Source organism: Agromyces subbeticus DSM 16689 (assembly GCF_000421565.1).
Lineage (GTDB): Bacteria > Actinomycetota > Actinomycetes > Actinomycetales > Microbacteriaceae > Agromyces > Agromyces subbeticus.
In genome coordinates this window covers 285,195-339,806 of sequence record NZ_ATXG01000003.1, presented here as the reverse complement: position 1 = coordinate 339,806, position 54,612 = coordinate 285,195, and the positions used below count along the sequence as shown (strand labels likewise).

At 68.9% G+C, this 54,612-nt stretch carries 59 protein-coding genes and 2 pseudogenes (2 of these 61 running past the window's edge); 18 read left to right on the top strand and 43 right to left on the bottom strand.

The features are described from left to right. The 7 genes from H521_RS22150 to H521_RS0107720 all read right to left on the bottom strand — a co-directional run. On the bottom strand, positions 1–191 hold the start of the coding sequence (locus tag H521_RS22150) for an ABC transporter permease (RefSeq protein ID WP_084512068.1). Its footprint begins 733 nt before the window's first position; 191 of the gene's 924 nt are visible here — the first part of the coding sequence; it begins with the start codon at positions 189–191; the stop codon falls past the left edge of the window. Then, complete coding sequence (locus tag H521_RS22145) at positions 188–1,582, bottom strand: quaternary amine ABC transporter ATP-binding protein (protein WP_084512106.1); 1,395 nt, start codon at positions 1,580–1,582, stop codon at positions 188–190. Before H521_RS22145 ends, H521_RS22150 begins: the two co-directional genes overlap by 4 nt. Positions 1,583–1,923: 341 nt before the next feature. Continuing rightward, positions 1,924–2,355, bottom strand: a complete 432-nt coding sequence (locus tag H521_RS22140) for a Fur family transcriptional regulator (RefSeq protein WP_022892458.1) — start codon at positions 2,353–2,355, stop codon at positions 1,924–1,926. Then, a complete protein-coding gene (locus tag H521_RS22135) occupies positions 2,352–3,194 on the bottom strand; it encodes a metal ABC transporter permease (protein ID WP_022892457.1) in 843 nt (280 codons plus the stop codon). The genes H521_RS22140 and H521_RS22135 overlap by 4 nt, the downstream gene beginning before the upstream one ends. Further along, the gene (locus H521_RS22130) at positions 3,194–4,114 is read right to left on the bottom strand and encodes a metal ABC transporter permease (protein ID WP_022892456.1); all 921 of its coding nucleotides are present in this window, start codon (positions 4,112–4,114) and stop codon (positions 3,194–3,196) included. Before H521_RS22130 ends, H521_RS22135 begins: the two co-directional genes overlap by 1 nt. Before the next feature lie 46 nt (positions 4,115–4,160). Next, the gene (locus H521_RS0107725; protein ID WP_022892455.1) at positions 4,161–4,964 is read right to left on the bottom strand and encodes a metal ABC transporter ATP-binding protein; all 804 of its coding nucleotides are present in this window, start codon (positions 4,962–4,964) and stop codon (positions 4,161–4,163) included. A gap of 4 nt (positions 4,965–4,968) precedes the next feature. After that, entirely contained in the window at positions 4,969–6,090 is a 1,122-nt protein-coding gene (locus tag H521_RS0107720) for a metal ABC transporter substrate-binding protein (protein WP_022892454.1), read from the bottom strand. Positions 6,091–6,245: 155 nt separating this feature from the next. On the opposite strand from H521_RS0107720, the gene H521_RS22125 reads away from it, so the two are divergent. Beyond that, positions 6,246–6,731, top strand: a complete 486-nt coding sequence (locus H521_RS22125; RefSeq protein ID WP_022892453.1) for a GNAT family N-acetyltransferase — start codon at positions 6,246–6,248, stop codon at positions 6,729–6,731. Positions 6,732–6,792: 61 nt separating this feature from the next. On the opposite strand, the gene H521_RS0107710 is transcribed toward H521_RS22125, so the two are convergent. The 4 genes from H521_RS0107710 to H521_RS0107695 form a co-directional block, all read right to left on the bottom strand. After that, on the bottom strand, positions 6,793–8,274 hold the full coding sequence (locus H521_RS0107710; protein WP_022892452.1) for a dihydrolipoamide acetyltransferase family protein: 1,482 nt from the start codon (positions 8,272–8,274) through the stop codon (positions 6,793–6,795). A gap of 65 nt (positions 8,275–8,339) precedes the next feature. Further along, a complete protein-coding gene (locus H521_RS0107705) occupies positions 8,340–9,299 on the bottom strand; it encodes an alpha-ketoacid dehydrogenase subunit beta (protein WP_040424162.1) in 960 nt (319 codons plus the stop codon). Positions 9,300–9,427: 128 nt separating this feature from the next. Continuing rightward, positions 9,428–10,573 (bottom strand): thiamine pyrophosphate-dependent dehydrogenase E1 component subunit alpha, encoded by a 1,146-nt coding sequence (locus H521_RS0107700; RefSeq protein WP_022892450.1) that lies wholly within the window; start codon positions 10,571–10,573, stop codon positions 9,428–9,430. Positions 10,574–10,589: 16 nt separating this feature from the next. Next, positions 10,590–11,726, bottom strand: a complete 1,137-nt coding sequence (locus H521_RS0107695; RefSeq protein ID WP_026482045.1) for a histidinol-phosphate transaminase — start codon at positions 11,724–11,726, stop codon at positions 10,590–10,592. Between the two features lie 52 nt (positions 11,727–11,778). On the opposite strand from H521_RS0107695, the gene H521_RS0107690 reads away from it, so the two are divergent. After that, on the top strand, positions 11,779–12,165 hold the full coding sequence (locus H521_RS0107690) for a phage holin family protein (protein WP_022892448.1): 387 nt from the start codon (positions 11,779–11,781) through the stop codon (positions 12,163–12,165). Here the strand turns inward: H521_RS0107690 and H521_RS0107685 are convergent. From H521_RS0107685 to H521_RS0107675, 3 genes are all read right to left on the bottom strand, one after another. Then, the gene (locus H521_RS0107685) at positions 12,128–13,639 is read right to left on the bottom strand and encodes a hypothetical protein (protein ID WP_022892447.1); all 1,512 of its coding nucleotides are present in this window, start codon (positions 13,637–13,639) and stop codon (positions 12,128–12,130) included. The genes H521_RS0107690 and H521_RS0107685 overlap by 38 nt on opposite strands. Further along, complete coding sequence (locus H521_RS0107680; RefSeq protein WP_156891300.1) at positions 13,624–14,046, bottom strand: hypothetical protein; 423 nt, start codon at positions 14,044–14,046, stop codon at positions 13,624–13,626. Before H521_RS0107680 ends, H521_RS0107685 begins: the two co-directional genes overlap by 16 nt. A 124-nt stretch (positions 14,047–14,170) precedes the next feature. Then, a complete protein-coding gene (locus H521_RS0107675) occupies positions 14,171–15,172 on the bottom strand; it encodes an aminoglycoside phosphotransferase family protein (protein WP_084512062.1) in 1,002 nt (333 codons plus the stop codon). Here H521_RS0107675 and H521_RS0107670 point away from each other — a divergent pair. Further along, a complete protein-coding gene (locus H521_RS0107670; protein ID WP_022892444.1) occupies positions 15,171–15,698 on the top strand; it encodes a low molecular weight protein-tyrosine-phosphatase in 528 nt (175 codons plus the stop codon). The genes H521_RS0107675 and H521_RS0107670 overlap by 2 nt on opposite strands. Further along, positions 15,695–17,077: an adenylosuccinate lyase gene (gene purB / locus H521_RS0107665; protein ID WP_022892443.1), complete on the top strand. Its 1,383-nt coding sequence runs from the start codon at positions 15,695–15,697 to the stop codon at positions 17,075–17,077. Before H521_RS0107670 ends, purB begins: the two co-directional genes overlap by 4 nt. Before the next feature lie 125 nt (positions 17,078–17,202). Here purB and H521_RS22120 read toward each other — a convergent pair whose 3' ends face one another. The 3 genes from H521_RS22120 to H521_RS22115 are packed head-to-tail and all read right to left on the bottom strand — an operon-like array spanning position 17,203 to position 19,098. Further along, on the bottom strand, positions 17,203–17,484 hold the full coding sequence (locus H521_RS22120; protein ID WP_022892442.1) for a hypothetical protein: 282 nt from the start codon (positions 17,482–17,484) through the stop codon (positions 17,203–17,205). Next, a complete protein-coding gene (locus H521_RS0107655; protein WP_022892441.1) occupies positions 17,481–18,068 on the bottom strand; it encodes an HdeD family acid-resistance protein in 588 nt (195 codons plus the stop codon). The genes H521_RS22120 and H521_RS0107655 overlap by 4 nt, the downstream gene beginning before the upstream one ends. Before the next feature lie 37 nt (positions 18,069–18,105). After that, positions 18,106–19,098 (bottom strand): helix-turn-helix transcriptional regulator, encoded by a 993-nt coding sequence (locus H521_RS22115; RefSeq protein WP_022892440.1) that lies wholly within the window; start codon positions 19,096–19,098, stop codon positions 18,106–18,108. 115 nt (positions 19,099–19,213) lie between these two features. Between H521_RS22115 and H521_RS0107645 the strand changes: the two genes are divergently transcribed. Continuing rightward, the gene (locus tag H521_RS0107645; RefSeq protein WP_026482042.1) at positions 19,214–19,627 is read left to right on the top strand and encodes a VOC family protein; all 414 of its coding nucleotides are present in this window, start codon (positions 19,214–19,216) and stop codon (positions 19,625–19,627) included. A gap of 56 nt (positions 19,628–19,683) precedes the next feature. On the opposite strand, the gene H521_RS0107640 is transcribed toward H521_RS0107645, so the two are convergent. Continuing rightward, positions 19,684–20,109 carry a VOC family protein gene (locus H521_RS0107640; protein WP_026482041.1) on the bottom strand — a complete coding sequence of 142 codons (426 nt, stop codon included), beginning with the start codon at positions 20,107–20,109 and terminating at the stop codon, positions 19,684–19,686. A gap of 106 nt (positions 20,110–20,215) precedes the next feature. On the opposite strand from H521_RS0107640, the gene H521_RS0107635 reads away from it, so the two are divergent. Then, on the top strand, positions 20,216–21,241 hold the full coding sequence (locus H521_RS0107635) for a helix-turn-helix transcriptional regulator (RefSeq protein ID WP_022892437.1): 1,026 nt from the start codon (positions 20,216–20,218) through the stop codon (positions 21,239–21,241). Between the two features lie 105 nt (positions 21,242–21,346). On the opposite strand, the gene H521_RS0107630 is transcribed toward H521_RS0107635, so the two are convergent. From H521_RS0107630 to H521_RS0107615, 4 genes are all read right to left on the bottom strand, one after another. Continuing rightward, on the bottom strand, positions 21,347–22,021 hold the full coding sequence (locus H521_RS0107630) for a hypothetical protein (RefSeq protein WP_022892436.1): 675 nt from the start codon (positions 22,019–22,021) through the stop codon (positions 21,347–21,349). Positions 22,022–22,178: 157 nt separating this feature from the next. Continuing rightward, positions 22,179–23,552 (bottom strand): NAD(P)(+) transhydrogenase (Re/Si-specific) subunit beta, encoded by a 1,374-nt coding sequence (locus H521_RS0107625; protein ID WP_022892435.1) that lies wholly within the window; start codon positions 23,550–23,552, stop codon positions 22,179–22,181. Beyond that, positions 23,549–23,839 (bottom strand): NAD(P) transhydrogenase subunit alpha part 2, encoded by a 291-nt coding sequence (locus H521_RS0107620; protein ID WP_022892434.1) that lies wholly within the window; start codon positions 23,837–23,839, stop codon positions 23,549–23,551. Before H521_RS0107620 ends, H521_RS0107625 begins: the two co-directional genes overlap by 4 nt. Further along, positions 23,839–25,002 (bottom strand): Re/Si-specific NAD(P)(+) transhydrogenase subunit alpha, encoded by a 1,164-nt coding sequence (locus H521_RS0107615; RefSeq protein WP_022892433.1) that lies wholly within the window; start codon positions 25,000–25,002, stop codon positions 23,839–23,841. The genes H521_RS0107620 and H521_RS0107615 overlap by 1 nt, the downstream gene beginning before the upstream one ends. A 250-nt stretch (positions 25,003–25,252) precedes the next feature. Here H521_RS0107615 and H521_RS0107610 point away from each other — a divergent pair, with 250 nt between their 5' ends. Both H521_RS0107610 and H521_RS22110 read left to right on the top strand, forming a co-directional pair. Continuing rightward, entirely contained in the window at positions 25,253–25,567 is a 315-nt protein-coding gene (locus H521_RS0107610) for a DUF1905 domain-containing protein (RefSeq protein WP_245560951.1), read from the top strand. Between the two features lie 106 nt (positions 25,568–25,673). Then, a complete protein-coding gene (locus H521_RS22110) occupies positions 25,674–26,423 on the top strand; it encodes an IclR family transcriptional regulator (protein WP_040424152.1) in 750 nt (249 codons plus the stop codon). A gap of 20 nt (positions 26,424–26,443) precedes the next feature. Here H521_RS22110 and H521_RS0107600 read toward each other — a convergent pair whose 3' ends face one another. Next, positions 26,444–28,399, bottom strand: a complete 1,956-nt coding sequence (locus H521_RS0107600; RefSeq protein WP_022892430.1) for an FAD-binding monooxygenase — start codon at positions 28,397–28,399, stop codon at positions 26,444–26,446. A gap of 118 nt (positions 28,400–28,517) precedes the next feature. On the opposite strand from H521_RS0107600, the gene H521_RS22105 reads away from it, so the two are divergent. The 7 genes from H521_RS22105 (at position 28,518) to H521_RS22100 (ending at position 32,689) form a co-directional block, all read left to right on the top strand. After that, positions 28,518–28,811 carry a hypothetical protein gene (locus H521_RS22105; protein WP_022892429.1) on the top strand — a complete coding sequence of 98 codons (294 nt, stop codon included), beginning with the start codon at positions 28,518–28,520 and terminating at the stop codon, positions 28,809–28,811. Positions 28,812–28,913: 102 nt separating this feature from the next. Continuing rightward, positions 28,914–29,540: a dihydrofolate reductase family protein gene (locus tag H521_RS0107590; RefSeq protein ID WP_245560950.1), complete on the top strand. Its 627-nt coding sequence runs from the start codon at positions 28,914–28,916 to the stop codon at positions 29,538–29,540. Between the two features lie 23 nt (positions 29,541–29,563). After that, positions 29,564–29,923, top strand: a complete 360-nt coding sequence (locus H521_RS0107585; protein WP_022892427.1) for an MmcQ/YjbR family DNA-binding protein — start codon at positions 29,564–29,566, stop codon at positions 29,921–29,923. Positions 29,924–30,037: 114 nt separating this feature from the next. Further along, entirely contained in the window at positions 30,038–30,478 is a 441-nt protein-coding gene (locus H521_RS0107580; RefSeq protein ID WP_022892426.1) for an iron chaperone, read from the top strand. A gap of 38 nt (positions 30,479–30,516) precedes the next feature. Further along, positions 30,517–31,395: a methyltransferase family protein gene (locus H521_RS0107575; RefSeq protein ID WP_022892425.1), complete on the top strand. Its 879-nt coding sequence runs from the start codon at positions 30,517–30,519 to the stop codon at positions 31,393–31,395. Positions 31,396–31,412: 17 nt separating this feature from the next. Further along, positions 31,413–32,219 carry an alpha/beta fold hydrolase gene (locus tag H521_RS0107570; RefSeq protein WP_022892424.1) on the top strand — a complete coding sequence of 269 codons (807 nt, stop codon included), beginning with the start codon at positions 31,413–31,415 and terminating at the stop codon, positions 32,217–32,219. Beyond that, positions 32,216–32,689: a GbsR/MarR family transcriptional regulator gene (locus H521_RS22100; protein ID WP_022892423.1), complete on the top strand. Its 474-nt coding sequence runs from the start codon at positions 32,216–32,218 to the stop codon at positions 32,687–32,689. The genes H521_RS0107570 and H521_RS22100 overlap by 4 nt, the downstream gene beginning before the upstream one ends. A 55-nt stretch (positions 32,690–32,744) precedes the next feature. On the opposite strand, the gene H521_RS0107560 is transcribed toward H521_RS22100, so the two are convergent. The 5 genes from H521_RS0107560 to H521_RS22095 all read right to left on the bottom strand — a co-directional run bounded on the left by H521_RS0107560 (position 32,745) and on the right by H521_RS22095 (position 35,858). Continuing rightward, complete coding sequence (locus tag H521_RS0107560; protein WP_022892422.1) at positions 32,745–33,509, bottom strand: ABC transporter permease; 765 nt, start codon at positions 33,507–33,509, stop codon at positions 32,745–32,747. Then, positions 33,506–34,348 (bottom strand): ABC transporter ATP-binding protein, encoded by an 843-nt coding sequence (locus tag H521_RS0107555; RefSeq protein ID WP_022892421.1) that lies wholly within the window; start codon positions 34,346–34,348, stop codon positions 33,506–33,508. Before H521_RS0107555 ends, H521_RS0107560 begins: the two co-directional genes overlap by 4 nt. Beyond that, complete coding sequence (locus H521_RS0107550; protein WP_022892420.1) at positions 34,345–34,719, bottom strand: DUF1048 domain-containing protein; 375 nt, start codon at positions 34,717–34,719, stop codon at positions 34,345–34,347. The genes H521_RS0107555 and H521_RS0107550 overlap by 4 nt, the downstream gene beginning before the upstream one ends. A 2-nt stretch (positions 34,720–34,721) precedes the next feature. After that, a complete protein-coding gene (locus H521_RS0107545) occupies positions 34,722–35,072 on the bottom strand; it encodes a PadR family transcriptional regulator (RefSeq protein ID WP_022892419.1) in 351 nt (116 codons plus the stop codon). A gap of 159 nt (positions 35,073–35,231) precedes the next feature. After that, complete coding sequence (locus H521_RS22095; protein ID WP_084512056.1) at positions 35,232–35,858, bottom strand: M15 family metallopeptidase; 627 nt, start codon at positions 35,856–35,858, stop codon at positions 35,232–35,234. An 87-nt stretch (positions 35,859–35,945) separates the two neighbouring features. Here H521_RS22095 and H521_RS0107535 point away from each other — a divergent pair, with 87 nt between their 5' ends. After that, positions 35,946–36,629, top strand: a complete 684-nt coding sequence (locus tag H521_RS0107535; protein WP_026482057.1) for a response regulator transcription factor — start codon at positions 35,946–35,948, stop codon at positions 36,627–36,629. 10 nt (positions 36,630–36,639) lie between these two features. Beyond that, complete coding sequence (locus H521_RS0107530) at positions 36,640–37,710, top strand: sensor histidine kinase (RefSeq protein ID WP_022892416.1); 1,071 nt, start codon at positions 36,640–36,642, stop codon at positions 37,708–37,710. Between the two features lie 21 nt (positions 37,711–37,731). On the opposite strand, the gene vanX is transcribed toward H521_RS0107530, so the two are convergent. The 10 genes from vanX to H521_RS22065 all read right to left on the bottom strand — a co-directional run bounded on the left by vanX (position 37,732) and on the right by H521_RS22065 (position 44,712). Next, a complete protein-coding gene (gene vanX / locus H521_RS0107525; protein ID WP_022892415.1) occupies positions 37,732–38,340 on the bottom strand; it encodes a D-Ala-D-Ala dipeptidase VanX in 609 nt (202 codons plus the stop codon). Next, the gene (gene vanA / locus H521_RS22090; protein ID WP_022892414.1) at positions 38,337–39,422 is read right to left on the bottom strand and encodes a D-alanine--(R)-lactate ligase; all 1,086 of its coding nucleotides are present in this window, start codon (positions 39,420–39,422) and stop codon (positions 38,337–38,339) included. The genes vanX and vanA overlap by 4 nt, the downstream gene beginning before the upstream one ends. Positions 39,423–39,432: 10 nt before the next feature. After that, on the bottom strand, positions 39,433–40,401 hold the full coding sequence (locus H521_RS0107515) for a D-isomer specific 2-hydroxyacid dehydrogenase family protein (RefSeq protein WP_022892413.1): 969 nt from the start codon (positions 40,399–40,401) through the stop codon (positions 39,433–39,435). 143 nt (positions 40,402–40,544) lie between these two features. Continuing rightward, a complete protein-coding gene (locus H521_RS22085) occupies positions 40,545–41,270 on the bottom strand; it encodes a CAP domain-containing protein (protein ID WP_051159204.1) in 726 nt (241 codons plus the stop codon). A gap of 72 nt (positions 41,271–41,342) precedes the next feature. Then, complete coding sequence (locus H521_RS22080; protein WP_211215486.1) at positions 41,343–42,140, bottom strand: hypothetical protein; 798 nt, start codon at positions 42,138–42,140, stop codon at positions 41,343–41,345. Positions 42,141–42,344: 204 nt separating this feature from the next. Beyond that, positions 42,345–42,614 (bottom strand): hypothetical protein, encoded by a 270-nt coding sequence (locus tag H521_RS0107500; protein ID WP_022892411.1) that lies wholly within the window; start codon positions 42,612–42,614, stop codon positions 42,345–42,347. An 89-nt stretch (positions 42,615–42,703) separates the two neighbouring features. Further along, complete coding sequence (locus H521_RS22075; RefSeq protein ID WP_211215485.1) at positions 42,704–42,964, bottom strand: PaaI family thioesterase; 261 nt, start codon at positions 42,962–42,964, stop codon at positions 42,704–42,706. 5 nt (positions 42,965–42,969) lie between these two features. Further along, the gene (locus H521_RS0107490; protein WP_245560949.1) at positions 42,970–43,716 is read right to left on the bottom strand and encodes an RraA family protein; all 747 of its coding nucleotides are present in this window, start codon (positions 43,714–43,716) and stop codon (positions 42,970–42,972) included. A gap of 179 nt (positions 43,717–43,895) precedes the next feature. After that, positions 43,896–44,078: a YciI family protein gene (locus H521_RS26230; protein ID WP_084512098.1), complete on the bottom strand. Its 183-nt coding sequence runs from the start codon at positions 44,076–44,078 to the stop codon at positions 43,896–43,898. Between the two features lie 178 nt (positions 44,079–44,256). Then, positions 44,257–44,712: a MarR family winged helix-turn-helix transcriptional regulator gene (locus H521_RS22065; protein ID WP_022892406.1), complete on the bottom strand. Its 456-nt coding sequence runs from the start codon at positions 44,710–44,712 to the stop codon at positions 44,257–44,259. Between the two features lie 85 nt (positions 44,713–44,797). On the opposite strand from H521_RS22065, the gene H521_RS0107465 reads away from it, so the two are divergent. Next, positions 44,798–45,214: an organic hydroperoxide resistance protein gene (locus H521_RS0107465; RefSeq protein ID WP_022892405.1), complete on the top strand. Its 417-nt coding sequence runs from the start codon at positions 44,798–44,800 to the stop codon at positions 45,212–45,214. A 407-nt stretch (positions 45,215–45,621) separates the two neighbouring features. On the opposite strand, the gene H521_RS26650 is transcribed toward H521_RS0107465, so the two are convergent. The 5 genes and pseudogenes from H521_RS26650 to H521_RS24935 form a co-directional block, all read right to left on the bottom strand. Continuing rightward, complete coding sequence (locus H521_RS26650; protein WP_245560957.1) at positions 45,622–46,119, bottom strand: immunoglobulin-like domain-containing protein; 498 nt, start codon at positions 46,117–46,119, stop codon at positions 45,622–45,624. Between the two features lie 432 nt (positions 46,120–46,551). Further along, positions 46,552–50,553, bottom strand: a pseudogene (locus H521_RS24945) (glycoside hydrolase domain-containing protein); the annotation flags it as partial. A 29-nt stretch (positions 50,554–50,582) separates the two neighbouring features. Beyond that, positions 50,583–50,948 (bottom strand): annotated as a pseudogene (locus tag H521_RS26645) (hypothetical protein); the annotation flags it as partial. 98 nt (positions 50,949–51,046) lie between these two features. After that, entirely contained in the window at positions 51,047–53,995 is a 2,949-nt protein-coding gene (locus H521_RS24940; protein ID WP_022892402.1) for an immunoglobulin-like domain-containing protein, read from the bottom strand. Positions 53,996–54,147: 152 nt separating this feature from the next. Beyond that, positions 54,148–54,612, bottom strand: the 3' portion of a protein-coding gene (locus H521_RS24935; protein ID WP_156891299.1) for a hypothetical protein. Its footprint extends 456 nt past the window's final position; the window shows 465 of its 921 coding nt (coding positions 457–921); its start codon lies off the right edge, out of view — the gene reads right to left on this strand; it ends in the stop codon at positions 54,148–54,150.

The window sequence follows — 54,612 nt, the reverse complement described above, 5'->3', positions numbered from 1 at the left end:
GCGAGCCAGGCGATCGCGGCGAGCACGATGATGACGGCCCAGAACGGCGGGGTCTGCAACAGGAGGTCGACGAGTTCGTAGAACCCGGCGAAGATGGCGCGCACGACGGAGAAGAACCCGCCGAAGACGTCGGTGACGAACTGGATGAACGCGTCGGCCCAGTCGCCGAGAGGAAGTCGGAAGTCGCTCATGCCGGGCTCCTCTCCCCCGCGGCATCCGCTCGCATCAGCACCTCGGCACGGATGTCGGCCGCCTCGGCGGCAGCGACGGCTACGGCTGTCGCATCGGCGGCGTCGGCCACCGCCGTCTCCGGGCGTGCCGTGCGGTGCAGGGTCGCCGTGATGACGTCGACGGGAATCGTGGCGGGCATCTCGATGACGGTGTGCTCTGCGGTGTTCGACGAGACGTTGCCGAGGGCGGCGAGCAGCGTGACGCGCGGCACGGCGCCGAGCAGGCGGCCCTGTTCGTCGACCACGGCGAGCGGAAGCTGGCTCTCGACCGCGCTCTCGAAGAGCTCGGAGAGGTGCTCGTCGGCCCCGACCACGGGGTGGTCGTCACTGATGACCGATTCGAGCGACCGCTCGCCGCGCTGCACGAGCCGCAGCACGTCGCGGTCGTGCACGACGCCGAGCAGACGCCGGCCGCTGCCGACCACGAAGACCATCGAGGTCTGCAGGTCGCGCATCGAGCGCAGAGCGGCGCGCGGGCCCGCCGAAGCGGTGACGACGGCGCGCGGCGCCTCCATCACGTTGCCTGCCGTGAGCACGCGCGAGCGGTCGACGTCTTGCACGAACTGCGCGACGTAGTCGTCGGCGGGATCGGTGAGAATCTCCTCCGCCGTGCCGAGCTGCACGATGCGGCCGTCGCGCATGACCGCGATGCGATCGCCGAGGAACATCGCCTCGTTGAGGTCGTGCGTGATGAAGACGATGGTCTTGCCGAGCTCCTGCTGCAGCTCGACGAGCTGCTCCTGCATCTCCTTGCGGATCAGCGGGTCGAGGGCAGAGAAGGCCTCGTCCATGAGCAGGATGTCGGTGTCGGAGGCCAGTGCGCGGGCCAGGCCGACGCGCTGCTGCATGCCGCCCGACAGTTCTGCGGGCATCTTGTCGCCCCATCCCCCGAGTCCGACGCGTTCGAGGATGTGCTCGGCGCGCGCGCGACGCTCGGCGGCGGGCACGCCCTGGATCTCGAGGCCGTAGGCCGCGTTCTCACGCACCGTGCGGTGCGGCAGCAGGGCGAAGTGCTGGAAGACCATCGAGACGTGCTTGCGGCGCACCTCGCGCAGGCGCTTCGGGCTCATGCCGGTGATCGTCTCCCCCATCACCGTCACCGAGCCGCCCGTCGGCTCGAGCAGGCCGTTGAGGGTGCGGATGAGCGTCGACTTGCCGGAGCCCGAGAGGCCCATCACGACGAAGATCTCGCCGCGTTGCACGTCGAAGTCGGCGTCGATCACTGCCGCGGTGCCGAGCGGGGCGAGCTCGGAGCGGGTGGCCCCGCCGCGCAGCCGTTCGAGGGCCTCACGCGGCTTGCGGCCGAAGAACTTGGTGAGGCGTCGAACCTCGATGGCTGATGTTTCGGTCATATACGGGTGCTCCCGGCTCGCCGGATTCCGTGCACGACGAACGTGCACGACGAACGTGCACGGCATCGCTCGGTAGGGCGAGCTCATGGGTCACGGCCGGGTTGGCGGCCGATTCGGAAGGCCGAACTCAAGCGCGGAACGTTGCTGCGTCTCCGGGCGAATCAGGTCTTCGTCGCACGCGGCCATCGGGGCCGGGCGCTCTGCCGCCGAACCGTACGTTCCAGCATGCCGATTTCGGAATGTTGGAACGCGGACTGGGCGATGCGGTCTTGCAGGACCACGGTCCACCGTATCGAGGCCGTTGGCACAACCCAAATCGAATCGAGTGAAGTAAGCCTTGATCAGGGTTTTTGTGCGGCTGCGAGCTTCGCCGTATCACCGGCGGCCTGCAGCAGGGTGCAGTTGGCGCACAGCCCGAAGACGTCGACCACGTGTGCCGCGCCGGTGAACCCGTGCTCGGCGGCCACCGCCTTCGCCCACGCCTCGACCTCATCGGCCGCGATCTCGACGGTCAAGCCGCAGTTGCGGCAGATCAGGTGGTGATGGTGGCCAGTCGTGCTGCAGGCACGATACAGCGCCTCACCGTCTGGCGACTGCAGCGAATCCGCTTCGCCATTCGAGGCGAGGTCGCCGAGGGCGCGATAGACCGTGGCGAGCCCGATCGGCGAGCCGCTCGCGTGCAGCGTCGAGTGCAACGCCTGCGCGCTGATGAACCCCTCGGTGTCATCGAGGGCTTCGCGAACTGCTTCTCGCTGCCAGGTGTTTCGCTTCATGTGATGCGTGCGTCCTCTGCGGTCTCCACCGGTATGGCGACTCGCTTCAACGGTAGCGCCCTCAGCTTGGAGATTCCCAGAGACAGCAGGAAGAAGGCGGTCGCCGCGAGAGCGATGGCGGGGCCTGCCGCGATCGCGAGGCCGCGCGAGGCGAGGACACCGAGCACGCCTGCGGCTGCACCGATGACCGGAGCGGCGAACAGCAGCCCGCGGAACGACGTCACGACCAGCCGCGCGGCCGCAGCCGGAGCGGCGATCAGGGCGATGGCGAGGATCGCGCCGACGGCCGGTAGTGAACTCACCACGGATGCCGCGGTGAGGCCGAGCACGAGCAGCTCGACGGGCCATTCGCGGAACCCGGCGGCACGGAACCCGTGCGGATCGAAGGTCGAGAAGGCGATGCGGGTGCCGAACAGCGCGACGCAGATGACGGCGACCACCGCGACGGATGCCGCAAGCAGAATATCTCCGTCGCTGACCGTGAGGATGGAGCCCACGAGCAGCGATTCCGCTCGCACCGGCAAGCCCGGGATCAGCGCCTGCAGCAGTGCACCTGCCGCGAACCCGCCGGTGAGTACGATGCCGGCGGCGACCTGCGCCCCCTGCCGGCGAACGCGGGCGATGCCGGCCATCACGGCGACGAGGGCGACGGATGCCACGGCGGCGCCCGCCGGCACGCTCACCCCGAGGGCAGCCGCCGCGACCGCCCCAGGGTAGGTGCCGTGTGTGAGCGCTTGCGCAAAGAAGGTGCGACGACGCACGACGACGAGCGCCCCGACGAAGCCGGCGCCGGCACCGATGACGACGGCGGCGAGCAGTGCGCGCTCGAAGTACCCCATCAGCGCGCCACCCCCGCTGGTCGAGGAGCGCCCGATGATGAAGAATCCGGCTCGAGACCACCACTCCCCCGCAGGCGCCGGCCGAAGACACTGCTGCCGAGCAGCACCAGCCCGTAGCCGACGACGAAGACCGCGACCACCGTGCTGCCGGCCGGCAGGTCGACGCCGGCACCCACCGAGACGGCGTAGCCCAGCGCCAGGCCGAGCCAGGCCGCGACGGCGGCGAAGACTGCGGCCACCGGGAACAGCCACCACAGCCGCGCCGTCACGAGGCGCGCGACGGCACCGGGAACGATCAGGAGGGCGAGCACGAGCAGCGTGCCGATCGTGCTGGCCGCGGCCACCACCACGAGGGCGATCGCCGAGTTCAGCACGAGGTCGAGCACGAGTGCCGAATCGCCCGCGGCGCGGCTGCCCTTGGCGTCGAAGGCCCGGTAGAGCTGCTGCTTGAGGGTGACCAGCACCATGGCGAGTGCCGCGAGGCTCACGATGATGAGCGGCACCACCTCGGCCGGCGGAATCGTCAGCACGCGACCGAAGAGCAGCGCCTCGAGCTCACCGGCGTAGTCGTCACTGCGCGAGACCACGATCACGCCGATGCTGAACGTCGCGGTGAGCACGATCGCGATGGCGGCGTCGGAGGTGATGCCCGCTCGGTCGAGCCACGTGAGCGCGAGGGCGCCGGCGAGGGCCGCGATGGCGGCACCGGGCAAGAGCCCTGCAGTGCCGCCGACGGCGAGGCCGATCGCGAGGCCGGGGAAGACCGCGTGCGTCAGCCCGTCGCTGATGAACTCGAGGCCGCGCAGGTTCACGAGCACGCCGACGACTCCGGCCACGACGGCGAGCACCAGCATGACGAGCAGCGCACGACCCATGAACGGAATCGCGAAGGCGCCGAAGAGGGCGTCAGTCAGCGACATCCGTCACCGCCCGACGGTCTGCCCGCGTATATGTCGTTCGCGGCATTCAGTGGCCCTCGTGGCCCGGCACGACGAGCGTGTGCTCATCGAGCTCGACCTCGAGACCCTCGAAGCACTCCTGCACATTGCCGAGCGTGAGCACCTCGTCGACGGGGCCGCTCGCGAGCTGGGTGCCGTTGACGAGCACCACGGTGTCGCAGACGAGTCGCGCGAGTTCGAGGTCGTGAGTGGAGACGAGCACCGCGACGCCGCGGGTCTTCAAGGTGCGGATGGTATCGACGAGCGCGTCGCGATTGGCCTGGTCGAGGCCGTTGAACGGCTCATCGAGCAGCAGCAGCGCCGGCTCGGAGGCGAGGGCGCGTGCGAGCAGACCGCGCTGGCGCTGCCCGCCCGACAGCTCTCCGAACGGACGGCGGGCCAGTTCGGCGAGGCCGACGGTCTCGAGTGCATGACGCACGGCGGCGCCGTCGGCGCGACCTGGCCAGCGGAACAGCCCGAGGCCTCGATAGCGCCCCTGCATGACGACCTGCTCGAGGCTGATCGGGAAGTCGGGGTCGAGTTCGGCCGACTGAGGGAGGAAGGCGATCATTCCACTCGCGGCATGTGCTGAGCCGATGCGGCCGATGGGCGCAGGCGCCGCGCCGCGCGCGCCGCCGAGTTCGATCGTTCCCGCCGTCTTCGGCACGAGGCCGAGAATGCCCTTCAGCAGCGTCGACTTGCCGGCGCCGTTCGGCCCGATCAGCGCGACCGCCTCGCCCGGCGAGATGTCGAGCTGCAGCCCGCTGACGCCGGCGCCGCCCGGATAGGTGAAGGCGGCACCGCGCAGACGCAGCACGGGTGGAACGGTCATGGTGTCATCCTTGCAGTGCTTCGGGCACTGCGGTAGGCGTCACACCCCACGACTCGAGGATCAGGCGTCCGTTGTGCAGCTGGCTGCCGAGGTAGGTCTCCCCGTCACTGCCCGCGACACCGAGCGAGTCGCCGTAGAGCGCGTCGGGACCTGAGTACACGGTCACTCCTGCTTCGCTCGCGATCGTCTCGGCCGCCTTCGGCGAGATGGACGCCTCGGAGAAGACAGCCTTCACGCCGGTGGCGGCGATCTTCGCGACCAGGTCGTCGATCTCTGCGGCGCTCGGCTCCGCGTTGTCGTCGAAGCTCGGGATGACGCTGCCGACGAACGTGATGTCGTACGCATCGACGAAGTAGGTGAAGGCGTCGTGGTTGGTCACGAGCAGACGGTCGGCCGCGGGAACGGCTGCGACGTTCTCGTCGATCCAGCCGTCGAGGGCGTCGAGGTCGGCGAGGTAGTCGGACTCGTTTGCCTCGATCGTGGCCGCATCGACGCCCGGCACTTCGGCGAGGCCGTGCGCGATGTTCTCGACCATCTGCTCGGCGAGCTCGGGGTCGGTCCAGATGTGCGGGTTGCCCTCGCCGTGGCCGTGGTCGTCGTGCGAGTCTTCGGCGTGCTCGTCTGCTGTCTCGTCGGCGTGCTCATCGGCATGCTCATCGGCGGCTTCGGTCTCGGCGGCTTCGGCCTCATCGGCATGCTCGTCGGCGGCTTCATCGCCGTGCTCGTCTTCGGTGCCGAAGAGCTCGATGCCCGTGCTCGCGTCGATCAGCTCGCCGTCGAAACCCGAGGCCTGCATGGCGTCGTCGAGCCAGCTCTCGAGTCCCGCGCCGTTGACGACGAGCGCATCGGCGTTCGTGAGCGCGAGCAGTTGCGCCGCCGAGGGGTCGAAGCTGTGAGCGCTCTGGCCGGGGGAGAGCAGCTGGGTCACCGATGCCGTGTCGCCGACGAGCTCGCGCGTGAAGTCGCCGACCTGGGTCGTCGTCGCCACGATCTTCGGGCCGTCTGCATCGTCGGATGCCGCGGGCGCGGCGCACCCGGCGAGCACCATGGTCGACGCGACGAGCGCCGCCCCGCCGGCGATCGGGGTGAGCAGATGGCGGCGGCGGGCACTGGATCGGGCGGTCATGATTCCACCGTAGGCTTATTGATAATGATTGTCAAAACCACGAGAATGCAGTCGGTCGCACACCAAGTGAACATTCGAGGGCGTATCGCGCATTCCCACCGTCATCCTGTGCACAGATCTGGCGAGTGTCGCATCGACGTGGGAGAGTGAAGCACGTGGATACGACGACGACCCCGCTCACGTTGCATCCGTTCACCGTCGCCGACGCCGAGCGGGTGCTCGCCGGCGAGGTTGACCCGCACGATGGGTGGGAGGGCGCCTACGCCTTCACCGACGAGCCCGAGCTGCTCGCCGAATACCTTCGTGCGGTGCAGGAGAACGGCGACCCCATGCCCTTCGGCCCGTACCTGGTGCGGCGCGGCGAAGACGGCGCGGCCATCGGGGGAGTGAACCTGTTCGGTCCGCCCGGCGACGACGGAGCCGTCGAGTTCGCGTTCGGCCTCGTGCCGGCCGTGCGCGGCCAGGGCCTCGCTCCGCACGCGGTCGCCGCGGTGATCGAGCTCTGCCGCACCGCCGGCGTCGCGATCCTGCGCGCCGAGGCAGAGGTCGGCAACCTGCCCGCGCGGCACACACTGCAGAGCGCCGGCTTCACGCAGGCCTCGCGCACGCCCGAGGCGATCACGTACGAACTGCAGCTGTAACCCGTCACGGGAGTTTGCGACCCGCCCGAGCCGAACTCTGCGTCGAAACCCCTGAAGCCGGTTACTCCAGCAGGAGGGCAGGCTCCTCGATGATCGACGCGACATCCGCGAGGAACCGCGACGCGACATCGCCGTCGACCACACGGTGATCGAACGAGGCGCCGATCGTCGTGACGAAGCGCGGACGCACTTCGCCGTCGACGACCCACGGCTTCTGCTTGATCGTGCCGAGGGCGACGATCGCGACCTCGCCGGGGTTCAGGATCGGCGTTCCGGTATCCATGCCGAACACGCCGATGTTCGTGATCGTGATCGTGCCGTTCTGCATCTCGGCAGGCTGCGTCTTGCCCTCGCGTGCGGTCAGGGTGAGCTGCTCGAGCGCGGTCGCGAGTTCGACCATCGTCATCGCCTGCGCCTCTTTGACGTTCGGCACGATGAGGCCGCGCGGCGTCGCCGCGGCGATGCCGAGATTGACGTAGTGCTTGACCACGATCTCGGAGTCGGTCCATTGCGCGTTCACGGTGGGGTTGCGACGCACCGCCCAGATCATCGCCTTTGCCATGATGAGCAGCGGCGAGATGCGCACGCCCGCGTAGTCGGGGGAGGCCTTGAGTCGCTTGAGGTACTCCATGGTGCGCGACGCATCGACATCGACGAAGACGCTGACGTGCGGCGCTTGGAACGCACTCTGCACCATGGCGTTCGCGATCGCCTTGCGCACGCCCTTCACGGGAACGCGCTCTTCGCGACCCGACGGCCACTCGGGCGTCTGGATGTTGCGGAACACACTGGCCTGGCTGGCCTCGCGAATCACGTCATCGCGGGTGATGTCACCGATCGGTCCCGTGGGCGCGACTCTCGACAGGTCGACGCCGAGGTCTTTCGCGAGCTTGCGGATCGGAGGCTTCGCGATCACGGGCACGCGTGCGGCCTGGCGCGCGGTCGTCGCGGCAGCGGATGTCGCTGCCGCCGCCGCGGCACCGGCCGTGTCGGCCGTTGCAGGCGGGGCCGGAGGCGTGGGAGCCGGGGGAGCGAGGTGGCCGTGCGCGCCGTCGGGCGTATGGTGGCGGCGACGCCGCGTCGCAGCCGGGCCCGAGCTGCCGTGGCCGACGAGCACTGCTCCGCTCTCTTCGGCGGAAGCAGAGGCGGCGGGCGCCCCGGCGGCGGCTGCGGCGACAGGCGCCGTGGCGGGAGCGGGAGGCAACGGGGCGGAGTCGAGCGTCGCCACGGGCGTCGTGCCACCCGCGAGCGAGCCGGCTGCGGGCGCACCGCCCGCGGGTTCGCCGGCCGCGAGCCCCGCGGCATCCGTCTGGATCACGAGGATGGGGGTGCCGACGTCGACCGTGCTGCCCTCGTCGACGAGCAGTTCGGAGACGACGCCCTCGAACGCGCTCGGCAACTCGACGAGCGATTTCGCCGTCTCGATCTCGACGAAGACCTGGTCGAGGCTGATGCGGTCGCCGGGCGCGACGCGCCACTGCACGATCTCGGCCTCGGTGAGACCCTCGCCGACGTCGGGGAGGGGGAATCGGATCTCGCTCATGTTCTTTACCCTCGCAGTCGGTCTATGCCGTCGTCGTCATGTCATGCCGCGCGCCGCGCGGCGCCTCAGTAGGCCAGGGCGCGATCGACGGCCTCGAGCACCCGGTCGGGGCTCGGCAGGAACTCGGTTTCGAGCGCCGCCGGCGGGAACGGCGTGTCGAAGCCCGACACTCGCAGCACCGGCGCCTCGAGCGCGTAGAAGGCACGCTCGGCGACCGTCGCGGCGATCTCGGACCCGATCGACACGTTGCCGTACGCCTCTTGCGCGACCACGAGCCGGCCGGTGCGGTGCACCGAGTCGAGCAGGGGGCCGTAGTCGATGGGGGAGAGCGAGCGGAGGTCGACGACCTCGAGGCTGCGGCCCTCGGTGGCGGCGATGTCGGCGGCCTGCAGCAACGTCGCGATCATCGCGCCGTGGCCGACGACCGTCACGTCGGTGCCTGGCCGCATGATGCGGCTCGCGTGCAGCGGGAGCCCGGTGTGGTCGAGGTCGACCGGCCCCTTCGGCCAGTAGCGGCTCTTCGGCTCGAAGAACAGTACGGGGTCGTCGGAGCGGATCGCCTCTTGAATCATCCAATAGGCGTCGTGCGGGTTCGACGGGCTCACCACGCGCAGGCCGGGCGTGTGCGCGAAGTACGCCTCGGGGCTCTCTTGATGGTGCTCGATCGAGCCGATGTGCCCGCCGTAGGGCACGCGGATGACGACGGGCATCGAGACGCTGCCGTCGTGACGCAGGGTCTGGCGGGAGAGCTGGGTGGTGATCTGGTCGAACGCCGGGAAGATGAACCCGTCGAACTGGATCTCGATCACCGGACGGTAGCCGCGCATCGCGAGCCCGATGGCGGTGCCCACGATCGCCGACTCGGCGAGCGGCGTGTCGAGCACGCGCTTCTCGCCGAACTCGGCCGAGAGACCCTCGGTCACGCGGAAGACGCCGCCCAGCGGGCCGATGTCTTCGCCCATGAGCAGCACCTTGTCGTCGGCGCGCATCGCGTCGCGAAGGCCGGCGGTGATCGCCTTGGCCATCGAGAGCGTCTGCACGCCGCGCACCCCCGAGCCGTCGGTCGTCACGGCGGCGTCGGCCGAGGCTGTGCCGATCGGCGCGGCGTCGGTAGCGGCATCCGTCACGTGGGTCTCCTCTTCGGTGCGGGCGCTCATGCCGCGCTCCCGTCGGGTGCGGTGTCGAACGAGGTCTCGAAGCGGTGCAGCCACTCGGCCTGCTCGGCCATGAGCGGGTGCGGCTCGCTGTAGACGTGCTCGAAGATCACCTCGCGCGTGGGTGCCTGCAGTTCGAGCGCACGACGACGCAGGTCGGCGGCGATGTCGCCCGCCTCGGTGTCGACGTCGGCGAAGAACTCGGCTGACGCGCCGCGGCCCTCGAGCCAGGTGCGATACCGGGGGATCGGGTCGCGCGCCTCCCAGTAGGCGACCTCGTCGTCGGTGCGGTACTTCGTAGGGTCATCGGCCGTCGTGTGCGCGCCCATGCGGTAGGTCAGGGCCTCGATCAGGCTCGGGCCCTCGCCCGCGCGGGCCTCTTCGAGCGACTGCCGGGTCACGGCGTAGCTCGCGAGCACGTCGTTGCCGTCGACGCGAATGCCCGGCATGCCGAATCCGCCGCCGCGCAGCGACAGGGGGCTGCGGGACTGCCGTGAGACCGGCACCGAGATCGCCCACTGGTTGTTCTGGATGAAGAAGACCTGCGGGGTCTGGTAGCTCGACGCGAAGACGAGCGCCTCGCTCGCGTCGCCCTGCGAGGTGGCGCCGTCGCCGTAGTACACGAGCACCGCGGCATCCGTCTCGGGGTCGCCCGTCGCGGTGGCGCCGTCGAACTGCAGCCCCATGGCGTAGCCCGTGGCGTGCAGCGTCTGCGAGGCGAGCACGAGCGTGTAGAGGTGGAAGTTGCCGTTCTCCTCGGGATTCCACCCGCCGAGCGTCGCGCCGCGCAGGAGCGCGAGGATGCGCACGGGGTCGAGGCCGCGGATGATGCCGACGATGTGCTCGCGGTACGACGGGAACAAGTGGTCTTGCGGGCGCGCTGCGTGCGCGGAGCCGACCTGCGCCGCCTCCTGCCCGTGGCTCGGCACCCACAGCGCGAGCTGACCCTGCCGCTGCAGGTTGGCGCCGGCGACGTCGATGCGGCGGGAGACCGCCATGTCGCGGTAGAAGCGCTCGAGCTCGGCGTCGCTGAGGGCTTCGACGAGCGGGAGGTAGGCCTCGGCTTCGGGGGTGGGGCGGAGTGCGCCCTCGGGGGTCAGGAGCTGGACCGTCGGCGCGGTGAACTCTCTTTCGCGGGCTGCCACCGTTCCACGCTACCCGCTAGGCGGGGAGCCCTTCTTGTGACGCAGGTACAAGCTCACTGAGAATCGTGAGGAGGATCTCCACAGACTCCTCTTCGCCGATGGAGACCCGGATGCCCTCGGGCGCGAACCCTCGGGTGACGAGCCCAGCGTCGAAGAGCCGGTCGGCGACGGCCGTCGTGGCCTCGCCCGTCGGCAGCCAGAGGAAGTTGCCGCGTGCCTCGGGCAGCGGCCAGCCCTGCTCGAGCAGCGCCTCGCGCACGCGGTCGCGCCGCTCGGCGATGGTCGCGACCCGCTCGAGCAACTCTGCCTCGGCGGTCGGCTCGAGCGAGGCGAGGGCAGCGGATGCCGCGGCCGCCGTGACCCCGAGCGGAATGGCCGTGGCGCGCGCCGCGTCGAGCAGTTCGATCGGCCCGACGGCATAGCCCACGCGGAGGCCGGCCAGGCCGTAGGCCTTCGAGAAGGTGCGCAGCACCACGAGGTTCGGGTAGCGGCCGATGAGCGTGCGACCGTCGACCGGGGCGGCGGTGTCGCCTGCGGTGCCTGCCGCGGCAGCGTTCGCGAACTCGATGTACGCCTCGTCGAGCAGCACGAGCCGGTCGCTCGGCACCGCGGCCATGAACGCCTCGAACTCGGCGGCGGTCACGGTGACGCCCGTGGGGTTGTTGGGCGAGCACACGATGACGACCCGCGTGCGCTCGGTGACAGCTGCGGCCATCGCATCGAGGTCGTGGCCGTGATCGGCGCGGTTCGGCACCGGCACGCTCGTGGCCCCGGCGACCGTGACGAGGCCGGGGTAGGCCTCGAACGAGCGCCACGAGTAGACGACCTCGTCACCGGGGGCCGCAGCCGCGAGGATGAACTGGGCGAGGAGCGAGACCGAACCTGCGCCGACGAGCACCTCGTCGGCGGTGACGCCGAATCGCTCGGCGAGCCGTTCGCGAAGCGCGAGCGCCGTGGCGTCGGGATAGCGGTTGATGTGCGCGGCCGACGCGGAGACCGCCTCGACGACCGAGGGCAGCGGATCGAACGGGTTCTCGTTGCTCGAGAGCTTGAAGCCGTCGGCCGGCGCCGGGCGCCCCTGACGATACGGCGGAAGGGCGGCGATCTCGGGGCGCAGGCGTACGCGCTCGCCCGTGGGCTCCTGTGCGGTCACGAATTCCACCGTACCCCTTCGCCCGCCGCGCCCGTTCTGCCAAGCTGGAGCCATGCGGTTCATCGTGAAGGTCATCGTCGTCGCGTTCGCCCTCTGGCTCACGACCCTCATCGTCGCCGGCGTCAACGTGGTGCCGTACGAGAACACCACGATCGCCTCGGTGCTGACGTACCTGCTCGTCGCGCTCATCTTCGGACTCGTCAACGCGATCATCGGCAACCTCATCAGGATCGTCGCCTTCCCGCTCTACGTGCTGACGCTCGGCCTCATCTCCTTCATCGTCAATGGCCTGCTGCTGCTGCTCGTCGACTGGATCAGCGATCTCATGGGCTTCGGCCTCGTGGTCGACAGCTTCTGGTGGGGCGTGCTCGGCGCGCTGGTGCTGGGTCTCATCAGCTGGCTCATCGGCCTCGTGGTTCGTCCGTCGTCGAAGAGCTGACGTCGCGGGTGCCGATCCACCGGCTCATCTCGCCGGTGCCGCAGCCGGTGAACGTCGCGAGCTGCTCGCGGAACTCGACGAGGCGTTGCTCCTCAGACGCGTCGATGAGCGCACCGGTCTGCCGGTAGCGAGAGAGTTCGTGCGCCGGCAGCGCCGTCTCGTAGTCGACGCCGGGCTCGAGCACGCTGCGTGAGACCGTCAGCCGGTCGGGCGAAGGATGCCCCGCACCGCCCGTCGCGGGCACGAGATCTTCCTCGTGCTCGAGCGACAGCAGCGGCACTCCGTCGCGAAGCGGCGCCGACGCGACCGGGCCGCCCACGCTGACCGCCCCGACCACGTTCAACTCGGGATCACCGGCGAGCCCGGCGGCGTTCACGCCGCCACCCGAGTGGCCGATGGGGAAGATCGGGTCTCCGGGTTGCACCCCGGCCTCGGCCAACGCGAGTCGCACGGCGCGGTCGCCGGCCCCGGAGTCTTCACCGACGACTCGCAGGGCGTCGAGCGGCGAGTCGTCGGCGATGCCGTGCAGGTTGTTCGTCATGTCGTTCGGCTGGGCCCCGGCCGTCAAACCGAGATCGACCGTGCCGCCGATGTAGACGACCCAACGGGGGTCGTCGGCACCGCCGTACCGTTCGACCCGGATCTGCGCATCGTCGTCGGTCGCCGGAATGCGCGCGACCAGGTCGGCGATGCCGGTCGGGGCCGGGACCGAAGCCGAGACCGGAGCCGAGACCGACCGCAGCTCCGTCGGCCGGTCACCGCGGGCGACCCGCTGCCCGTCGGGTAGCGCCCTCGTCACGCGCACGGGGGCGTCGACGAGCACCCGGCTGCCCGCAACCGCACCGACCAGGCCGGCCGCGGCCAGCAGCATCGACGCGTTCTCGGGTGCTCCGATGCCGACCCCGGCCTGGGTGAGTGAACTCGGCAGGTGGAGGAGGCCCGCGGCGAATTCGTCGGCTGAGTCGGCGGCGGTGCGCACGAGGCGCACGAACGCCGGGTCGGAGAGCAGCTCGGGGTGCTCTGCGAGCCAGTCTTCGAGGGCGCCGCCCGAGCCGGTGGCCGCCCAGATGCCGATCGCAGGCAGCGCCGCCCCGACGATGAGCGGTGCCGACCAGCCCAGCAACCAGGCCCCGACCCGCCCGGCCATGCCCCACAGCGCGCCCACCATGTGCTCGGTGAAGCCGTAGCGTTCGGCGCTCTCGAGCAACGACTGCCGCAGCAGGCCTGCCTCGGCGTGCGCGGCGGCGAGTCGCCGGATCGCCTCGTCGAGTTGCCGGCAGGGGTCGGGCTGCACACCCCACGCCGAGCCTCGAGCGAGGTCGAGTTCGGCGAGCCCGCGCGTGATCACGCCGGCCCGCGCCGACAAGTCGGCGACCACGTGCTCGACGGTCGCCAGTCGCACCGCCTCGGCGAACAGCTCATCGACCGCGACCGCGGTGGAGCCTCCGCCCGAGACGGTCAGCGCGTCGCCCACGCCGCGGCTCCGTCGAGGTCGGCCCGCTGCACGTGTGAGGCGTCGTGGCGATCCGAGCTCGACTGCAGGTCGAGCGCGCGCTGCTCTTCGGCGCGAACGGCTGCTTCATGCTCCGCAAGCTCGGCACGGATGCCGGCGATGCACGCCTCGAGCTCGGTCTCGCCGGCGGCGAGCGCCAGTTCGACCGCGGCGAGCGCGGAGCGCAGTTGGGCGAGTCGTTCGAGGTAGCGTTCGGCCGCCGTCGAGCGCCAGCCGGCAGCGCCCGCCGGCAGGATCACGGGCCAGCGCTCGCGCACCTCGCCGAGCAGCGGCCGAAGCATCACGAGATGACGCTCGGCCGCATCGGCGCGCTCGGCGGTGGCCGGGGTGCCGGTGAGAGCCGAGATCAGGTAGTCGGAGTCGGACATGCTCCGAGTCTCAAGCGCCGCGGCATCCGCTCGTCGATCGCGGCTCGCGTACGGGGTCATCGAGGCGACGCAGCGCCTGTTGAGGGGGAGTGCGAGCATGGCAGCGCGTGCGTCACCCGCGCCCTCAGTCGACCAGCACCTCGCGAAGCGCGTGCACGCCGACCGCGCCCAGCCGCCCCTCGGTGCCGATCGTGTCGACGATCGCGCTGCCGAGCACGAGCGCCCAGCCGCGGGCGCGGTCCCACATCGCGGCATCCGTCGCCCGTCGTTCGTCGACCTCGGCCCTGAAGACGGCGCGTGCTGCGCCATCGAAGGTGACCCATGCCGTCGCCAGGTCGCACGCGGGGTCGCCCGCGCAGACATCACCGAAGTCGATCACGGCACTGAGCCCAGCGGATGCGTCGAGCACGAGGTTCGCCGGGTGCAGGTCGCCGTGCAGCCACACCGGTGGCCCCGACCAGGCCGGCGCTGCGAGTGCGCGCTGCCACACCGCGCGCAGGGCCTCGCCGCCCGGGAGCCCGCGCTCGAACCTGGCCTGAACGGCGGCGTCTCGCGTCGCGAGCGGCACGCCGCGATACTCGTTGACCGGGGCGTCGAGCGGCGCCGGCACGCCGAGCTCAGTCACGAACGCGGCGAGCGCGGGTGCCGCCGCAGCCCGCGCGGCCGGGCTCGAGTCGGCGGCCGAGTCGCCGTCGAACCACGGCAGGATGCTCCACGGGAAGTCGAAGCCGAGCTCGGGCGCCGGTCGGCCGATGCGCACAGGAGCGGGTACCGGCGCGTGCACTCGCTCGGCGATGCCGGGCAGCCACCGCTGCTCGTGCAGCACGAGGCCGGCCGCGATCGAACGACGGGGCAGCCGCACCACGTGACGGTCGCCGAGGCGGAACATCACGTTGTCCCAGCCGTTGGCGAGGCGAGAGATCGGGCCGGTGAGATCGGGATGCTGCGCCGCCACGAGCGCCGCGGCGAGCGCTTCGTCGACGCGAATGTCGGGCTCAGGGGCATCCAAATCGTCACTCCCTCTCGCCGCCGGTCCGGCACGCGCGATCGCACGGCGGTTCGCCAGCGTATCGCCCCCGAACTGGCTGCTGTGCGTGGCGGCGAACTCGTCCACAATGGAACCCATGACGCGAGCGGATTCCGCTGGGGACGCCGCGCAACCGTTCCGAGTTTCCTTCGTGTGCACCGGCAACATCTGCCGCTCACCGATGGCCGAGGTCGTGCTGCGCGCGCACGCCGACCGTGCCGGGCTCACCGGGCAGCTGGCGATCGAATCGGCCGCGACCGGCGACTGGCACGTCGGCGAGCCCGCCGACCCGCGCACGATCGACGCGCTCGCCCGCGCCGGCTACGACGGGCACCACCACCGAGCCCGGCAGTTCGACGCCGCCGACTTTCCGCGACTCGACCTCGTGGTGGCCTTCGACCGCGGCCAGGCCCGCATCCTGCGCAACTGGGCGCCGAACCCGGCCGAGCAGCAGAAGGTGCGCCTGCTGCTCGAGTTCGAGCCCGAAACTCCCGCGCTGCACGACGTTCCCGACCCCTACTACTCCGACGCGGTGATGTTCGATCGAGTCCTTGAGATGATTGAACGGTCGACGTCGGCGCTCTTCCGGCAACTCGCACCAGCACTCAGACAAGGAATCCGATGACTTCGCTGCCTCCCCAGCCGCTCAGCCCCCTCGACGGTCGCTACCGCTCGGCGGTCGGCGAGCTCGGCGAGCACCTCTCAGAGGCAGGCCTCAACCGGGCGCGCGTGCACGTCGAGGTCGAGTGGCTGATCGCCCAGACCGACCGCGGCTTCTTCGGCACCGCGGCGCTCTCCGAGCACCAGCAGGCGTCGCTCCGCCAGGTCGTGACCGACTTCGGGCAGTCCGACATCGACGAGCTCGCCGGCCTCGAGGCCACGACGCGTCACGACGTCAAGGCCGTGGAGTACTACGTGCGCCGCCGCCTCACCGACCTCGGGCTCGACGCGATCTCTGAGCTCACCCACTTCGCGTGCACGAGCGAAGACATCAACAACCTCTCCTACGCCATCACCGTGCGCGACGCCGTGCGCGACGTGTGGCTGCCGAAGTACCGGGCGGTCATCGAGACCATCGAGGCGCTCGCCCGCGAGCACCGCGACGCCTCGATGCTTTCGCGCACGCACGGCCAGCCCGCGACCCCGTCGACCATGGGCAAGGAACTTGCAGTCTTCGCCTACCGCCTCCGCCGCATCGAGCGGCAGATCGAGGCGACCGAGTACCTCGGCAAGTTCTCTGGGGCGACCGGCACGTTCTCGGCGCACGTCGTCGCGGCTCCGGATGTCGCGTGGCCTTCGGTCTCTCAGGAGTTCGTCGAGTCGCTCGGCCTCACCTGGAACCCGCTCACCACGCAGATCGAGTCGCACGACTGGCAGGCCGAGCTCTACGGCAAGATCTCGCACGCCAACCGCGTGCTGCACAACCTCGCGACTGACATCTGGACCTACATCTCGCTCGGCATCTTCCGCCAGATCCCCGCGCCGGGGGCCACCGGCTCGTCGACGATGCCACACAAGGTCAACCCGATCCGCTTCGAGAACGCCGAGGCGAACCTCGAGCTCTCCTCGGCCCTGCTCGACTCGCTCGCCGCGACCCTCGTGACGAGTCGCATGCAGCGCGACCTCACCGACTCGAGCGCGCAGCGCAACATCGGCGTCGGCTTCGGGCACTCGATGCTCGCCCTCGACAACATCCAGCGCGGCCTCGGCGAGATCGACCTCGACCTCGTGGTGCTCGCGGCCGACCTCGACGGCAACTGGGAGGTGCTCGGCGAGGCGATCCAGACGGTGATCCGCGCCGAGGTCGTCGCCGGGCGTTCGACGATCGCCGACCCCTACGCCATGCTCAAGGAGCTCACGCGCGGCAAGCGCGTCGGCGCGAGAGAGCTCGCCGAGTTCGTCGAGTCGCTCGAGATCGGCGACGACGCGAAGCAGCGCCTGCTCGCCCTCACGCCGCAGTCGTACACGGGCATCGCGTCACAGCTCGTCGAGCGCCTCGGCTGAGGCATCCGCCGGTCGAGTAGGCCACCCGCGGCCGTATCGAGACCCCGTGCGAGGTCTCGATACGCTCGCTGGCGCTCGCTACTCGACCGGCGTGTGGTCTCTTGCTCGCCGACCGACGTTGCGGGTCAGTGGCCGGGCGAAGCTGGCGGAGCCGGCGGCGGCTCGTCGCCGTCGATCTCGGCCGTCTCTGCGGCGTTCGGCTTGACCGCCATCGAGAGCAGCGCGAGCACCACGAGCACCACGATGAACGCGATGCCCGCCACGATCAGGGCGAGCATCGGCTCGCGCGCCGTGATGAGCACGACGAGGCCGGTGAAGATCGCCGCGATGGCGGCGCCGCCGACGTACTCGGCGGGGCGCAGCACCTCGCGCCGGCTCGGTTTGTACGGGTCGGGGTTCTGGCTCACGAGGTCTGCTCCGTTCCGGATGCGTCGGGCGCGGCATCCGCTGGGCTGGTGGCCCACTTCAGCGAGAACCCGCCGATCACGAGGTAGACGCCGAGGATGACGAGGTAGCCGCCGAGCAGGCCGACCGCGGTGACGGCGTCGAGCGGGAACACGAGGAAGACGAGCGCGAGCATCGCGGTGAAGGCGCCGGCGGCGATCCAGTCGCGCGCGGCCGGGGTGCGGCCTCGGGCGCGCAGGCCCGCGAACAGCTCGACGATGCCGGTGATGGCCGCCCACACGCTCACGAGGTAGAGCAGGAACGGCAGGCCACCCGGCACGCTCACAGCGAGCAGACCGGCGGCGACGGAGACCACTGCGGCGATCACGAAGAGCGAGCGGATGCCGCGCTCCGACGTCAGCCGCAGCGACAGCGCTCCGGTGATGAGGCCCGACACGATCGCCCAGATGCCGAAGACCACGAGCCCGAACTCGGGGGAGTGGTTCTGCGAGAACGTGATGACGGCGGCCGGTGCGAGGGCCAGGATGCCTCGGACGACCGGGACGACCCAGTACCGGGCACGCTCGGGAGCGGCTGCGATGGCCACTTGACCTCTTTCACATCGGTTGGGGTACCGATCCATTCTACGCGGGCGGCACCTGTGCGGAGGCCGGGGGAGCATCCCCCGAAGCGCTCGGCACATTGCGCGCGACGAGCGCCTCACCGAGGCGATGCAGTTCGTGCCGGAGCGACTCGGGCTCGACGACTTCGACGTACTCGGCCCAGCCGGCCAGGCCCCGTGCGATCATCGTCGCCGTCGGCGCGGTCACCCGCACGCGGGACCGCCCGGGGTCGAGCTGGACCTGCTCGACGGCACGCTGCCCGAATTGCGTCTGCAGCAGCGGCACGATGCCGGATTCCACGAAGATCGTGGCGCTCGCACTTGCCCGTTGTCGATCGACCGCCGCGGTCACCCGCTCCCACACCTCGGCGAGGTCGAGGTCGACGGGCCGGTCGGCCGCCTCGCCGGTGCGCACGGCGTTGCGCATGCGGTCGACGCGGTACGTGCGCTCGGCTCCGTCGACGGTGCCGAGCAGGTACCAGTGCTCCTGCTTCTGCACGAGCCCCCAGGAGTCGACGATGCGTTCGACGGGCTCGCGGTTCCAGGCGGCGTAGTCGATGCGCAGGCGCACGCGATCGACGATCGCCGACTCGAGCACGGGCAGGAGTTCGGGCCGGGCGGCCGCCGGCCGACCCCATTCGCCGGCGTCGATGACGACCGCTTCGGCCGCGGCCTCGGCGTTGCTGCGGAACGTCTCGGGCAGCGCGCGCACGAGCTTGCGCAACGCCGCCTTCGCTTCGGGGTCGACGGATGCCGCGGGCCCGACCAGCAGGAACAGGGCACGCGCCTCGCCCGCCGACAAGCCGCTGAGGTCGGTGCGGGCGCCGCCGAGCAATTGCCATCCGCCGCCGCGACCCGCCTGCGGGTACACGGGGATGCCGGCGGTCGAGAGCGCCTCGAGATCGCGCCGAGCGGTGGCGACCGAGACCTCGAGCTCTTCGGCGAGCTGCGCGGCGGTCACTCGGCCCCGCGCCTGCAGGGTGAGCAGCACGGCCACGAGACGATCTGCACGCATGTTCTCATTCTCGTCGGAAAAGTAGTCAAGAGGTGAGCACTTCTGCGTTCCAGACTGTATTCATCAGCTCGAACACGGATGCATCACTCAGATGCAGAACGAAGGGAAACCACTCATGCTCAGGGGATTCGCCACCGTCAGCTACTACGCCGCCGACCTCGAGGCGGCGGCCGCCTGGTACTCCGAAGTGCTCGGCATCGAGCCCTACTACCGGGTTCCCGGGTACATCGAGTTCCGCGTCGGCGACGACGAAGACGAGCTCGGCCTCATCGACGCGCGCTATCGCCCGCCGGTGCCCGAGGGCCCCGCGGGCGAGGTCATCCACTGGCACGTCGACGACCTGCCGGCCGCCTACGAACGGCTGCTCGGCCTCGGCGGCACGTCGTACCAGCCGCCGACCGAGCACGGGCCCGGCTTCGTCACGGCCTCGGTCGTCGACCCGTTCGGCAACATCCTCGGCGTCATGTTCAACCAGCACTGGGCCGATGCCCACCCACGTGAGGCAGGCGCGACTCCGACTGACGGATAGGCGCTCGCGCCGACCTGCTGCTGCGGGCGCGCACCGGCGCGCCCGCAGCCGGCTTGTCACGCGGGTTCGTAGGCAACCGCGACGTCGAGCACCCAGACAACTCCGAAAGCGTCTTTCAGCATGCCGTAGGCGGGCGAGAAGGCCGATGGCGCGAGGCCGGCGATGATCGTGGATCCCTCGGCGAGCCTGCTCCAGAGCGCGGTGATCTCCGCGGTCGAGTCGCCTCGCACGGAGACGAAGAACGAGTTGTCGCCCTGGTGGTAGGAGCCGCTCGCCGGCACGTCGTACGCCATGATCTGGAAGCCGTTCTCGCCGGCGACCTGCCCGAACTTGACCTGCTGAGCCTCCTCGGGAGTCTCGACGCTGTGGGCGTCTTCGTTGCTGATGACGACGAGCCGGCCGCCGAAGACCGAGTGATAGAACTCGAGCGCCGCTCGGGCGTCGCCACGGAAGTTCAGGTGAGGGGTGGTGGTGACGGTCATGGGGCCGCTCCTTCTGATCGGTGAAGTGCCGGGAACTCCGGCCACCAACGACTCTCGCAGCGGTAGAGGACAGCTTCGGTCCTCTACTCGAACTAGTCTCGAAGACATGACCAGCACGACATCGCGACTCCTGTTGTTGCTGTCATTGCTGCAGACCCGACGGGATTGGCCCGGGCAGATCCTCGCCGGTCGTCTGGAGGTCAGCCACCGCACCGTGCGCCGCGATGTCGACCGTCTCCGCGAGATGGGGTACCGCATCCAGTCGACGAAGGGGCCCGATGGCGGGTACCGCCTCGATGCCGGCACCGAACTCCCCCCATTGCTCTTCGATGACGACCAGGCGATCGCACTCGCGGTCGCCCTCCAGGCCGCCACCGCGGCCGGCGCCGGCATTGAGGAGGCTGCGGTCCGCGCGCTGACGACGGTGCGTCAGGTGATGCCGTCTCGGCTGCGTCACCGCCTCGACGCGCTCGAGTTCACGGCCATCCCCAACCGGCCGGCATCCGGCGATGAATCGGCGTCACCCGACGTGCTCGTCGCGTTGTCCACCGCCATCCGCGCCCGCGAGGTGCTGCGATTCGACTACGCGCGTCGGCACCCGCAGCCCGAGAGCTCCGCACCACGACCGGCCCGCCGGGTGGAACCGCACCACATCGTGACCTTCGAGAGCCGGTGGTACCTCGTCGCCTGGGAGCTCGAACAGCACGCGTGGCGAATTTTCCGTGCCGACCGCATCACCCCGCGAACGCCGACCGGGCCCCGGTTCACTGCTCGCGAGGTACCGGGCGGCAGCGTTCACGACTTCGTCTCGGCGAGGTTCAAGGGTTCGGAACACACCAACGCGTGGCCGTGCGTCGGCACGGTCGTCCTGAACCTGCCGGCGAGCGCCGTGCTGCCCTTCGCCGGCGACGGGACGGTGCTGGACCTCGGCGCCGATCGATGCAGTCTCGAGTCCGGCTCATGGTCGTGGGTGTCGCTCGCTGCTTCGCTCGGCCGATTCGACACCGACATCGAGGTCGTTGGCCCGTCCGAGCTGCAACAGGCGTTCGGGCGGCTCGCCGACCGCTTTGCCTCGACGGCACTTCCCACCCGGCCTCATGACCGGCGTCGCCCAGCGACAGCGCCCCGTTGATGAGGCCCGACACGATCGCCCAGATGCCGAAGCCCACGAGCGGGAGCGGCTGCGATGGCCATTTGACCTCTTTCACATCGGTTGGGGTACCGATCCAACCGACGTTCAGGTGCTGGCGCTCTGATCCTCCCGAGCGCGAGCGCGGTTCCGGAGCTCTCGAAGTCCGTCGCGTACTTCAATCCACCGCTCGAACGGTGCCGCCGCACCCTGCCAGGAACCGGTTCGGACGACCGTCAAGCCCACAGTCGCCGCTCGCTCACCCTGCTTCACGCCCAGCGATAGAACGGGCTGAAGTCGCCCAGCCTTCGAAGCCGGTCTCCCGTCACGTGCCAGGTTGATGGTGCGGATCGCATTCCAGGGCCATTCAACGGCCACGGCGTCCTCGAGCACTCCGCACCAGATCCTGAGCACCGATGGCGTCGCCTCCACCGTCCACCGTCCATCCAACTCCAACACGGTCTCGCTCGACCGGAAGCGCAGGATCTCTCCGACGGCGGTGACGTCTCCACGAGCCGAGAACACCACATGATCGGGCTGCCCCGCGATAAGTCGCCGCGTCCGATCCGTCACCGCCCGCTCACCACGGCGGGCGGCAACGAGGAGCGAGAACCGAAGGACGAGCAATGTGCCGAGAACCGTCAGGAACAAACCGAACAGACCGCCCCCGACAAGCCACGACGCCGCTCCACCGACGACTAGCGCGAACACGGCCGGCAACACTCTGAGGCGCATCTGCAATGCGGTCTGAAGGCCCAGATCTCGGGCGTGACGAGCGGACATGAGCGAAGCATAGAGCCCAGTCGAATGCCACCCCTCGCCGGATGATCACGATGCGCTTCGTCATTCGACCGTCGGGAAACATGTCACAAGGCCCGCACCCTGTGCGTCATGTTCAACCAGCACTGGGCCGCCCGCCACGGCAGCCGAGTAGCGTGCGCTACAGCGCCTTCACCGCCGCGAGCACCTTGCCGAGCGACTCCTTCGCGTCGCCGAAGAGCAGCGTGGTCTGCGGCTCGAACAGCAGCTCGTTCTCGATGCCCGCGAAGCCCGGGCGCATGGAGCGCTTGAGGAACACGACCTGGCGCGCGGAATCGACCTCGAGAATCGGCATGCCGTAGATCGGCGAGCCCGGCGTCGTCTTCGCAGCCGGGTTCACGACGTCGTTCGCACCGACGACGAGCACGACATCCGCCGTCTTGAACTCGGGGTTCACCTCGCCCATCTCCTTGAGCGACTCGTAGGGCACGTTCGCCTCGGCGAGCAGCACGTTCATGTGCCCCGGCATGCGGCCGGCGACCGGGTGGATGCCGAAGACGACCTCGATGCCGCGCGACTCGAGCTCGCCCTGCAACTCGGCGACCGTGTGCTGGCCCTGCGCCACGGCGAGCCCGTAGCCCGGCACGATGACGACCTTCTGCGCGTAGCCGAGGAGCACCGCGACATCCTCGGCGCTCGACGAACGCACCGGACGGTCGGATGCCACGGTGGAACCCGCCGTCGAGCCGCCCTTGAACGCTCCGAAGAGGATGCCCGTGACACTGCGACCCATCGCCGAGGCCATCGCCCGGGTGAGGATCGTGCCCGAGGCGCCGACGAGCGTGCCGGCGATGATGAGCAGCACGTTGCCGAGCACGAAGCCCGACGCCGCGACCGCGAGACCCGTGAAGGCGTTGAGCAGCGAGATCACGATCGGCACGTCGGCGCCGCCGACCGGCAGCACGAGCAGCACACCTGTGAGCAGGCCGAATACGAGCAGCACGACGGCGAGCCATCCGGCGCCGGTGAAGATGATGGCGACGGATGCCGCGACGGCGACCAGCACTGAGGCGCTCATGACGATCGGCAGACCGGGGAAGACCACTGGCCTGGTCGTCATGAGTTCCTGCAGCTTCGCGAACGTCACGAGCGATCCCGCGAACGAGACAGCGCCCACGAGCAGGGTGAAGACGATCGCGAGACGCACCCACGGGTCATCCGTGTGCGGCAGCTCGAGCAGCGCGACGAGCGCCGCGGCGCCACCGCCGACGCCGTTGAAGAGGGCGACGAGCTGCGGCATCTGCGTCATCTGCACCCGCCGCGCGATCGGTGCCGCGACGGCCGAGCCGACCGCGATGGCCGCGAGGATCCACGGGATGTTGTCGAGCTTCATCGAGAGGAACACGGTCACGACCGCCACGAGGGCGCCGGCCGCACCGATGAGGTTGCCGCGGCGAGCGGACTTGGGCGAGCTGAGGCCCTTGAGGGCGAGCACGAAGCAGATCGCGGCGATCAGGTACAGCAGCGCCGTCCAGGTGGGGGAGAGAAGGCTCATCGACCCGCCCCCTTACGGCCACGGAACATCTCGAGCATGCGGTCGGTGACGACGAAGCCGCCGACGAGATTCATCGTCGCGAGCAGCACGGCCAGCAGTGCGAGCGTGAGCGTCCAGCCGTCGGAGGCCTGGCCGGCGACGATGATCGCGCCCACCAGGATGATGCCGTGGATCGCGTTGGCGCCCGACATCAGCGGGGTGTGCAGCGTGCTCGAGACCTTCGAGACCACCTCGAACCCCACGAACACCGACAGTACGGTGATCGTGAGCAGCGCCATGCCATCCATCAGCGCTCTCCTTCCTGATTGGTGGTACCGAGCAGCTCCGCCGTCGGCGCGTGCCGCACGTCGCCCGCGAAGGTCAGGCACGCTCCCGCGACGACCTCGTCGTCGAAGTCGGGCTCGACGCGGCCGTCGTGCGTCATGAGCTCGACGAGGTTCGCGACGTTCTTCGCGTAGAGCCGCGACGCGTCGGCCGGCATCGTCGACGCGGCATCCTTCATGCCGACGATGGTCACCGTGCCGTCGCCGCCGGCAGTCGGCACGGCGACATCCGTGCCCGCGACCGAGCCCTCGACGTTGCCGCCCGACTCGGCAGCGAGGTCGACGACGACCGAACCCGGCCGCATCGCCGCGACCATCTCGTTCGTGACGAGCCGCGGCGCCGGCCGGCCCGGAATCGCCGCCGTCGTGATGAGCACGTCGGCGTCGGCGATGTACGGCGCCAGCAGGCGACGCTGGGTGGCAGCGCGGTCTTCGCCGAGCTCCTTGGCGTAGCCCCCCGCGGCATCCGCGGCGGTGTCGAGCTCGAGGTTGATGAACGTGCCGCCCATCGAGGCGACCTCATCGGCCGACGCGGCGCGCACGTCGTTCGCCGACACCCGCGCACCCAGCCGTTTCGCCGTGCCGATCGCCTGCAGGCCGGCGACCCCGGCACCGAGCACCACGACCTTGGCCGGCGGAATCGTGCCGGCCGCCGTCATGTAGAGCGGGAAGAACCGCGGCAGCCGCATCGCCGCCTCGAGCACGCAGCGGTAGCCGGCCACGAGCGCCTGGCTCGTGAGAGCGTCCATCGACTGCGCCCGCGAGATGCGCGGCACGAGCTCGAGGGCGAACGACTTGATGCGTGCGTCGCGCAGCGCGCGAACCGTCTCGAGTTCGCTTGCGGGCGACGCGAGCCCGACGGTGATCGTGCCGCCGCGCAGCGCAGCGACCGTCTCGACCGCGAGGGGCCGCACGTGCAGCAGCACGTCGATCGCGCCGAGGTCGAGCTCGTCGACGAGCTCGGCGCCGGCTTCGGCGTAGTGCGAGTCGCCATGACCGGATGCCTCGCCGGCACCGCGCTCGATGGCGAGCTGCAGGCCGAGGGCCGACAACTGCCGCACCGTCTCGGGCGTCGCCGCCACTCTGCGCTCGCCGTCGCGCCGCTCTTTCGGGATACCGACTTGCACGAAGCCTCCTTCTGACACGGGAGTGCAGCGGTGCCGGCGACGAGGAGTGATCCCGGTGCCGCGGCGCTGCTGCACGTGTCGTTCAGCGTACGTGGCACGGCGGCATCCGCTCCATGATTCCGCGCGATTCCCGCGCGAACTTCGGCGGTTCTTTCGTGGCGCGAAAGCGATCGGGGAATCGTGCCCGGATCGTGTCGAGATCGCGTCGCCGGCTTCGACCCACTGGTAGCCATCGCAACAAGGAGGAATGATGAACACCATGACCAGTGCAGCGCCGACCCCCGCGGCCGTCGGTCCACTCGACGTCACGTTCGACGCGGTGCTCGAGCAGAGCCCGGCCAAGGGCGGCTGGACCTACGTGATCTGGCCCGAAGCGGCCGAGTTCTTCGGCACGCGCGGGCTCGTGAAGGTTTCGGGCACCGTCGACGACGTGCCGTTCAGCGGATCGTTCATGGCGCTCGGCGATGGGCGCCACAAGCTCGCGATGACCGCCGAGGTGCGCAGCGTCATCGGCAAGCACGCGGGCGAGACGGTGCGGGTGCACCTCACGGAACGCCGCGGCTGAACCCCGCCCGGGCCGCCCGAGTGCGTCGTCCGTTCTCTCAGCGGTCGTGCCGTCCTAGTATCGAACGAGCGTGCATCAGCATGCGCGACGGAGGGTGCATTCCGACATGGCAGTCGACGCCGGCACGCAGACGGGTTCGCAAGCGGGTTCGCAAGCGGGTTCGCCAGCGGGTTCGCAGACGTTGAGCCGCGGCATCCGCGTGCTCGAGATCCTCGCCGCCGCCGACCGCAACCTCTCGATCGACGAGCTCGCGAGCGAACTCGGCGTGCACCGATCCGTGGCCTACCGCCTGCTGCGCACGCTCGAAGACCACGGGCTCGTCACGCGCGACGCCGGCGGACGCCTCGCCCTCGGCACCGGGCTCGCGGCCCTGGCATCGGGCGTCGCCCGAGACCTGCAGCACCTCGCCCTGCCCGAGCTCAATGAGGTCGCGAACGAGCTCGGCATGACCTGCCTGCTCGCGGTGCTCGTCGATCACGACGAGGCGGTCACGCTCGTGAGCGCCTCGCCCCGCCAGTCGGTCGCGGTGGTGTCGTACCGGCCGGGCCACCGGCATCCGATCACGCGGGGCGGCCCCGGCAAGGCCATTCTGCTGAGCCTGCCCGAGAGCGCCTGGCCGGCGGAGCTGCCCGCCGAGCTCCGCAACGAGATCGACGAGAGTCGGGCTCGCGGCTACGCCCGCAGCCACGACGAGGTCGTGCCGTCGCTCAGCTCGGTGGCCGTGCCGCTGACGTTGCCGGGACAGCCGCCCGCCTCGATCGCCGTGATCCACGTCGCGTTCGCGCGGCCGGAGGCCGAGATCGCCGAGCGCCTGCGGCTCGCCGCCGAGGCGATCACGCGCGCGTACGGCGGCTGAGGCGCCGGGCGCGCAGACGGTCAGCGAGCGAGCAGCGCGCCCCTGAAGAACTCCGCCAGTTCGTCGACGGCGCCGAGCGGCAGCACGTTCGCCACGTAGTGATCCGGCCGCACCACCACGACCGCACCGCCGCGGTCGATGCCGCGCAGCTCGAAGATGTCGTGCTGCGGTTCGACGGCGTAGACCTTCTCGTAGTCGGTCAGCTGGAACGGACCATTCCTCGGCAGGAACGTGGGGGGAACCCGGCCGAGGTCGACGTCGCCGTGCGGCTGCTGGTAGACGACCTTCACGTCGAAGATGCTGTCGACGTCGGCGCCGTCGGGCGTGAAGGCGCGAAGCGGTGAGTCGGATGCCTCGGCCAGCCAGTTCGCCCAATCGGCGAGTGCCGCGCCGCGCAGAGCGGGCGCCGCGGCATCCGCGAACGCATAGATGCGCCAGCGCCCGTCTGCCCGGTGATGATGCCCGAGTTGCACGGGGTTGCCGTCGCAGACGCGCGCGACCGGCGCCGACTTGAAGCGCTTGCCGATCGGGAACCCGGCCGCGAGGCCCTGGTGACCGGCCTCGCCCACGATCATCGAGGTCTCGTACTGCGTCATGAATCCCGCGGGGAACTCGAAGGTGCGCACGTAGAACTCCTCGAGCTCGGCGGGGTCTCCGAGGTCCTCGGGCTTCGTCGCCATCAGCTTCGACCACGCGCGATCGAACTCGATCAGGTCCTTCGCGACGACGTGGCGTTCAGCGTGATAGGTCTCGAGCAGCGCGGGGTCGGCGCGGCCGTCGAGCACGTGGCCGAGCTTCCAGCCGATGTTCCACCCGTCTTGAATCGAGACGTTCATGCCCTGACCGGCCTTGGCGCTGTGCGTATGGCACGCGTCGCCGGTGATGAAGACGCGCGGCGTGCGAGTGCCCTGCAGCTCGAGCGGAACGTCGTCGAAGCGGTCGGTCACGCGGTGGCCGACTTCGTAGACCGAGTGCCACGGCACGTTCCGCACGTCGAGCGTGTAGGGGTGCAGGATGTCGTTCGCCTTCGCGATGATCTGGTCGAGCGTGGTCTGGCGCACGGCGCCGTGGTCGTCGCCGGAGACCTCGCCGAGATCGACGTACATTCGGAAAAGTTGCCCGCCCTCGCGCGGGATGAGCAGGATGTTGCCCGCCTCGGACTGGATCGAGCACTTCGTGCGGATGTCGGGGAAGTCGGTGACGGCGAGCGTGTCCATCACGCCCCAGGCGTGGAACGACTGCACGCCGACGTGCTTGGCGCCGATCGATTCGCGTACCTGGCTTCGAGCGCCATCGGCGCCGACGACGTACTTGGCGCGAACGGTGCGGCGCTCACCCGTGCGCGTGCCCTCGAGCGGTGCTGCGTGCGACGCATCGCCGGCGCCGATGCCGACACCCGTGACGCGCTCGAGGGTGACCGTCACCGGATGATCGGGAAGGGAACCGTCGGAGGCCGGTTGCGCGATGTCGAGCCCGACGAAGTCCCAGCCGTAGTCCGGCGTGATGCGCGCCGGGGAATTGCGCGCGAACTCGGCGAAGTAGTCGAGCACTCGCGCCTGGTTCACGATGAGGTGCGGAAACTCGCTGATGCCTGTGGGGTCGTCGGGCGTGACAGCGGCGCGGTGGATGTTACGGGGGAGCTCGGGGTCGGGCTTCCAGAACGCCATCTCGGTGATGCGGTACGCCTCGGCGATGATGCGCTCGGCGAATCCGAATGCCTGGAAGGTCTCGACGCTGCGCGCCTGAATTCCGTCGGCCTGACCGATCGCGAGGCGACCGGGGCGGCGTTCGACGATGCGGGTCGCGACACCCGGAAACTGCGCGAGCTGTGCCGCGGCCACCATGCCGGCCGGGCCGGAGCCGATGATGAGCACGTCGACCTCATCGGGCAGCTCTTCGGGTCGGTCGATGCCGACACCGGCGGCGGGCTGCACCCGCGGGTCGCCCGACACGTAGCCGTAGTGGTGGAACTGCACGGCTTCTCCTCACTGCGCTGTGGGTTGCTCGACTGCACTGTGGGCTGCTCGTCGATGTTCGATAATAGAACGGTGTATTCTGATATCGCGCGACCAGCTTAGGCCGCCCGCACAAGCGATGACAAGCCGATCGGCACTCAGCGCAGCGCGAGCCGGGTCTAACCCCGTCACCCTGCTGTACTTCGCAGCGCTCGTGACGAGCCTCGGCGACACGATCGCATCACCGGTCGCCGCAGCAGTCTTCGTCGCCGCGGTCGGCATCGCATCGCTGAGCTGGCAAGTGCTCCTCGTCGTGCTCGGGGCAGGGATGCGGCGGAAGTCGGGAGCCGGGCTCAAGCGGTGGACACCCGTCGTGGGCAACGGCATCGTCGCCGTCCTCGGCGCGGCGATCATCGCACACGCCTTGGCGTAGCGCGGGGTCACCGCCCGAATGCATTCGTCTGGCTGGTGTCGAATCTGGGCGGTGTCGTTCGTTGAGTTGATGAGTGCTGCCCGAAGTGGCTGGTGCCGAGACATGGAGAACAAAGCAATGAAACTTACGACGATCACGCAGCTCACTCTGGACGGAGTGACTCAGGGCAATGGCGGCCCAACTTCCGAGGACCGCGAGCGCGGGTTCGAACGCGGTGGATGGGCGAGGGGAGCGGGTGACGACACGACCCGGGACCACATTGCCACGACGTTCCAGCGTGCCGACGCATTCCTTTTCGGTCGCCGAACGTACGAGATCCTCCTCGATTTTTGGGGCACTATCGAGGATCTGAAACGGCACCCGATTGGGATGGCCCTGAATTCCAAGCCGAAGTACGTGGCGTCCAGAACGCTGACGGAACCGGAATGGGCGAACACTGCAGTCCTCGGAGAGGACCTCTTCGCCGCCGTCACGGAACTGAAAGCGAGTGGCGACGGCGAACTCCAAGTACACGGAAGCAGTCGTCTCATCCAGTGGCTCCTCGAGAAGGACCTCGTCGATGAAATGGAACTCATCATCGTCCCCGTGGTACTTGGGCAGGGGGCACGCCTCTTCGCTGACTCCGGACGGGATGTCGCGATGAACCTGGTCGACTCGCGTTCCGATTCGAAGGGAGTGATGATTCAGACGTATCGGCCCGCTGGCCGCCCCGACTACGCAACTTTCTGATCGATTGCTGCGAGGCTGTAGACATGGCGGTCATCGACGACGTTCGAGTGCTGGGCGCAGATTTGGAGCGCTCCTACCATGCCACCGTGCGCGGGCGATTGAAGTTCCGCGTCGGTCGGATGGTCTACGTCGCGTTCTCCCTCGACGAGAGCGTGATGGGGTTCGCCTTCCCGAAGGAGGAGCGGGCGGCGCTCGTCGCTGGGAACCCGCGCAAGTTTCAGATGCCCTCGGACTCGGATCTGCGCTTCAACTGGGTCCACGCCGATCTTGCGGTCCTGGAGCCGGCCGAGGCCCGCGAGCTCGTCGTCGATGCCTGGCGCATGGTCGTCCCGGCGAAGGTCTCCCGCGCCTATGACCTCGCGCATCCGGCGGGCCCGCAATGATGGGGCCCCCATCGGGCAGGATCGGAGAAGCGCGCGCCGGATGCCCCGGCCTAACCTGAGTTCGTTGTCGCTCGAACGGGCGGCACGCCGATGATTCGACGAGGGAGACCCACGATGGCCACGACTGACACCTCAAGCGGGCTGAGCAAAGACGAACGCGACGCCGTCAAGCAGCGCGCCAAGGAGCTTCGCGAGCAGGAGAAGGCCGGCAAGAACCGGGCCGCCGGCGACAAGGCGGTGCGCGATGCCATCGACGAGATGGAACCCGACGACAAGGCGCTGGCCGAGGGCCTCTACAAGGTCGTCACCGAGGTCGCCCCCGACCTGATGCCGAAGACCTACTACGGAATGCCGGGCTTCGCGAATGCCGAAGGCAAGATCGTCGTGTTCATCCAGGCCGCGAAGAAGTTCAAGACGCGCTACGCGACCATCGGCTTCGAAGACCGGGCCGCTCTCGATGACGGCGACATCTGGGGCGTGGGCTTCGCGGTGCGCAACTGGACCCCCGCGGTCGAGCAGAAGGTCACCGAGCTCGTGCGCAAGGCCGTCAGCTGACGCCTCCGCCCGCGAGCTGGGGTCGGGCGTACTTCGCGGTGCAGGCCGTCGCGGGCGCTGCGTGGTGGCTCGGCGTGCTGCTCTCGCCCTTCATCCGCGAGGCCACCCTCGGCAGCCTCGATGCGGTCGTCGTCGCCATCCTCGACATCCCGCTGTTCGTCGGCGCTTCAGCACTGGCCGCGTTCGGCCTGCGGCCTGCCGCGATCGTCGGCACCGCCTGGACGATCCTCGTCACCCTCGCCCTCGCGCTGTTCGCGACGATCACGAGCGAGGCGGGCTGGGGAGTGCTGCTGATGGTCGGGGCATCCTGCGGCTCGGTGCTCGCCCTGAGCCTCATGCTGCTCGGGCGAGTCCCGACCGAGTGGATGCTCATCGGCCCGTTCGCCTTCCGTCCCGCGAACAGCTCCGCGGCAGCGACGACGCACGTGGCGGTCACCGCCCTGCAGATCCTGGCGTTCTGGGGACTCTTCCTCGGGGTGTTCCCACTCGTGGTGACCTTCTTCGAACGACGCTGGGAGCTCTCGGTGCCGTTCCCCTCGATCGCCGTGCCCGTCGGCGTCGTGGTGTTCGTGCTCGCGAGCGCGCTCGGCCTCTGGTCGGCGGCCGCGATGTCGACGCGCGGCAACGGCACCCCGCTCCCTGCGGCGATGCCGAACCGGCTCGTGATCGCCGGCCCCTACCGGTTCGTGCGCAACCCGATGGCGATGGCGGGCATCGTGCAGGGCGCCGCGGTCGGTCTCATGCTCTCGTCGTGGCTGGTCGTCGTCTATGCGGTCGCGGGTTCGCTCGTCTGGAACTACGTTGTTCGGCCGCTCGAAGAGGCCGACCTCGAGTCTCGTTTCGGTGATGCGTACCGCCGCTATCGTTCGGCGGTGCGGTGCTGGTGCCCGCGATGCCGGGTCCGGCAACTCGGTTGATCGGCTATATTCAGAAAATGCTGAATATAGACCAGCGGCTTCCGATCAGCGGATGCTCCCTGGCCTTCGCCGACTCCGGCGGCGCCGAGCCCGCGGTGCTCTTCCTGCACGGTGCCGGCGCTGACCACGTGATGTTCGCCGATCAGGCCGAGGCCGTCGCCGCGACAGGTCGCCGGGTGGTGCTCGTGGACCTGCGGGGTCACGGCCGGTCGCGCCCGAACACCTCCGCGCTCACCGCTGAGCTGCTCATCAACGACGCCACCGCACTGATCGCCGCACTCGAACTCGAGCGGCCCGTGCTCGTCGGCCACTCTCTCGGCGGCAATCTCGCCCAGGCGATGGTGCGGCTGAGCCCGGGCGACTACTCGGGCCTCGCGGTGCTCGATTCCACGTGGAACACCGGTCCGTTGAACTGGTTCGACCGGCAGCTGCTGCGCCTCGCTGCACCCGGGCTCGCCCTCATTCCGGCGAAGCGGCTTGCCCGGGTCATGGCGGCGGCTTCCGCCACCTCCGCGTTCGCGCGGCGAGATGCCGAGCGCGCCTTCGGCCAGGTGACGAAGGCGGAGTTCCTCGACATCTGGCGCGCGACGACGAGCTTCGTCGCGCCCGACGCGTCGTACCGCACGCCGCTGCCGTTGTGCCTGGTCCGTGGCGCCGACGATCGCACGGGCAACATCGCGACCGCCATGCCCGCGTGGGCGCGTCACGACGGAGTCGTCGAGCTGGTGGTGCCGAACGCGGGCCATATCGTGAGTCAGGATGCCGCGGCATCCGTCACCGCCGAACTGCTGCGGTTCCTCGCATCGATCGGGGCGGCGCAATGACGCCGGCGGCGGAGCACGAGTTCATCGACGCGGTCGGCGAGCTGCTCGCGTCGTGGAGCCTGTCGCGAGCGACCGGGCGCGTCTACGGCGCCCTGCTGCTCGAAGAGGAGCCCGTCTCACTCGATCACCTCGCCGAGGTGGCGCGACTCAGCAAAGGGCAGGTCAGCACGTCGACCCGCGAGCTCGTGGCGTGGGGGCTGGCCCGCAGCATCCCCCAGCGCGGAAGTCGCCGCCTGCTGCTGGAGGCGACGCGAGGACTCGACGCCCTGCTCGAGGCATCGCACCGCAGGGCCCGCACCCTGATCGATGCCCTGCACGCCGGTCGCGGGCTCGTCGACGAGCAGCCCGTCGCCCGGCAGCGGCTCGACGAGGTCATCGCCCTGTTCGACGGGTACGTCGCCGCGGGTGAGCAGATCCTCGCGCACGGGGAAGACACGGTGGCACGACGAAAGCCGCCCGCATCCCTGTGAGGGGAGCGGACGGCATCCGTTGCTTCGTCGTGGCGCCTGCGAACAGTGCTCGACCTCAGCTGATCTTGCGACGGTAGATCGTGATGGCCCAGACGTAGGCGACCAGGAGGATGCCGACGAGCCAGGCGAGGGCGATCCAGAGGTCGCTGCCGACCGGTTCCTGAGCGAACAGGTCGCGGATCGAGTTCACGATCGAGGTCACCGGCTGGTTCTCGGCGAACCAGGCGACCGGGCCGGGCATCGAGGTGGTCGGCACGAACGCCGAGCTGATGAACGGCAGGAAGATCAGCGGGTAGCTGAACGCGCTCGCGCCGTCGACGGTCTTCGCCGAGAGCCCGGCGATCACCGCGAGCCAGGTCAGGGCGAGGGTGAAGAGCACGAGAATGCCGACGACCGCGAGCCAGGCGCCGACGGATGCCCCGGTGCGGAACCCCATGATGAACGCGACGCCGATGACGATCGCGACCGAGATCATGTTCGAGACGAGCGACGTGAGCACATGCGCCCAGAGCACGCTCGATCTCGCGATCGGCATGGACTGGAAGCGTTCGGCGATGCCGCTCTGCATGTCGAGGAACAGCCGGTACGCGGTGTACGCGATGCCCGACGCGATCGTGATCAGCAGGATGCCCGGAAGCATGTAGTTGATGTACGACTCGTCGGATCCGGTGTTGATCGCGCCGCCGAGCACGTACACGAACAGGAGCATCAACGCGATCGGGGTGACCGCGGTCGTGATGATCGTGTCGGGGCTGCGGAGGATGTGGGTCAGCGATCGGCCCGTGAGAACGCGGGTGTCGCTGAGGACGTGGGCGGTCATCGTGATTCCTTTCCTGCCGCGACTGCACCTTCGGTGCGGCCGTCGTCGGCATTGTCGATCTCGCCGGTTTCGCCGACGAGTGCGAGGAACACGTCCTCGAGGGAGGGCTGCTTCTCGACGTACTCGACCTTGGCGGCCGGGAGGAGTTGCTTGAGCTCGCTGAGCGTGCCGTTCTGGATGATCGTGCCCTTGTGCAGGATCGCGATGCGGTCGGCGAGATGCTCGGCCTCGTCGAGGTACTGCGTGGTCAGGAGCACGGTCGTGCCGCTCTTGGCGAGCTGCTTGATCGTCTGCCACACCTCGATGCGCGCCTGCGGGTCGAGCCCGGTGGTGGGCTCGTCGAGGAAGATGATCGGCGGGTTGCCGATCAGGCTCATCGAGATGTCGAGGCGGCGGCGCATGCCGCCCGAGTAGGTTCCAGCCCTGCGGCCTCCTGCTTCGGTGAGTGAGAAGCGGGCGAGCAGCTCGTCGGCGATGTCACCGGGGTTCTTCAGGTGACGGAGCTTCGCGATGAGCACGAGGTTCTCCCGGCCCGTGAGCACTTCATCGACCGCGGCGAACTGGCCGGTCAGGCTGATCGACTCGCGGATGTCGCCGGGATTGGCCGCGACATCGAATCCGTGCACCGTCGCCGTGCCGGCGTCGGCCTTCAGCAGCGTCGACAGGATGCGCACGAGCGTGGTCTTGCCCGCACCGTTCGAGCCGAGCAGCGCGAAGATGCTGCCGGCCTTCACGTCGAAGTCGACGCCCCGCAGCACGTGCAGGTCTTTGAACGACTTCTCGATGCCGCGAACACGGATGGCTGGTTCGGTGGCACGGCTGGTGGCGGTGGTCTTCATCGTTCGTCCTTTCGTTCGAGATTCTTGATGGTTTCAGTGAGGCGGTTGCGCTCCTTGTCGATCCAGCGCTTGCCGGCGTATGCCGCGGCGAAGACCTCGGCGAACTCGACCGGGTCGTCGCCGACGATGTCCTCGACCGGCGTCTGGTCGACGGCCGCCCGCTCCCACAGGTCGGCGAAGTCGTTCAGCATCGTGGTCATCACGGCGGGGTCGCCGTCGGTGATGCCGCCGTTGTACATGAAGTAGCGCTCGAAGGCCTTGGCGGCGGTGCCGTAGGGCTCGGGCAGGGCCGCGATGCGGGCCTTGTACTTGCGGTACTCCTTCTTGTCTTCGAGCGATCCGGTGATCAGCTCGTACCACTTCGCAGCCATGGCTACTCTCCTTCTTCGTTCGTGCGTTCGATGCGGCTGCGGAGCTGTTCGATGCGCTCCGCGAGAAAACTCCAGGTCACCCAGAACTCGTCGAGGTACTCGCTGCCCAGCGCGTTCAGCGTGTAGACCTTGCGCGGCGGCCCCTTCTCTGACGGAACCTTCTCGACGTCGACGAAGCCGCGTTGTTCGATCCTGACCAGCAGGGCGTACACGGTGCCTTCGGCGATGTCGGAGAAGCCCTGGTCGCGGAGCCGCGCGGTGATCTCATAGCCGTAGGCCGGCTGCACCGCCAGGATCGCGAGCACGATGCCCTCGAGCGTGCCCTTCAGCATCTCGGTCGTCTGCTTGCCCATGGAACCCCTCCTTTCACTACTCGGTGTCGGTGAGTACTAGTACTCGGTGTCGTTGACTACTGGTACATAGTAAGCATGAGTACCGGTAGATAGCAACACTGAATAGCAAAAAAATCCCCCGCGTTTCGAACGCGGGGGACTGGAGCGGGAGAACAGCGATCATTGCTGCATGCGCGGATCCTCGGTGGGGTCGGCGTGCATCGACGGGCAACCGTGGTCGACCGCCTCCGGAATCAGCTCGAAGTGCCAGGGTTCGTTCACGTAGACCTGGCAGATCCCGTACTCGGCGCCGTGCTGCGACAGCCAGTACGTGCCGTCGAACGGGCCGATGTCGACGGCGGCGCCGGAAACATGAGCGGATGTCTCGGGGCTGGCGACCCACCGGCGAGCCTCCTCCTCCGACCCGTACGACGCGATCGCGTCGCGAAGCAACTGCTCCTGGTAGGCCGGCGAGCGCCAGCCGTCGTTGACGAGGAACTCGACGCCGTCGTCAGCGGCATCCGCTGCCGCCTCGCCGAGCGCCTGCACCAGAGCCGGATCGAGCTTGCCGATGCCGGGGTATCCGGTGTCGGTGAGGCGCGCGCCATCGGGCAGCACGCCGTCTGCCTCCGTCACCGGGCGGTCGGCGTCGTCGGGCTGCAGGATGCCGCCGATGGCGCGTGCGGCCGACGAATCCGGCTGGGCGGCGAGTGTTCCGATGATCGCCGCGGCCACGACGATCGATGCGATGAGCAGGAACCCGAGAAACCTGCGGAATCGACGTCGGCGTGCTGTCGTATGACTCATACGACCAGTCAAGGCAGCGCCGTGTTGCCAGCCCGTATCCGGTTCTCGATACGCCGACGATATGCTCCGGCTCCTAGCATGGGCATCATGCGCGTGCTGGTGGTCGAGGATGAGCCCTTCATGGCCGAGGCCATCCGCGATGGGCTGCGCCTCGAAGCGATCGCGGCCGACCTCGCCGGCGACGGCGACACCGCTCTCGAGCTGTTGAGCATCAACTCCTACGACATCGCCGTGCTCGACCGCGACATCCCCGGCCCCTCCGGCGACGAGATCGCCGGACGCATCGTCGCTTCGGGCAGCGGCATGCCGATCCTGATGCTCACGGCCGCCGACCGGCTCGACGACAAGGCCACGGGGTTCGGGCTCGGCGCCGACGACTACCTCACCAAGCCGTTCGAACTGCGAGAACTCGTGCTGCGGCTCAGGGCGCTCGACCGAAGGCGGGCGCACAACCGCCCGCCGGTGCGCGAGATCGCTGGGCTCCGTCTCGATCCGTTCCGCCGCGAGGTCTATCGCGACGGTCGCTACGTCGCCCTGACCAGAAAGCAATTCGCCGTGCTCGAGGTGCTCGTGAGCGCCGAGGGCGGGGTGATCAGCGCCGAGGAGCTGCTCGAACGCGCGTGGGACGAAAATGCCGACCCGTTCACGAACGCGGTGCGCATCACCGTCTCGGCGCTGCGCAAGCGGCTCGGCGAACCCTGGTTGATCTCGACCGTGCCGGGTGTCGGCTATCGCATCGGCGCCGACGGCGGGGAGCTCGAGCGTGGCTAGGGCGCCCGGCATGAGCGTGCGGCTCAAGCTCACGCTCAGCTACGCCGGCTTCCTCATGGTCGCGAGCCTGCTGCTGCTCGCCGCCGTCTGGCTCTTCCTGCTGCGGTACGTGCCGGCCGAGGCGCAACGGACCATCGGCGGATTCGTGCCCGGTCGCGACGACCTGATCCGCGCCTTCGCGCCGGCAGCCGGGGTGACGCTCGTGGCCCTCCTCGCGTTCGGGCTCCTCGGCGGATGGATCCTCGCCGGCCGCATGCTCGTGCCCCTGGGCCGCATCACCGACGCGACCCGCAGGGCCGGGAACGGCTCGCTCTCGTACCGCATCGAGCTCGACGGCCGCAACGACGAGTTCCGTGAGCTCGCCGACAGCTTCGACGCCATGCTCGCCCAACTCGAGGCGCACGTCGCAGAGCAGCAGCGATTCGCGGCGAACGCCTCGCACGAGCTGCGCACGCCGCTCGCGATCACCCAGACCCTGCTCGAGGTCGCCCGCAACGACCCGAGGGGCGTCACGGGCGAGCTCGCCGAGCGACTGCTCGCCGTCAACGCCCGGGCGATCGAACTCACCGAAGCGCTGCTCGTGCTCAGCCGTGCCGATCAGCGATCCTTCAGCAGGCAGCCCGTCGACCTCTCACTGCTCGCAGAGCAGGCGGCGGAGACACTGCTGCCCCTCGCGGAGGAGCACGGCGTGACCGTCGAGACATCCGGCGACATCGCCTCGACCTCGGGATCGCAGGCGCTCCTGCTGCAGTTGACGACGAACCTCCTGCACAACGCCATCGTGCACAACCTGCCCGAGCACGGCACCGTGCAGATGCACACGAGCACGAGCCCCGAAACGGTCGCGCTCACGATCGAGAACAGCGGCGAACCGCTGAGCCCGCAGCTGGTCTCGACGCTCACCGAGCCGTTCCAGCGCGGCAGCGAGCGCATCCGCGCGCATCATGCCGGCGTGGGCCTCGGCCTGGCGATCGTCAAGAGCATCACCCAGGCCCACGATGGCACGCTCACCATCACGCCGCTCGCGGGTGGCGGGCTCCGGGTCGCAGTGCAGCTGCCCGCCGCGCCGGCGCCGGCGTGACAGCCCTGAACTCGCCGGCCGCTACCTGATCGGGAAGTCGAAGTAGGTGTCGGGGAACGGCTCGTTCCGCAGCGTGTAGTGCCACCACTCGGTCGCATAGGAGCTGAACCCCGAACGCTCCATGATCGAGCGCAGCTGCCGACGGTTCCGGGCCTCGGTCTCGCGAATACCGACGGCGTCGTGGTGCGACACCGAGTCCATCAGGTCGTGGTCGCCGCCCATGGCGACGAGTTCGCCGGTCGAGAGGTCGAAGAGCGTCAGGTCGACGGTGCTGCCTCGACTGTGACCCGACTGGGCGGCGACGTAGCCGAGCTCGAACATCTCGGCGCGCTCGATGTTCGGGTAGTGGCGGGGCTTCGTGCGACCGTCTTCGGGCTGCCGCGACCAGCGCACGAAGTCGTCGACGGCGCGCTGGGGGCGATAGCCATCCCAGATCAGCACGCCGAACCCCTGGGTGGCGGCCGTCTCGCGAGCCCGTGCCAGCGCATCGCACAGCGCGGTCGTTCCGACGATGCGATTTGCGGTGTACCCGTCGACGGGCTTGCCGGTGAAGTTGTCCCAGGTGGCGTACTTGGCATCCCAGCGGATGCCCGGCACGAGCTCGTCGACGAAGACGAAGTCGTCGATCATCGGTCCGCTCCGTTCAGCACGGGCACCTTCAGTGCCGGCGCCTTCAGTGCTGGCCCCTTCAGCGCGAACGACACCAGCAGATCGATGACCGCGCCGAGCGAGAGGCCGGCGGCAGCCATCATGCGCGGATACCGGCTGTACGAGGTCAGGCCGGGCAGGGTGTTGACCTCGTTGAGCACGACCTCGCCGTCGTCGGTCAGGAACATGTCGACTCGCGCGAGCCCGCGACATCCCAACGCCCGGTAGATGGCCTTCGCCGTCTGCTGCACGAGCTGTCTCGCATCGTCGGGAATGTCGGCCGGAACGACCACGGCCGAGTTCTCGGAGCCGGCCTCGGGCGCACGCTCCTGGTGGATGCGGAAGAACCCGTGCGACAGCCGGATCTGGTCGACCTCGCCGACGATCAGGCCGCTGTCGTGCTCGAGCACCGCACAGCCGACCTCGCTGCCGGCGACGGCTTGCTCGATCAGCACCTTCGAGTCGTACTGCCGGGCGTCGTGCACCGCGACGGCGAGTTCGGTGCCGTCGTCCACACGACTGACGCCGAACGACGAGCCCGAGCGGGCGGGCTTCACGAACACGGGGTAGCTCAGGCCGTCGGGGTCGACGTGACCGTCGGTCGTGAGCGTTCGGAACGCCGGCGTCGCGATGCCCGCGCCGCGAACGACGAGGTAGGCGAGCGACTTGTCCATGCAGAGCGCAGAGCTCGGGATGTCGCAGCCCACGTACGGGATGCCGGAGAGTTCGAGCAGGCCCTGGATGGCGCCGTCTTCGCCGAGCGTGCCGTGCAGCACCGGCAGCACCACGTCGAGGCGAATCGTGGTGCTGCGGTCTGGCTCCTGCACGACGAGACCGTGCACGCCGCGATCGGGCGACAGCGTCGCCGGGCGGCAGTCGCCGCTCTCCCAGTCGGCGGCGGGGCCCTCGCACAGCTTCCACTCCCCGCCCGTGGTGATGCCCACGTAGAACGGCTCGTACTTCTCGAGGTCGAGGTGTCGAGCGACCTCTTGCGCCGACTTGATCGAGACGGCGTGCTCTTCCGATGCGCCCCCGAAGATAATCGCGATGTTCAACTTCTCCATGCTGATGTCCTCATCCATGCTGATGTCCTCCGAATGCGATGCAGTTGAGAATGGTGTGTTCGACCGTGTCGGCCAGGGCGCGCTCGGTGTGGAACGCCGTGTGCGGGGTGATCAGCACGTTCGGATGCCGCTGCAGGCGCACGAACAGCCGGCTCTCGATCGGCCGGGTGCGACGATCGGCGTAGAAGATGCCGTCCTCCTCCTCGAAGACGTCGAGCGCCGCGCCGCCGACGGCACCGCTCTCGAGCGCCTCGACCAGGGCAGCCGTGTCGATGAGTGCGCCGCGGCCCGTGTTGATGACGACCGCACCGGGTTTCAACTGCTCGATGCGCCGGCGATCCAGCAGGTGCCTCGTCTCGGGCATGAGCGGCGTGTGGAGCGTGACGAGGTCGCTGCGTTCGAGCAGCTCGTCGAGCGGCACGTACTCGGCGGGCGTCTTGGGGTTGCGGTCGTACGCGAGTACGCGGCATCCGAAGCCCTGCAGTCGCTGTACGACGGCGGCGCCGATGCGGCCGGTCCCGATCACTCCGATCGTCAGGTCGCCGAGCTCTCTGCCGCGCGCGACGTTCAGCCTGAAGTCATGCGCCTCGGCGCGGGTGATGATCGAGCGGGCGTTCCGCAGTGCCATCAGCATCAGCATCACGGTGTAGTCGGCCACGCCGTCGGGTGCGTACTCGACCCCCTCGACCGTGATGCCGACGCTTCGCGCGAAGTCGACGTCGATGTGATCGCACCCGGCGCTCCTCGTCGAGAGGTACTCGACGCCCGCCTCGCTCAGCAGGCGCAGCGTCGCGTTGGTGACCGGCGTCTTGTGGCTCACGCTGATGCAGCGGTTGCCGAATGCCAGCTCGATGTTGTCATCGGCGATCGCGGCGTCGACGATCGTCGGAATGACGCCGAAGCGCGGCCCCAGTTTGCGGAAGGCGGCCGCTTCGTCGGGGGCGCAGCCGTAGACCGAGATGCCCGTTCTCGCGAGCACGCGATCGCGGCTTTCAGGCGGTGCTGATCGAGTGCGCTCGCGGTAGGCCATGCCACCAGTCAAGGCAGCCGGCTGTTGTCACGGCGTATCCGGTTTTCGATATGCCGGCGATATGCGCTGTCGCCGGCACCCGAGCGTGCGTGTCAGTAGCCGAAGAGCTGGGTCCACCACGGCCCGCCGGGCGCTTCGTGCACTCCCGTGCCGAGCGTCTCGAAGTCGCAGTTGAGGATGTTGGCGCGGTGACCCGGGCTGTTCATCCACGATTCCATGACCGCCGCGGCATCCGCTTGACCGCGCGCGATGTTCTCGCCGCCCGCGTAGGCGATACCGGCGGCATCGGCGCGATCCCAGGGGCTCTGGCCGTCGAGGTTCTCGTGGGCGAAGAAATCGCGAGCGTCCATGTCGACGGAGTGCGCGAGCGCGACGGCCGCCAATGCCGAGTCGGCGCGAACGGGCGAGCACCCGGCTGCCGCTCGCTCCTCGTTGACGGTCGCGAGCACGGACGCCTCGGCAGCACCGGATCCCTGGGCGGGAGCGGGTGCCGGCTCAGGTTCGGATTCGGGTTCGGGTTCGGGGTCGGGGTCGGGCGCAGGTTGTGGCGTTGTCGGAGCTGCCGGCTCGGCCGCCTCCGCCGCGGCCGGGAGAAGGCTCGGGCTCGATGGCGCTATGGGTGCCGCTCGATCGACGTCATCGGTCGCCGGCACGAGCCGCGTCGCCGAATCCGCGGACGCCGTCGACGGTTGGCCGCCGACCGCAGCGCCGATCGCCAGCGCTGAGACGGATGCGGCACCGAGCAGGAGCGTTGCAGCTGCAGCGAGCAGCGGAAGCCGCCACCGCTTGCGGGCGGGCGTCTGGGTTCGGCGGCCCATTCGTGCTCCTGACTCGAGGTACGAGACCCCCGAACGGGGGACACGTCGACAGTACCTCAGCCGTCCAGGCGATCACCCCTCGGGTGCGCGATAGCGGCTCTCGGGCTCGAAGACGGTCTCCGCGGCTCGGTCGAGCTCGACGGAGACGGATCCGTGCCCGTCGGACAGCACGACCATGCGCGAGCCGACGACCGGCACCCGGTCGGAACTCGTGCGCATGCGCGCCGTGACGACGCGGGTCTCACCCGCAGCGTCATAGCTGACCTGCACCGTGAAGAAGGGCTCGTCGTGCACCCAGAGATTGCTGAACGTGACGTTCGTGATCACGCCCGCGCGGCGCGTTCCGAGCCGTCGCAGGCGTTCGAGCGACTGCTGCCGCGACCGTGCATGACGGATGGCTCCCGGAAGCCGGCAGAGCGTGATGATCGCCCAGACGGCGAAGACGCCACCGATCGCAGCTCCCAACTCCCGTGGGATCTCCGAGGCCGTGACGATGTGCTCGAGGTCGAAGGGCGGCAATGGATCGGCGTCGAAACTGGCGAGCAGCCAGCATGCCGCACCGACAGCGTGGCCGGCGGTCACCGTGAGCGTGGCCAGGAGTCCGGCCACCCGAACCTGGCCGAACGCGGATTTGGCGGTCTCGTGGACGCTCACGGATTGCATGATGGCCAGATAGCCGAGCACGAGTGCCGCGACGACGGCCCATGGGCTGCCGAGCACGTGAGCGATCTCAGGCGTGGGGGCGAGCCCCAGCACTGCGACGTACGGCACGGAGGAGGCGAGAGCCCACATCGTGATGCACACTACGACACGCAGCACGAGATCACCGCTGAGGCGTCCGACCGGCTGACCCGCCGGGAGCTGGGTCATCCGGGCGCCACGATCGGTGGTCGAAAACACCGGCAGCGTTTCGCCAGGCTCGGCGGTCCGCTTGGCCGACGGCTCAGCGGCGGTCTGCGGCGCCGCCGGGTGCGCTTCCCTGCTCGGTTCCGATGACACCCGCTCCACCCCTCGTCGGATTTACTGGCTGTCGGTACCGCACCCGGTCACGCCATGACCGCAGGCCCGTTCGAACTACCAGATGGTGCCGCCCCCGACAGAGATGCCACCCCACGTGAGGGCGATGAAGATCGCGGCGAACACGACGGGCGCGATTCCCTTGCCGCTGCGCGCGAGCCCCTTGAGGAGGGCGATCACGGCGAGGATCGCGGCGACGATCGAGAGGCCGCCGCCGAGGATCAGCCCGATGAACAGCGGGATGGGCATGAGCACGAGGCCGGCCAGCGCGAACCAGAACGCGGCCCAGGCAGTCGGATTGGAGCGTCGTTCAACGGAGGAGGACATACTTCAGTATCTCGTGTTCGCGGCCCGAAGGCCGCACGAAGCTCTCGGGTAGAGAGCCTTGGGTCGGCTGATGGAGGCGTTCCGCCGCTCTACGAATCGCCCGGTTTCACTTGGATGAGCGTCTGTTGTCCGACGGCGATGGCCACTCGCTGGTCGCCGTCGATCGCCCAGACGTCCAGGCGGCAGACAGAGAGGGTTCGTCCTGAACGCAGGACGGTGCCTTCGGCTTCGAGGTATTCCCCGCGCGCCGGCGCAAGGAGGTTGATCTTGTACTCGACGGTGAGGACTTCGGAGTGCTCGTCCATCAGGGTGAGGGCGGCGTAGCTGCGGATCCGCTCGGTGATGGACATGGAGCTCATTCCTCGATGGCTCCGCCGATGGAGCGCAGGTGTTGCCGGAAGGTGACGCCGTCACGATCTCGAGCGGCCAGGAACGCGGCGAACCGGGCTTGTTCGCGGAAGCTGGTGCCGAGGCTCATGTGAGCGGCTTGCAGGCGTTCGGTGTCGCGGATCGTGGTTGCCAGGGCAGCGATCTCGGCCGCGCGATCGAGGGGGAGGAAGAGCAGCCCGTCGTCATCGCCGAGCACGAAGTCCTCGGCGGTGACGGTGTGCACGCCGAATCGCGCAGCAGTGAGCGCATCGGGCGCCTGAGCGTCGAGCCGTTGCGGGCCGCCGGGCAGAGTTCCCTGACTGAAGACGGGCAGTCGGATGCTGCGGAGCTCACGGGAATCGCGGTGCAGCCCCCAGATCACGACGCCGGTGAGCCCCGCGTTCCGCACCTCGAGCGTGACGAGATCGCCGACACAGGCCTCATCGTCCCTGCCGGCGTTGTCGACGACGAGCACGTCACCGGGCGACGCGTGCTCGAGCGCCTCGAGGAAGACGTCGACGCTGCCGGCATGGCGGGCGGGGCGGGCGCGTCCGACGACATGCGTGTCCTCCCAGATCGGGCGGACGCTCGCCGGCGCCTGCCTGACCGGGATGCCCAACCGCATGATCGCGTCGGCCACGTGCGGCGTCGTGAGGTCCAAGTAGGTGCGTTGCAGGTCGATCGAGTCCATCAGGCGTCCTTCTCCGAATGAGGTCGTATGGGGTGAGCTCATCTTGCTCCTATGCCATCGACTGCTGGGTGGTACGGATCAGTTGCTCGATGAGGAGGAACCCGCCGATGCCGATCATCGCGACGCCCGAGAAGCGCGTCACGATATGCGCTGCGCGCGGCCTCCGACCACCCGGGCCCACTCGTCACGGTATACCCGGGTGATTGCGTCCTCGACGTCGCTCACGCGAACGGTCGCACCTCGATCTTCCGGTCGCAGACCTTCGAAGCCTCTGCGGCGAGGGCGAGCGCAACATCCAGATCGGGGGCCTCCCACACCCAAAGGCCGGCGAGGTATTCCTTCGACTCCACGAAGGGTCCGTCGCTGATCACCGGGACTTCGGCACCCACGTTGGGGCCATTCATGAAGTCAACGAACGACTCCGCGCGAATCCGACACCAATCGAAAAACCTGTTCAGACAAGTAGTCTCACCGCGAACACCCCGGATCCCGGCAGTGACGACCTCACCATCGCGCTGGACGTGAAATGGCACCCGGGAACAGCTCGGCCGCCCGCATCCCCTCGAGCGACGAAGACCTCATTCATCCTCCCGCTCCGCGCCCAAACGTCGCGGCGCGGTCATCAAGGGCGGCGACGAGCTTGCGCATCTCCTCATGCAGATGCTCGGCATCGCGATCGCTGTAGTGGAACGTGCGGAAGACCTTTGCCACGAGATCCTTCCCCCGTTCCTCGAGCTTGCGGCCTCGTGTGGTCAGGCGCACCAGCACAGATCGCTCGTCGGTGGTACTGCGCTCGCGCGTCACGAAACCGGCCGCCTCGAGCCGCTTGAGCAGCGGCGACAGTGTGCCGGAGTCGAATCGCAGCGCGGCGCCGAGCTCTTTGACCGTCTGTGGATCGCGCTCCCACAACACGAGCATGGTCATGTACTGCGGGTAAGTGAGCCCCAACTCGCGCAGCGCGGGCCGATAGGCGTTGTCGAGCTCTCGTGCAGCGACATGGACCGCAAAGCAGGCTAGATCATCGGGTAGGACTCCCATGGGGGCATCCTATGCCAATTTGACAGCACGCATACTAGTTGTGTACAACTCAATTGCTGCCAATATAGCTTGAGGAGCTTCCCCCATGAACGCGATATACACCGCCGTGGCCACGTCTTCTGGACGGGACAGCCGTGCCGTCACATCGGACGGCCGGCTCGACGTCATCCTCGCCATGCCGAAGGAGATGGGCGGTACTGGTGAGGGGACGAATCCAGAACAGCTATTCGCTGCGGGGTACGCAGCCTGCTTCTCGACGTCGCTCGGGATAGTGGCGAAGCGCATGGCGATCGACGCCGGCGACGTCGCAGTCACCGCAGAAGTGAGCCTGGTTCCCAGGGCGGGCGGCTCGGGCTTCGCGCTTGCAACTGTCCTTCGGGTCGAGTTGCCCGAGCACATCGCAGATGAGACTGCACGAGCGCTGGTCGACGCAACGCATCAGGTCTGCCCCTATTCGAACGCGACCCAGGGCAACATGCCCGTCGAGATCGTGATCGAATGACTCAGCTCCTGCTGTCGTCCTGCTCGCTAGATTGTCCGATTCAAGGCAATATCGGGGCTGTCCGCCTGCGCGGTCTTGGCGTCGAGATGATCCTCAAGGTGCCGGCCGTCAAGTCAGGTTCCACAGTTCGCTCATGCTCGCGAGTTCGGACCTGAACTGTGGTGGGCCCCCGTTGACAGGACGTCGAATCGCAACGGCCAGACTGGCGGCGGCGGCCTTGTGTGCGCCGGGCACGTCGATGCCGAGGACCTTCGCCATGCCGCCTCGTGCCCTCGCGCCGACACAGATCACGCGGCGGCGGGCGACTGCCAGTCGGAGTGGGCATGTCGAGACTGGTAATCGCCGCGAACCTGGGGCGGAGGCTCCACGCGAATCCTCCGCCCCTCGGGTGCGTCACTTCGGGGCGACTACCAGGAGCTCGACGTCGCCGACGCTGTCGTGTATCCGGTGAGCTTGCCGGTGACCTTGACCGAGATCCGGTGACTTCCATCGCCGGGCACGAGCTTGTAGCTGCTCTTTGTGGCGCCTTTGATGGGAGCTCCGTCGCGGAGCCACTGGTACGTGAAGCTCGTGCCTTCCGTCCAGGATCCGCGCACTGCCGTCACAGTCGATCCCACCTTGAGGGTGCCCGAGATCGTCGGGACCGCAGTGGTCAGGGTGGCCGCGACAACCGTCACGACGCGCTGCTTCGACGTCTCGTTGCCCGCGGCATCGACCACCGTGTAGCGGAGCGTGAATTCGCCGAGCGCCGCGGTGTCGACCCCTCCGGCGACCACGACCGATCCGGTCAGGTCCCCGTCGACGTGGTCGACCGCACTAACACCTGCAAGAGGATCGAAGACAGTTCCGTATACGACGGATCCGGACTCGGGCACCACGAGCAGAGGCGCGGTCACGTCGGGCATGGCCAGGCCTGCCAGGGCGGTGGCGAGGTCGTCGACCGCGACGGCGTACACCTCGTACGACGCGTCGGCAGGCACCGCCCGCGCGGCGACGAGCGCCGCGGTGAGCGCGGCGGCCGTCTCTGGCGTGTACTGCGCGGCGTCGATGGCTCCGGCGGCGGAGACCATCAGCGGCAGCCGCCGGACGACCTTCCAGTCGAGCTGGCCGGCGGCGAGGTTCAGCACGCGCAGCGCCTCGTCCACGTCATCCTGTGCGGCCACGGCATCCTCGGCAGTCCGGGTCGCGTCGTCGAGCGCTCTGCGGAACACCGCGAAGTCGATCGCGACGTACCGTTCCTCCGCTGCCAGCAGATCCTGCGCGTCGGCGGCGGCGGTCTGCAGCGCGGTGCGGTCGACCACTGGCTCCTGCGTCGCGGCAGGAGCGAACTCGAACCAGTCGAGGTTGGAGACGTAGGTGAACTCCTGCCCCGCGATCGGGTCGGCGTGCATCACGACAACGAGCCGGTGGTCGCCCGAGACCGAGCGGTCGAGCTCGACCGTGGTGGTGACGTAGTTCGCCCAACCGCCGGTCTTCGGCAGCGCGGCCGTTCCGATCCGGTTCGCCTCCGACTTCTCGTCGAGGTAGAACTCCAGTCGCGGATTCGCGCCGACACGGTCGTCGCGGGTGGAGGTGCGCACCGAAAGGGTGCTCAGCGGCGCGGCGCCGAAGGCGACCCGCTCGAAGGTCAGCTCGCCGCCGTTCCACGTACCGCCGACGTTGCCCGTCGGGCTCGTGCCCTCCTTCTTCAGCCCGTTGCCGTTGTCGGCCGTGTAGCCCTCGGCCTGCACGCGCACCGGCTCGGTCGGGACACCCTGCGGCGGCCGGAGCAGCGTTACGCGGTCGATCTCGATGACACCCGGGTCGAGGCGGAGGCTGAAGGTGGGATCCCACCCCTGAGTCTGCTCGGCGGTCATCACGGAGCCAAGCTGTCCGGAGCGGATCTTCCGCCAGGTGCCGTCCTCCTCGATCCAGGAGGTGATGGTCCCGTGGTCGACCACGGTCGCGAAGCGGTCCCCCCGGTTCCATTGCACACCACTAAGCGAGCCGACACCGATGCTCTTGCCTTGGCCGTCGACCGACACGTCGAAGCCGCTCTCGGCGCGGCTGTTGTTGTACCAGCTGTGCGCGCGGTTGCGGGGACCGTCGGTGAGGCCGATGAACAGGCTGTCTTCCGCGGCACGGGTGCCGGTGAAGCTCGCAGGCTCGACGACCAGCGCGAAGCTGTCGCCCGCCTCAGCGGGGAGGGCGACGTGGCTCCAGCGTCGGCCGTCGGCCGTCGCCTTCAGGACGCCCTCGGCGGTATCGACCGACAGGGCCGCGGCGGGCTCGTTGATGTCTGCGAACGTGGTGTACTCCGCCAGGCGGTCCGTGGAGAAGTCGTCGTCGAACGCGACCTCGCCATACGTGATGCCGTCGAGCCGCACGCGGTCGGTCGGCGCCGCGATCGTCAGAGCCTCACCGGCCCGCGTGAGCGCGTTCCGCGCGGACTGGAGCTGCTCGTCCGTTGCTGCGTTGTCGGCAAGAACGGCCTGCGCCGCATCGCGCGCGGCGACGAAGCCGGCATAGGACGATGTGGAGTATTCGCCGCGGACGACGAGCTCGGCATCCGCCATCAGTGTCGCCAGCTTGGCGCGCCACTGCGGATCGACCGTCAGGGTCAGCGTTCCGAGCCCGGAGATGCCGTCGCCGCGCACGCCCGAGGCGGCCGTGCCGCTGAAGGCGGCGTCGGTGAACGCGAGCGAGAACGACGCGCGCTGCGCGTCACCGAGGGATCCGGTCAGGCGCAGGTCGACGGTGGTGTCGTTGCGCTTCATAGCAGCGGCTGTCACGCCACCGGGGAGGCCGGGCAGGGTCAGCGCGCCATCCGCGACGAGGGCGCGTCCGTCGGCACCGGCGAACAGTGCGCCGCTCAGCGTGAGCGCCACCTGGGTGTCGACCGCACCGTCGGGCGCGACGACGAGGCGCGTGCGCTCGGCGTGCAGCGAGACGCCTCCGAACGTGACTTTGAGGGTGAGCTCGCGCGGCCCCGTGGACGGCTTCCGGCTGAAGGCCGCGTCCGAGATGCTCACAACGAGGTCATCGATGCTGTCCATCGTGCCGGACCGCTCCGCCGTGCCGGTCAGCCGCAGTGTGACGGCGCGGTCGCCGGCGCGCTCGGCGACCAGGGTCAGTCCCGCGGGCACGTTGGCCGCGGAGATGGCACCGGATGCCACGAGGTCGGCGCCGTTCGTGCCTGCGAACGTTCCGTTGGCAAGGTTCAGGGCGATCGTGTCGCCGATGGATCCGTCGCCGGCTTCTGCCTCGATGAACTCGCGCGAGTCGACCGAGATCGCGTCGGTCGGGTCGTAGATCGAGCTCGGCAGGTCGTCGCTCAGTGAGGATGGCGCGACACCGTCGGCCGCCCAGGCGGAGGGCTGCTCACCCATCGCGAAGGACAGCTTCCCGCCCGCGGTGAGCTGGTCGTAGGTGACCCACGTGCGGCCGAAGTCCTGGCCGTTCAGCGTGGCGGACTGGATGTAGTAGTCGTCGGGCGAGACGCCGTCGGCGGCGATGTCGAACGTCCGGCCAGAGGGGTAGTTGATCTGCACGTTCTCGAAGAACGGCGTGCCGATCTGGTACTCATCCGATCCGGCTGCGACGGGGAACAGGCCGATCGCTGCGGCGACGAACGTCGACGACATCGTGCCGGTGTCGTTGTCCATGGTCGGCAGGAAGCCCTGCGGGCTGTTCTTGAAGACCTTGGTCTTCAACGGCGGGGTGAACTCGCCGCCACCCGAAGGCGCCTCGTGCGTCGAGCCGGTCGCGATGTAGCGGTTCCAGGTCTCCTTCGTGTAGATGTTCCGCACCCAGTACTGCGTCTTCGACGGAGCGCCGACGTAATTGAAGAGGTACGGAGCCTGCAGGTCGATCTCGTTGGCGTTGGCGTGCAGCATCCGCCGCCCGTCGTCGGGAGCGTGCTCGCCGAACATGAAGCTCAGCGCGGACAGCGCGCGATCCTCGCCTCCCATGAGTTCGAGCATCCCGCCCATGTCGCCGGCCGCGTACCAGTTGTACTGCCACAGTGTGCCCTGGTAGACGTTGCCGGACTCGAAGCGCTCCGGGTCGACGTCGAGCCAAGCCCCGTCGGCGCTCTTCGGCACGATCAGGCCGCTGGTGCTGCCATCGGCGAGCCTGACGGCATCCTTCTTGTAGAGGTTCGTCCAGTTCGCGGCGCGCAGCCGGTAGTCGCCGGCCTCGTCGGTCATGCCGAGCGAGTCAGCGATCGTCGCCATGGCCCAGTCGTCGTAGGCGGTACCGAGCGTGTCATCCGCTTCGTTCGCGATGTACCCGCGCTTGACGTTGTCGGCGTTCGCGTAGCCGCCCTGAGACTGGGAGACGAGCGCCGGCCAGGCGCGGTCGAGTCCGTGCAGCTCGGCGCCCTTCGCGATTGCGTCGGCGACCACCACGGCGGCACGCTCGAAGCGCACGGTGGGCACCGCGTGCACGGCGCCGGAGAGCGAGCTCTTGCCGCTGTCGGCGAAGGTGGCGTACAGGTCGACGATCGATTGCGCGATGTCGCGGAACACCTCCGGGTAGCCGATCGCGAGGATCTCGTACTTGCGGAAGTCGTCCCAGAATCCCCAGCCGTCGTAATGCGTGTAGCCGTCGGCCGCGTGCACCACGCCGTCGAGGCCGCGGTAGGTGCCGCTCGTGCTCGTGGCGTTCATCGGCATGCCGAACATGCGGTACAGGTGCGTGTAGAACAACGTCCGGAGTTCACCGTCGGGGTCGCTGACGTCGGACGCGGTCACGGCGAGCCGGCCGAGGATCTCGTCCCAGGCAGCCGACGTGTCGGTGCGCACCTGCTCGAAACTGCGCTCCCCCATCTCGACGCCCAGATCGATGCGAGCCTGGTCGGCGCTGATCGGCGAGATGGCGACCTTGAGGCCGACCTGCTCTCCCGCGGCGACGTCGAAGTCGAGGACCGCGCCGATGTCGGTGCCCTCTCGGTGCACGGCCGTGCCGAGGGCGCCGGAGCCAGCCCACGTGCGCACATCCTTCGCCGCGGACGTGGTCTCGGCGTAGTAGTGCATCTTGTAGTCGTAGCCGTTGAAGTGGCCGGCGAATTCGCCGGAGAGGGCGATCCGGCCGTCGTCGAGCGTCGCGATGTCGAGCACGGCGCCGTTGCGGCGGGTGAAGTTGTTGCGCAGGTCGACCACGAGCGAGGCCGTGCCCGCCTTCGGAAAGGTGAAGCGGTCCTGGCCCGTACGTACGTCGGCGGTGGCCTCCGCGAGGATCGGCTCCGCACCCGCATCGACGGTGACCGCGCCGTCTGCGCCTGTGGTCGTGGTGAGTTCGACGCCATAGTAGCCGGGCTCGGCGTCCTCGGCGTCGTGACTGTAAGTCTTCGCGTACGAGTCGGTGACGGCCTGTTCGCATAGGTCACGTACGTGGGCACGACGAGCAGGTCGCCGCCGCCGCCCGAGCCGCCCACACCGTTGAGATTGGTGTGGGTGAAGCCGGCTATCTGGTCTTCGGCGTAGTCGTAGCCGCTGTGCGAGCGGCCGCCCGTCGTCATCGGGTTGATCTTGACGATCGAGTTGGGCGCCTCGGCGCCGGGCAAATCCTGCCCGAAATCGTCCTCGGTGGAGACGAACGAATTGACGAGATCGGTGAAGTCGGTGGCATCGACGGGCGCGGCAGGTGCGGCGGGCTCGGCGGCGGTCGCCGGGACCGGGACAAGCCCGGTGAGGAGTAGAGCTGCGAGCGCGCCGCCGGCGACGAGCCCGAGAGGGCGGGATGACTTGGACATGCGCTGTGGGTTCTCCTGGGTACGGGATAGAGAGGTGCGGCTTGCGCCGCGAGCGGATGCGCCGGATCGGGACCGCGAGCGATCCCTACCCGGGCGTTCTACTTCTGCTTGCCCTTGACCACGGGGACTGTCGCCTCCGAGGTCTCGGACGCGGTCGCATAGCCGGACAGGGATCCGGTGACCTCGACGGAGATCCGGTGGCCCGCGTTGGGTCCGGTCACCTTGAGCGATACGCCCGTCGCGCCAGGGATCGGCACGCCGTCGCGCAACCAGCGGTAAGCGAGCTTGGCGCCCTCGGTCCACGTCCCCGGCAGCGCCGTCAGCACGCCACCGACCTTCGCAGGACCTGAGACGATCGGCACTTCGGTGGCTAGCGTCGCCTCGACGACCGTCACGATCCGCTCCACGGTGCTGGTGTTTCCGCGGGCGTCCGTCACCGCGTAGGTGAGCGTGTGCGCGCCGAGGGCTTCGGTGTCGATCGAGCCCGTGACGGTGACCTTGGCAGTGAGGTCGCCGTCGACGTTGTCCCTCGCCGAGACTCCGGCGAACGGGTCGAACGCGGACCCGAACGCGACATCGCCGCTGGCCGGCACGGTGAGCTCGGGCGCGGCGTCCTTGGTGAGGACGACCTCGTCGACCACGCTGTTCACGGGCTTCGACGCACCATTCGCCTGGCTGCGCAGCGTGCGGAGCGTGAAGGATCCGTCGGTCACTTCGATCACCGAGTAGTTGCGCACCTTCTCCTGATTCTTCACCGAGGCCCACCAGGCGTCGGGCGCGGTCGTGTCGTAGTACTTCGATCCGCTGGACGAGTTGGCCGTGAGATACAGCACCTCACCGGCCTTCGCCTCCACCCGGTTCTGACCCGACAGTTCGGTCGAGTTCGCGAGCTGACCATCCTTGATGAGGTAGCTGCGGGTGTAGTTGTGGTCGTGACCCATCAGGACGACATCGAAGCCGAGCTTCGAGATTTCGCCGGGCAGGGTGCTGCGCCGATCCAGGATGTCGCCGTCGTTGACGTGCGCGGCGACCGAGTAGATCGAGTGGTGGAACGCGAGCACCTTCCACTTCGCTTCGTCGCCGTGCTCGGCGATGACCTTCTCCATAAAGGCGAAGTGCGAGGCGTTGTCGCGACTGTTCGAGTTGATGTTGAGGAACAGCACGTCCTTGTAGATGAACCAGTAGTCGCCACCCGAGGCGGTGGCGCTACCCGCGCCTGCTGTGAGGTCCTCGTTCGGCAGGTTGAAGTGCTGCTCGTATGCCTTGGATCCGACGTCGTGGTTGCCGTTGGTCGCCACGAGCGGGATGCTTCGCAGTTGCTCGGGCTTGAGGAACGCGTTGTACTCGTTCTCGTTGGGAGCGCCTTCGACCTGGTCGCCGGCCGAGAACAGCAGCTCGGCGTCGGGATAGCTCGCGGCGGCGACGTTCACCGTGTCGACCCAGCCCCGCTCGTCGGCGGCGAGGTTGCCGGACGCGCCGACCTGCGGATCGCCGAAGAAGAGGAACGAGAAGTCGCCCGAGAACGCCTGGGTGCGAAAGATGTAGGCCGGCGACCAGCCGTTCTCATCGCTGCCCACACGGTACGCGTAGGGCGTGTTCTCCTCGAGGCCGGTGAGCGTGGTGTCGCGGAAGAATTGGCCGCTCGTCGTGCCCCCGGTCTTCGTCGTGGCGAACACCGCAGCCGAGTCGGGGAACACGCCGTCGACGACGTCGGAAGCCTTGGCGAGCTGGGCGCCCTGCGGCACGTCGGCATCCGAGTACCAGGTCAGGTTGCGCTGGGCTTCGGTGGCGCCGACGCCGAGCACGACATCCGAGATGTTCACCACGATCGGGCCGCCGGTCTTCTCGACCGGCACGAGCGACTTCAGGTCCAGGTAGATGTCGCTGCTCGACTCTCGGTCCTGGTACAGGGCCACCGCAATCGTGTTCTCGCCGGCGACGAGCGCCTCCGCAGGGATCGTGAATGTGCTCGTCACCGGGTCGCCGCCGCTGGCGCCGGCATAGGCGAGGTTCTGGTTGGGCGCGGCGTCAACCCGGCCGTCCACGAAGCCGGCGACCTTCTGACCGTTGACGTAGATCCGCACCGCGTCGTCATACGTGATCGTCCCCTGCAGCGAGGCGACCTGCTCGAGCTGTCCATCAGTGAGGGCGATGTCGGTGCGGAAATGGTACGTGGGGACCACCGGCTGCGCGAACCCGTCGATGTAGTGGCGGAGCGTGGTCGTGATTGGGAAGTTCGCCCCGATGGTCCCGGCGCCGCCGTTCTTCGCGCCGAAGGCGCCGGGGGACTCGTTCCACGCCATGTCGTCGAAGCCCGCGGTCGTCCAGGACAGGGTGCCGTCGCCTGACGGATCAGTGTTGCTGTCGGAGTACTTCCAGATGTCCGTCGTGCTGAGGAACGTGTCGGGAAGGGTCGCCGGACCGAACTCGAAGTAATCGAGGTTGCCGGCGTACGGGTGGTTCGCATCGGGTGTCACGTGCATCGCGACGATGAGTTTGTGCGCGCCCGAAACTTCGGCTGGCAGGCTCACGGTGGTCGTGCTGTACGCGTTCCAGTTGGATCCCGTGACCGGCAGCGGCACGGTGACCAGCTTTCCGGCATCTGTCTTCTCGTCGAGGTAGAACTCGAGGTTAGGGTTGGCGCCCACCCGGCTGGAGTTGTTCACGTAGCGCACCGTGAGCGAACCGAGCGACGCGGTGCCGAGCTCGACCTGGTCGAACGTGATCTCGGCGCCGTCCCACGTGCCGCCGACGTTGCCGAGCGGTGTGCCCGTGGCGTCCGCGCCGGTCTCCTTCTTGGTGCTGCCGCCGTTGGAGGACGTATAGTCCTCGGCCTGGATCCGGACCGGCTCGGCGGTTGCGTCCATGATGTTGGCGACCGCTGTCGTGGGCAGTTCTGTCGCGACGGCCGCCGGGGCCGCGGTCAGGAGCGAGCCGGCGGTGAGGGCGAGAAGGATCGCGCCGGCAACACCTCGGCGACCGGCGCGGGGATGGCGCGAGTCGGGAACGGGGTCGGGCACGATCGAGGGCACGTCGATGGTCAGCAAGTTGTCACACGCCGATCTTGGGTCTTCTGCACGAGGGAACGGGGCGCGATGCGCCTCGACGAGTTTCCGCGAGGTGGATGTCGGTCTACGAACATGAAGGTGAACGGCTTTCATCTGGCGCGTGAAAGATCCGCTTTCAGGCTTGAACGCGACTACTCGAGGTGCAGGACCACCCCAGTAACCCCGGTGTGGATGCTGGCCACTCCGGCGGCGAACCCGTCGACGCCGCGTTCCTCCGTGATGGCGCTTTCGTCGAGGGCGCCGTCCGCGGAGGCGGCGGATCCGCGGGAGGTCGCGCCATCCCAGATCACGGCGGTGACGTTGTCGGTGGGCTCGGCGAGCTGCGCCCCGACGATGAGGAACTCCCGCTCCAGCAGCTGCGCGGTCTCGAACGAGAAGAGGTCCACGACGCCCGCACCGAGCCCGACGATCAGATCCGGATCTGCTGCGAGCGCACGATCCAGCGCAGCACCGACCCCATCGATAGTGGAAGCGTCGGCCGGAAACTCCAGCAGCTCGGCGCGACGCTCCTGCGCGAACCGGCGCGCGGCGTCGAGCAGTGCGGTGGACGACGCCGACCTGTCTCGTGTAACGACCGCGATGCGGTAGCCCACGAG

Coding starts and splice junctions, on each gene's coding strand:
- H521_RS0107570 (WP_022892424.1), top strand. CDS start 31,413: ATGCTGAATATAGACCAGCGGCTTCCGATCAGCGGATGCTCCCTGGCC.
- H521_RS0107490 (WP_245560949.1), bottom strand. CDS start 43,716: ATGAGCTCACCCCATACGACCTCATTCGGAGAAGGACGCCTGATGGAC.
- H521_RS0107725 (WP_022892455.1), bottom strand. CDS start 4,964: ATGACCGTTCCACCCGTGCTGCGTCTGCGCGGTGCCGCCTTCACCTAT.
- H521_RS22065 (WP_022892406.1), bottom strand. CDS start 44,712: ATGGGAGTCCTACCCGATGATCTAGCCTGCTTTGCGGTCCATGTCGCT.
- H521_RS22115 (WP_022892440.1), bottom strand. CDS start 19,098: ATGCGTGCAGATCGTCTCGTGGCCGTGCTGCTCACCCTGCAGGCGCGG.
- H521_RS0107560 (WP_022892422.1), bottom strand. CDS start 33,509: ATGACCGCCCACGTCCTCAGCGACACCCGCGTTCTCACGGGCCGATCG.
- H521_RS0107530 (WP_022892416.1), top strand. CDS start 36,640: ATGAGCGTGCGGCTCAAGCTCACGCTCAGCTACGCCGGCTTCCTCATG.
- H521_RS0107645 (WP_026482042.1), top strand. CDS start 19,214: ATGCTCAGGGGATTCGCCACCGTCAGCTACTACGCCGCCGACCTCGAG.
- H521_RS0107720 (WP_022892454.1), bottom strand. CDS start 6,090: ATGACCGCCCGATCCAGTGCCCGCCGCCGCCATCTGCTCACCCCGATC.
- H521_RS0107690 (WP_022892448.1), top strand. CDS start 11,779: ATGCGGTTCATCGTGAAGGTCATCGTCGTCGCGTTCGCCCTCTGGCTC.
- vanA (WP_022892414.1), bottom strand. CDS start 39,422: ATGGAGAAGTTGAACATCGCGATTATCTTCGGGGGCGCATCGGAAGAG.
- H521_RS0107550 (WP_022892420.1), bottom strand. CDS start 34,719: ATGGCTGCGAAGTGGTACGAGCTGATCACCGGATCGCTCGAAGACAAG.
- H521_RS0107590 (WP_245560950.1), top strand. CDS start 28,914: ATGGAGAACAAAGCAATGAAACTTACGACGATCACGCAGCTCACTCTG.
- H521_RS0107620 (WP_022892434.1), bottom strand. CDS start 23,839: ATGGATGGCATGGCGCTGCTCACGATCACCGTACTGTCGGTGTTCGTG.
- H521_RS22110 (WP_040424152.1), top strand. CDS start 25,674: ATGGCAGTCGACGCCGGCACGCAGACGGGTTCGCAAGCGGGTTCGCAA.
- H521_RS22075 (WP_211215485.1), bottom strand. CDS start 42,964: ATGTCCATCACCGAGCGGATCCGCAGCTACGCCGCCCTCACCCTGATG.
- H521_RS0107500 (WP_022892411.1), bottom strand. CDS start 42,614: ATGTCCTCCTCCGTTGAACGACGCTCCAATCCGACTGCCTGGGCCGCG.
- H521_RS0107635 (WP_022892437.1), top strand. CDS start 20,216: ATGACCAGCACGACATCGCGACTCCTGTTGTTGCTGTCATTGCTGCAG.
- H521_RS22085 (WP_051159204.1), bottom strand. CDS start 41,270: ATGGGCCGCCGAACCCAGACGCCCGCCCGCAAGCGGTGGCGGCTTCCG.
- H521_RS0107680 (WP_156891300.1), bottom strand. CDS start 14,046: ATGTCCGACTCCGACTACCTGATCTCGGCTCTCACCGGCACCCCGGCC.
- H521_RS0107630 (WP_022892436.1), bottom strand. CDS start 22,021: ATGTCCGCTCGTCACGCCCGAGATCTGGGCCTTCAGACCGCATTGCAG.
- H521_RS22140 (WP_022892458.1), bottom strand. CDS start 2,355: ATGAAGCGAAACACCTGGCAGCGAGAAGCAGTTCGCGAAGCCCTCGAT.
- purB (WP_022892443.1), top strand. CDS start 15,695: ATGACTTCGCTGCCTCCCCAGCCGCTCAGCCCCCTCGACGGTCGCTAC.
- H521_RS0107710 (WP_022892452.1), bottom strand. CDS start 8,274: ATGAGCGAGATCCGATTCCCCCTCCCCGACGTCGGCGAGGGTCTCACC.
- H521_RS0107705 (WP_040424162.1), bottom strand. CDS start 9,299: ATGGCCAAGGCGATCACCGCCGGCCTTCGCGACGCGATGCGCGCCGAC.
- H521_RS22080 (WP_211215486.1), bottom strand. CDS start 42,140: ATGACCCAGCTCCCGGCGGGTCAGCCGGTCGGACGCCTCAGCGGTGAT.
- H521_RS0107670 (WP_022892444.1), top strand. CDS start 15,171: ATGACGCGAGCGGATTCCGCTGGGGACGCCGCGCAACCGTTCCGAGTT.
- H521_RS22100 (WP_022892423.1), top strand. CDS start 32,216: ATGACGCCGGCGGCGGAGCACGAGTTCATCGACGCGGTCGGCGAGCTG.
- H521_RS26230 (WP_084512098.1), bottom strand. CDS start 44,078: ATGAATGGCCCCAACGTGGGTGCCGAAGTCCCGGTGATCAGCGACGGA.
- H521_RS22105 (WP_022892429.1), top strand. CDS start 28,518: ATGACAAGCCGATCGGCACTCAGCGCAGCGCGAGCCGGGTCTAACCCC.
- H521_RS22135 (WP_022892457.1), bottom strand. CDS start 3,194: ATGGGGTACTTCGAGCGCGCACTGCTCGCCGCCGTCGTCATCGGTGCC.
- H521_RS22130 (WP_022892456.1), bottom strand. CDS start 4,114: ATGTCGCTGACTGACGCCCTCTTCGGCGCCTTCGCGATTCCGTTCATG.
- H521_RS0107625 (WP_022892435.1), bottom strand. CDS start 23,552: ATGAGCCTTCTCTCCCCCACCTGGACGGCGCTGCTGTACCTGATCGCC.
- H521_RS0107555 (WP_022892421.1), bottom strand. CDS start 34,348: ATGAAGACCACCGCCACCAGCCGTGCCACCGAACCAGCCATCCGTGTT.
- H521_RS0107640 (WP_026482041.1), bottom strand. CDS start 20,109: ATGACCGTCACCACCACCCCTCACCTGAACTTCCGTGGCGACGCCCGA.
- H521_RS0107585 (WP_022892427.1), top strand. CDS start 29,564: ATGGCGGTCATCGACGACGTTCGAGTGCTGGGCGCAGATTTGGAGCGC.
- H521_RS0107610 (WP_245560951.1), top strand. CDS start 25,253: ATGAACACCATGACCAGTGCAGCGCCGACCCCCGCGGCCGTCGGTCCA.
- H521_RS0107465 (WP_022892405.1), top strand. CDS start 44,798: ATGAACGCGATATACACCGCCGTGGCCACGTCTTCTGGACGGGACAGC.
- H521_RS22145 (WP_084512106.1), bottom strand. CDS start 1,582: ATGACCGAAACATCAGCCATCGAGGTTCGACGCCTCACCAAGTTCTTC.
- H521_RS0107675 (WP_084512062.1), bottom strand. CDS start 15,172: ATGGGTTCCATTGTGGACGAGTTCGCCGCCACGCACAGCAGCCAGTTC.
- H521_RS0107535 (WP_026482057.1), top strand. CDS start 35,946: ATGCGCGTGCTGGTGGTCGAGGATGAGCCCTTCATGGCCGAGGCCATC.
- vanX (WP_022892415.1), bottom strand. CDS start 38,340: ATGATCGACGACTTCGTCTTCGTCGACGAGCTCGTGCCGGGCATCCGC.
- H521_RS0107545 (WP_022892419.1), bottom strand. CDS start 35,072: ATGGGCAAGCAGACGACCGAGATGCTGAAGGGCACGCTCGAGGGCATC.
- H521_RS26650 (WP_245560957.1), bottom strand. CDS start 46,119: ATGCCCGACGTGACCGCGCCTCTGCTCGTGGTGCCCGAGTCCGGATCC.
- H521_RS22095 (WP_084512056.1), bottom strand. CDS start 35,858: ATGAGTCATACGACAGCACGCCGACGTCGATTCCGCAGGTTTCTCGGG.
- H521_RS0107580 (WP_022892426.1), top strand. CDS start 30,038: ATGGCCACGACTGACACCTCAAGCGGGCTGAGCAAAGACGAACGCGAC.